This window comes from Pseudomonas sp. MF08875, assembly GCF_059862525.1.
Genome location: NZ_JCBCUW010000034.1, coordinates 1 through 57,671 on the forward strand (window position 1 = coordinate 1; position 57,671 = coordinate 57,671).

Genomic DNA, 57,671 nt, shown 5'->3' on the forward strand with positions numbered 1-57,671 from the left:
TGACCGTCGAAGCCGTCAATCGGACAGTAGCGAGGATCAATCTACGCCCGCGCAAGCGCTTGGGCTGGAAGACGCCGTACGAAGTGCATACAGGGGTGAGCGTTGCACTTATGTGTTGAATTCAGGAAGTATCAGGTGGTGCCATGACCGATAAGCTGCGTTGGGCAATTGCACTGGGTAGCCTGCTGTTGGGCGGCCCCACGGGCTGGGCTCAAGAGCGCGTAGAACATACCTTTGAGGTGTCGGTGAGCATCCCCACGCCCAGTTTTTATGTAATTCCCGCCGATCCCAATTGGATTCACCGTGAACAACAATTGGCCTGGAACCCGGTGACGTCGCAGTTGGCAGGCTTGCGTAAATCTTTTGACGTGCGTCACGACGCCGGTGCCATCGAGGCCAAGTTAGACAGCCCAGCTTATTTGTCGACGGGCGTGGCCGATGCGCAGGTCATTCCCTTGACCGTCATGTTCAATAACGTGCAACTCACTCATTTGGGGCCGGTTGAAGTGGTTTCCCAAGTTGAAGCAGCCGCCGGTAAACGGGTGTTGCTGGACATCACTGCGCAACCGCTGACAGAGGCCGGTTATAGGCCGGGAAGTTACTACGGCAGTGTCAATATCATGTTTAACGCGGTGGTGCCCACGCCATGAAGTTTTGGATTAAGAAAGTTCTGCTTGCCCCTTTAGTGGGTCTATCCGGCGTTTTGTTCATGGCCGCGGCCGGGGCCGCGACCCAGCGAATCGATGCGGTGTTTCAGCCCAGCCCCAGTCATCCGATGCGCAATGAGTTCGTCAACACCACTCCCAATTCGGGTTATTGCGCGATCTATCCGGGGGTGTGCCAGTCGTTTGGCATGTTCAGCATTCGCCTGCCTATTCGCTTCACCAGCAGCCGGGCGATCGAGGCCAACCACGCCAACGAACGCGATGGCGCCATGTTCAAGGTGCCCGCTAACTGGCGGGAGCTGACCGTGACCCATGCGGCCACGGGGGAAGTGCAAACACTCAAGTTGCGCATTCACGGCTTGGGTTCAACTTATCGGTTCAACCAACCGGTCAACGAGTTGGTGGAGAACACCCCTGGCAATGGCCACTACCTGTTGTGGGGGGGCGCCAGTTGGGTGTACCCACCGCCCGCCTGCTTGTACAGCGGGTTGGCTGCATACACGGCGTATACCTACATGTTTTTCTGGCGTACACCCGCCGAGGCGGTGTGCGCCAAGCGCGCCAGCTATCGCATCCCTTTCATGACCTATGACTACCTGGACATGGCCTATCAGCTCCAGACCCCCGACCCGTTGAAGATGCTCTCCGGTATGTACACCGGCAGCCTGACCTACACCTTGGGGCCCAATCAGGACTTCGACATGGGGGATGTGATGATTCCCGATGACGGCGCCCTGACCCTGAACTTCGTGCTGGCGGTGCAGCACACCCTCAAAGTCGATATCCCACCGGGTGGCAACAAAGTCGACCTGGTGCCCCTGGGTGGCTGGCAGGGGTGGCTCAATAGCGGGCGCAAGCCTGCGCGGTTGTTCCGCGACCAGACCTTCGTCATTTCCACCACCTCGCGCTTCAAGATGCAGATGCAGTGCCAGTACCCGGTGGGCGATACCTGTGGCTTGCAAGACCGCTTGGGCAACCAGGTGCCGCTGCATGTGCAAGTGAGCTTGCCCAATGGGTTGGTGGGGAGCAGTGGAGAAGCCGTGACGCGCCGGCCGCTGCTACTGAGCGGGGCAGGCACCGAGCTGTTGCAACCGTCCCGCTATGTGGATTTCAAGCCCGGTACCTTGCATTTCGAGATTCGCCAGGCAGATGTGGAGCAGATGCTCACGCGGGAGGCGGGTACCTACAAGGGTAACGTCACGGTGGTCTGGGATTCGCAGATCTGAGCTGGCCGGGGCGGCCACTTTTGTGGTGGCGCAAATCGGTATGGGAGGTTGCTGTTTGTGGGGGCGGGCAGGCCCGCCCCCACAGCTCTAACTCCATCCCCAGCCACGGGGCAGCGGTGGGTTTAGGCCTGATTCGCGTAGCCCCGGGCTTCGGCGGTTTGCAGGGCCTGGCGGGTGAGGTCGCGGGCCCACTGCTTGCGGGTTTCGCCCAGGTCGGTGAGCAGTTGCGCGTAGCGTGTGCTGTTCATCCGGTTGCCTGGGGCAACCTCGGCGATGGGGATGCCCAGTTCCTGGGCCAACGCTTGCAGGGTGGTTTGCTGTGCGTCGTCCATGGGGGTGCCGGCCTCTTTGGCTTGTGCCACGGTGTCGAGTAGCTCCTGCAACTCATCGAGTTTTTCTAGTTTCAGCGCGACGGCTTGTTCGTTGCTCTGGTACTGGGCGTTGTAGCGGTTGCGCAGGTAGGTTTCCCAGTACGGCTCCAACAGCATCTGGTCCACCAGGCCATCGCCCTCGCTGAGCGTGAGCACCATCTGGTAAGCATTTTCGGTCATGTCTGCGCTGACCTGGGCGCTGTCGCGGTAGTGCATGTGGTCGGTGACCCAGGGCAAGTCCAGCCTCTTGGCCAGGGACGTTTCATAGGCCAGGTGGATTTCCACCTCGTCCACCTCGCCGGGCCTGGGGCCTTCGGCGGTGTCGCGCATCTGCGAGCGATGCCACAGGCCTTGCCCGCCCTCTTCGCGGGGGCGCGTGCGCAGGGCGATGTCCTGGCGCACCACCTTGCCCAGTAACTTGAGCCGCGCGGCGCCCTTGGCCAGGGTCACCAGTTGGTGCTGGCGGTCGCCATGGGCGTAGCGTTCGTTCAGGGTCGCCAGGGTTTCAATGCCCATGTTGTTGAAGATCTGCGCCGCGCCGTCGGCGCACAGGCCGGGGAAGCTCGCCATCCGGAACAAGCGGGCGCGCAGTGCGCTGTCGGCATGGGCCTGGGCGAGCATCATCGCCACCTGCTCAGCCACCCGTTGGCGGTTCTCTTCGTAACGGTCCCAATCCTGCGGGTCCTGGTAGTCGTCATAGGTCTCCAGGGCCTTGATGACTTCGAAAAAGCCCTGGGAGCCATGCTCGCGCTCTACCGCCAGCCATTGTTCGGAAAACTCGCTGTGCCGGTACGGGGCGAGGTCAGTCAGCCAGTAGCGATAGTCGCCCTTGGGCTCATAGGTGCGGTGAGGGTCCAGCCCCACGGCGTTGCGGTACTGCTCGTAGGCCTGCTGCTGGTCGAAGTCCAGGGTGGTACGGTTCAGGCGGATGCGCGCGATGATTTCTGCCGCCTCGGGCACGGGCGGTGCCATCGGCAGTTGGCGCAAGGGCACGCCAACGGCCTGCAGGGTGAAGTCGCTGACCCGCGGCAGCACGAACAGGCCTTTGGGCCACTGCGTCAGTTGGGTGCGGTTGAGGTTCAATTGGCGCAGGTGCGCCATGGCACTGACGTCTGGGGCGACGGTGAGCGGGTTGGAACTGAGGTCGATTTCAGTCAACTCCTTGAGGCTGTTGAGGGGCGATGCGTCGACGATGCGGTTGTTGTGCAGGTCGAGGTATTCCAGGTGCGTGAGGGTGGTGAACACCTCGGGCAACTCGGTCAGCTCGTTGTTGGCCAGCCCCAGGATCTGCAACGAGGGGAACAGTTCCAGGAAGGGTGCATGGCGGGCGCTGAAGCCGCTGTTGTTGAGCAGCACCGAGCGCACGTGCACCAATTCGTCGGTCAGCACCGGCAGGCTGTCGGGCAGCGGCACATGGGCCAGGTTGAGTTCTGAGCCGTAGGTTTGGCGGATGGGTACTTCGATGAAGAACAGCAGGCGATTCTCCCAGCCTTGCAGCAGGCGTTGGGCGAGGGAGTCACGACGCTCGCGTTCGACCACGTCTTCGACGCTGCCTTTGGCCCAGGCAGAGGGGGAACGGCGCCACTGTTCCAGCTCGCGGGGCACGCGGTAGTTTTCCAGGGCGAACTTTTCCAGGTACTGCGCCACCTTGTCCGGTTCCATTTGCGCGATCAGTGCCTTGACCTGTTCGCCGCTGAGGGTAGGGAACAGGTTGTGCAGCGTTTGTTCGGCTTCGGTCTGCGGCGTATACAGGGCGCGCAGGCGGCTGTAAGCGGGGCCGCCGAGCAGGGCCTGGGTTTGTGGGTCGGTGTTGCTGCGCACGGGCGGGCGGGCGATGGCGGTACGGCGTTCAGCCAGGGGTTCGAGCTTTTCCATCAGCCACTGTTTGAGTTGCGCGCCCTGGCCGGGGCCAAAGCCCATGTCGGTGCGCCCTTCGGCCGGCAGGGTGGCGATGATGGACTCGTACAGGTTCTTGAGGCCTTGCAGCTTGTTGCCCTGGGCATCGAACACTTCGTAGCCCTGCGTGGAGTGGCGCACCAGGACGCGGGTCAGCGCGGCGTCCTGCGGCCCTACTTCACAGCGCAACGTGCCGCTGGGGCTGGTTTCGCGCACCTGCACGCGCAGGTTGGCCAGCAGGTCGCTGTGAATGCGCAAGGCGTTGAGCGCGAGGTTTTCGCTGTCGGCGTTGATCCGCGCGGCGTTCTGCAGGCCGTGAAAAGCCAGGGCCGAATCAGCGGCGAAGCTCAGCTCCCGGGCCTGTTCGGCCAGGCGCAGCGGCAGGTAGTTGCCCTGGGCCATGGTCTGGCGTTCGGTGGGGGTGGCGGTACTCAGCAGGCGCTCTGCGCTGCTGTTGTCCAGGGTGGGGAAAGACTGGCGCAGCAGGTTGACCTGGGCATCGTCGCTCACTTGCCCGGCGCGGTAGACATGGCGGGCAATGTCGTCGGTCTGGCCGGTGACGTAGTCGGCCAGGGCATTGCGCAGGGCTTGCACTTGTTGCGGTGCAGGGATCTTGCTGCCCAGTAGCGTTTCGATCTGGCCTTCATCGAGAAAGCCCAGCACGCGCTCGGCCAGTTTGCCGGCCATGACCTCGGCCAGCCCCAGTTGCAGGGTGTCGCCGGGGCCTGCCTGGGTGTTGCCGTATTTGTGGCTGGCGCCGCTCAGGTCGCTGTTGATGAACACCTCAAGGGCCTTGTCGGCGGGCCAACCGGGGAGTTCGGTGACCGATTGTTCAAACCAGTCGGCGGCCGGGTCGGCGGGCAAGGGCTGGCCGGTGCGGGTCAGTTCGCTGGCCGTGCGGGCGTAGTGCTCGGCTTCGAAGCGCTTGAGGGTGTCGTCCAGCAGGGGCGGCAGCGGTTCGTTGCGCAGGTACATGCCCCGCAACACGCCAGCATCGGTGCCGCTGATGACGCGCATCTGCTCCAGTTGCCGGTCGCTGAACGGCTGGGTGCGGGGGCCGAGGCGGCGCAGCAGGGTGGGTGTGTTCCAGGTGCGTGGTTGTTCGCCTTCGAGCACACAGGCGCCGTGGCCGTTGAGGCGCACCCGCGGCTGGTAGGCGTTGGCACGGCGCGGGTGGCGGATGCGGTGCTCGCCCGCGTGGGGGGCGCGCGCGACCTCGTAATGGCGGTTGTCCACGGCCAGCACGTCTTTGCCCTGGTGCCGGTGCAGCCCCGAGGCTTGGGGCCGCGAGCCTGTGGGCGGGGCCAGGTCGGGTTGCGCGTAGGGCGCAAGGTCTGGGTGCCAGAGGCGGGTCCGGCCATCGCTTGTTTGCACGGGGCGCATGCCTTCGACGAACAACGACAGCTTGAGCTGGGCCACTTTGACAATCTCCCCGGCGCCCGCGAACTCGCCCAGTTGCAGCAGGCTTTCAACCACCGCCAATAGGTGTTCGGCGGCCTCGCGGCCCAGGCCCTCGGTCCAGTCCAGCACGCCCTCGAAGACTTCCTCGGTCAGTTGATAGGCGGTATAGGCCAGCATTAATTCCCCCATTACCGGCACGAACGGCGTGACCACCAGCAGCGCAACGTTAAGGGCGGTGCCCAGGATGCCTTCGAGGTTGTCCCACCAGGCCTGGCGCGCCAATTGGTCTACGCGCTGGGTGGAGACGGCGATGTCTTGGGCGTCGTTGATGATCTTGTTCAGCCGGGTGCGGTAGAGGTAGTGCCACAGGTTATCGGGGGTGCCGTTGGGGCGGTTTTGATAGTCGTCGCGGATGTCCTGCACGCTGAAGTACAGCGTCGGGTTTTCCACCGCCGTAGTGGTCCAACTGGGCAGCCGCTCGCCGCGTTCGCGCTGGTGCCAGGTGATTTCGCTGAGCTGGCGGTTCAGCCCGCTGAAAAACGCACCGCGCTGGGCGTGGGCGATGAACTGGGCAAAAAATTGCGGGTACCGCTGCCCCGCCGGCCGCTCGCTGGGCGTGCCCCGCAGTTGGCGGGTCAGCTCTTGGACGAAGGCCGCAGAGGACGGGTATTGCTTGAGGGGGTGCTCGGGGTCGCCGGGCACGTAGGCGATCAGCGGTTTGATCCGTGACGCATCCTGGGCGTTGCTGGAGAACAGCACCACGCCGGTCAAGGTGCAATTCATGATGCTCAGGGTGTAGGCATGCAGCTCGCCGTCCTCGAACGCCACGGGGCCGCGGGCGTCGATCAATTGCAGCAGGGCGAGCATCGCGCCTTGGCTGATATCGCCGCTGATGTGCGCCAGGTGCACGGCGCTGGTGAACGCGGCCTGCTGGCTGGCGATCACCGCCTCGCGCAGTGTTCGCTGGACCTGCGGGTAGCCGCCACCCAGCACCTTATGGAGTTGGGCCTGATACTGCGCGCCGATGTCCAATTGGCGGCAAATGGCTTTGAACTGGTCCAGGTTCAGCGCCTGGCCGGTGGTGCGGTGGCGCAGGGTCAGCACGTCTTGCTGCCCGCGCGCGTCGGCAGCGGATAAAAAGGCAAAGTCGGTGAAGGTTTCGTCGGCGGCAAAGTTGTGCAAGGCGCGGTCGAGTAAAGACGAAGTTGTACTTTGCTGGCCGGCGGTGATGTACGAGGCACTGGTATAGGTGCGCAGGAATACGTGTTTGACGTCGACTTCGCCATAGGCATTGAGTGCCTGTTTTAACAGCGGTTCGGCGAAGGCATAAACATCACGCAGGGCGTCGAGTTTTTTATCCACCGCCGTTTGCGTCCGCCACTGTTGGCCGATGGCGTGCCTGAGGGCCTGGTGTTGCTCGGTGTTGGCGTGGGGGTAATGGCTGGAGGCACGGTAGCCGGTGGCTTGCAAAGCCTTGAGGCGGTGCGGGGCAATGGTGGTTATCCAAGGCGGTAAGTTGCGCTGGATGAGCTCGAAATGCTGCCCCTTTAGTGCACTTTGCGCGGTTAATGGCGGTGTGGGGTTAAAGAACGGGTAAACCATGGTATGGGCCTGAAGTTGACGAATTAAACTTCAAGTCTATGCAGGTGCGGGGCGGATAATAAGTTTGATTTATGGCCTGTTAAGCAGACTTATATAGTGTTTTTGCCCCATTAATAAACGCCTCTTAATAACTAACTACCGCCCTTATTGGCTGCTACTTTGGGGGGTGGCGCGGGCGGCTGGCATGCCGTGGCACTGCCCGGTTGCAGGTACGGCGTGAGGATCGGCGCCATGCCCTTGAGCACCTGCACCGGCAACGCCGAGGTGAACTTGTAGGCCTGGGCGCCGGCACCGGGAACGAACGCGGTGAGGGTGCCGAAGTGGCTGTCGCCCATATAAAAGACGAAAGTCGCGGTGCGGTTGATGGCCTTGGAGCTGAGGATGCGCCCACCGGCGCCCACCGCTTCGATGCGGTTGTCGCCGGTGCCGGTTTTGCCGCCCATGGCCAGCAGCGTGCCATCGGGCAACTTGAAGCTGCCGGACACCCGCCGCGCGGTGCCGGCGTCGACCACTTGGGACAACGCCTCGCGCATCGCCCGGGCAACCTCGACGGGCATCACCCGCTCGCCCCGGTCAGGGTCGCTGACCAAGCGCGTTTCATAGGGCGTATTGGCGGCGAAGCGCAGGCTGTCGATGCGTACGGCGGGCCGGCGCACGCCGTCGTTGAGGATCGTCCCGATCAGCTCGGCGAGGGCGGCGGGGCGGTCGCCTGAACTGCCGATGGCGGTGGCCAGGGAGGGCACGAGGTGGTCGAAGGGGTAGCCGACTTTCTGCCAGCGCTGGTGAATGTCGAGGAAGGCTTCGATCTCCAGCATGGTGCGGATGCGGCTGTCGCGCGCGCCTTTGTGGCGGCTCTTGAACAGCCAACTGTAGACCTCCTGGCGTTCGAACTCGCTGGCCTTGACGATCTGGCTGAACTGGGCCTCGGGGTTGTTCAGCAGGTAGCCCATCAGCCACAGGTCCAAGGGGTGGACCTTGGCGATAAACCCCTGGTCGGGCAGGTCGTATTTGCCTGGGCCGTAGGCGTAATACAGGTTGTCGAGGCGTTCGTCGGTGAGTTTCTCGGGCTTGGCCACGCCCTTGAGGTGGGCGCGCACGAAGCGGTTGAAGCTTTCCTGGCTGGCGTCGGGCAGCAGGTAGCGGTGCACGGCGGCCAGGCGCATGGCGGTGGGGTGCATGCTGTCGAGGAAGGTGTCCAGGCGCGCCTGGGTGTCTTTCTTTTGGTACTTCTTCCAGAACCTTTGCAGGAACGAGGTGCCTTCGCGGTCGGCGAAGCGCGCCAGGTATTCCTGGCGGCGCGGGTTGGCGTCGTCCTTGAGCAGTTCGGCGCGCTCGCTGGGGCCGGCGTAGATGGTGTAGCGCACCAAATCGCGCATCAGGCGAATGAACGGCAGGTTGATGGATTCGCGCAACGCATCGCGCAGGGTGGGCAAGCGGCCGTTGTCCTCCTTGCGAAAGTTATTGAAGGTGTGCAACCCGCCGCCGGTGAAAAACGCCTCGCCGGGGCTGGCCGAGTATTTACGGTCCAGGGCCGCGCCGAGCATTTTCGTCAGAGTGCGGTCGTTGCTCTGGATCAGGTAGTCCACGGCCCAGCGGCTCAGGCGATCCTGTTCGGCAATGGCGGCTTTCTTCAGCTCGGCGACGCTTTGCCCAGCGTAGCGTTCGTGCAGCTCGGCGATGATTTGCAGGTAAGTGGTGAGCACGCGCATTTTCGCCGTAGAGCCCAGCTCCAGCTTGCTGCCTTCGTTGATGTCGAAGGGTTGGTCGGTGCTGTCGGTCTGCACCCGCACCCGCGAGCCGTCGGGCGTCAGCTCGAACAGGGTGAAGCTGTAGCGCACCTGGGTGGTGCTGGTGGGTGTCAGCAGGCGCTCGCCCAGCAGGCCGATTTCGGCGGCGAAGGCCGGGTCGGCGAGGCGTTTGAGGTAGGTGGTGGCCTGGGCTTGCAGGTCGCCTTGCAGGGTGCTGGTGGCGGACAGGTCGAGGCGGTCGAGGTCGTACAACGGGCGGTTGAGCATGCCGCCCAAACGGCTGCGCGCCACGCTGATGCCTTTGTTGGTTTCGATGGGCTGGATCGTCGGCTGCTGCACCCAGTCGCGGTAGGTCACCTTGCTGCCCAGGGCGGCCGCGGTGAGAGGCGCGTCGAGTACGCCGTTCTGGGCCAGCAGGCGAATGTGGCTGTCGGTCAGCCGGGCCAGATCCTCGCGGCCCCGGGCCAGGTAATAGGAAGGGCGGCGCTGGGCGATCATCAACGACAACACCTGGCGCAACGCCAGGCCGCGCTTGGCCAGGCTCTGCTCATCGTTGGCGGTGCTGGCCAACGCCGCGTTGACCTGGTTGAACTCGGCGCCGTACCACACGCGCAACCCTTCGGCCATGCCGTGCACCTCGCCGTGGCCGGGCACTGCCGACAGCGGCACGCTGTTGAGGTAATCACGCACGATGTTCTGCCGCGCCAACTCGGTGTGGGGCCCGGCCTGGTAGGCGCGCACGCTGGCCGAGAGCATCTGGCGCAGCTTCTCGGCGCCCGACACCGTCAGCCCGTCCGGGGAATGGCGGTACTTTTCCAACTGGGTGGCCAGGGTGCTGCCCCCCGCCGTCTGCCCCGGCAGGTGGAGCATTTTCGCCACTTGCGACCACGCGGCCCGGGCAAAACGCGGCCAGTCCACGGCTGGGTTGGCCAGCGGCTGCTTGGGGTCGAGTAGGTCTCGGTTCTCGATGAACAGCAGGCTATGGACCACCAACGGCGGGATGGCGGCGAAGTGCGGGTACAACTGCTGGGGATATTTGTATTGGTACAGCGGTGCGGCGCGGCAATCGGTGATCGACAACCCTGCCTGGATTTTCTCCGCGTAGGGCACGAACAGGCCTTTATCGGTGTAGTCCAGCAGTGCTTGGGAAAAGCGTGTTTGTTCCTGCACAACGTAATTGCGCTTTAGCAGGCGCTGTACGAAATCTCCGATGTGGCTGTAGCCCAAACGTTTGTCGAACGGCCCGTCACCGGGGTAGACGATGGCCTCGCTGGGCCCCGGCTCCAGGCTGTAGGTCAGGGCCGCGGCCAGTTGGCTGAATTCCCTGGCCTGGAGCTTGGAGGTGCGGCTTTCCCGGGCAATTGCCAGCCCCAGGAAGATCAGGCCGATCAGCAGCAACAGCCAGAACATGCGCCAGCCGTAGCGGCGTAGTGGGCGTTTTCTGGCGGGTAAAGGGGTTTGATCCACGCGGTCAGTTGGCACCAGTGCTTCACTCGAATCGGTTGGCAACAAAGCACCCATAGTCGATTGATCCATTCCACTCAGATTGATCGGACTTGTCTGAAGCTTAGACGGTGGCTGTAGGGTGTGAAGAAATTGTAGAGGCGAGATTTCTTTGTAGGGTGTGGGGTAATTATTGAGTTTTGGGTCGGATATTTCAGACACACGCGATCGTGGGCAAGCGGAGTGCCGCCCGGCCCGCTCCCACAGTTGAACGGTGGTGCGGGTGGGATTTTCATTTTTCCTCTGTGGAAACGAGCCTGCTCGCGATGGCGGCATTGAGTGGCTAGGGGTAAGGCAGTTGCTCCCACAGATGAGGGGCGCGGCGCTGTATTTCCCTTGCCACCCCACCGGCCTGTAGGAGCCTGGGTTGAAAGGCTCAGGCCCGCCCTAGAGCCTTGGCGCTGCGTAAATTGGCCCAAGGTAGGGGCATGACGCTGCCCTTTGGCTGTGCAATACTCGCCGCCGTTTTTTCTGGCAGACAAGCCTGGCGTCTCGAAGCAAGTGTTTTTGTGTAAAAGGCTTTTGCCCCGAATTAACGCTGAAAACTGTCATTTATAGAGTGAAAAGCCCTGCTGGGAGCTTTTTATACTGCACGCCCCGCTGATCTTGCAGGTTTTGTCCTACAAGACGGGTCTGCTCACAAAGTGGATCCGGCCTGCGTACACCCGAGCCTACCGGTGCGGATGTGCGGACTCGGTGGTTCATATCCAATAACAAGACGAGGTTGTACTCCCATGCCAGTCGGCAACCCTATGCCCCACGGCGAGACCGCTCAAGGCGGCCCGCTCAAACGCGAACTCGGCGAACGGCATATTCGCCTGATGGCGCTTGGCGCCTGTATCGGCGTCGGTCTGTTCCTCGGTTCGGCCAAGGCCATTGAAATGGCCGGCCCGGCCATCATGCTGTCCTACATCATTGGTGGCCTGGCGATCCTGGTCATCATGCGCGCCCTCGGCGAGATGGCCGTGCACAACCCGGTGGCGGGCTCGTTCAGCCGTTACGCGCAAGACTACCTGGGCCCGTTGGCGGGTTTTTTGACCGGTTGGAACTACTGGTTTCTGTGGCTGGTGACCTGCGTCGCGGAAATCACCGCGGTGGCGGTGTACATGGGGGTCTGGTTCCCCGAGGTGCCGCGCTGGATCTGGGCCCTGGCGGCCCTGGTGAGCATGGGCTCGATCAACCTGATCGCGGTCAAGGCTTTCGGTGAGTTCGAGTTCTGGTTCGCCCTTATCAAGATCGTCACCATCATCGCGATGGTGGTCGGCGGTATCGGCGTGATCGCGTTCGGTTTCGGCAACGACGGTGTGGCGCTGGGGATTTCCAACCTGTGGGCCCACGGCGGCTTCATGCCCAACGGCGTGCAGGGCGTGTTGATGTCCTTGCAAATGGTGATGTTCGCCTACCTGGGCGTGGAGATGATCGGCCTGACCGCCGGTGAAGCGAAGAACCCGCGCAAGACCATTCCCGACGCCATCGGCTCGGTGTTCTGGCGGATTCTGCTGTTCTACGTCGGTGCGTTGTTCGTGATCCTGTCGATCTACCCGTGGAACGAAATCGGCACCCAGGGCAGCCCCTTCGTGATGACCTTCGAGCGCTTGGGCATCAAAACGGCGGCGGGCATCATCAACTTCGTGGTGATTACCGCAGCGCTGTCGTCGTGCAACGGTGGCATTTTCAGCACCGGGCGCATGCTCTATAGCCTGGCGCAGAACGGCCAGGCCCCGGCCGGTTTCGCCAAGACCTCGAGCAACGGTGTGCCGCGTCGCGCCTTGCTGCTGTCGATTGCCGCGCTGTTGCTGGGTGTGTTGCTCAACTACCTGGTGCCGGAAAAAGTCTTTGTCTGGGTGACCTCGATTGCCACCTTCGGCGCGATCTGGACCTGGGCCATGATCCTGCTGGCGCAGCTCAAGTTCCGCAAAAGCCTGACCCCGGCCGAGCGTGATGGCCTGAGCTATCGCATGTGGTTCTACCCGGTCAGCTCCTATGTGGCGCTGGCGTTCCTGGTGTTGGTGGTGGGCCTGATGGCGTACTTCCCGGACACCCGCATCGCGCTGTACGTCGGCCCGGTGTTCCTGGTGTTCCTGACGCTGGTGTTCTACGCGTTCAAGCTGCAACCGACTCCGGTCAAGGAGCCGGTTGCGCCTTCGGCCTGATGGGCTGACGCTGAACCCCCCACGCGCGCCAGCCTGGGTGCGCGTGGGGTGGTAGTCAGTTGGCCTGGCTACCTGACCCTCCCTCCACACGTTGTTGCCTCAGCAGCGCGGCTTCGGTGTAAAGCCGGACCTGGCGTTCCTTCTCCATATTTTCCTCATCGATCAGTGATTGGCGCCGTTCCAGGTAGCCTTCCGAACGTTTGTCCGTGACTTCCTTGTCCAGGATCTGGGTCCTTTGCCGGTAGGTGGCGGCGATGTGGGAGAACGGCTCGTTGGCACTGAGGAACAGGTACTCGCGCCACAGTTCGCTGAGCAGGATCGACTCGTCCGCGGCCGGGGTGTTTTGCAGGGTGCGCAGGCGTGCGCGCGCCTGCGCCAGCTCGACGTCGGTGATGTCGGTGCCGTAGAGCATCATGTCCCTGGGGTGGGGCGGTAGGTTGAACTCCGCTGCCAGCTCTGTGCGCAGGTAAAGAATGATTTCGGCGGCATCTACCGTGTCGGGGTCGACGCCGGTCATCAGGCGTCGGTCGATGTAGGTGCGGGCGATGCTGTCGACCTGGTCGAGATAAAACAGCGAGCGGCACAGCTCCAGCACTTGCTTGTCGGCCTCAGCGCTGGCGGACTGGTTCTTGGCAGCGAATTTACGTGCTTCGATTTCCATATTGATGAAGGTCAGAATCGCCCCATCGCCGCAGGTGCCCCCGGCATACACCGAATTGAACACGTTGTTGCGCAGTTCGGTGGACTCGCCCATGGCGGTGAGCAGGGCCCAGACCCGTGCGGTGATGGCTTGGCGGGTGGCGTCGCCGCCGATGAAGGGGGCGCTGGCGGTCAGGTCGCGCAGGACGCGGAAGGTATCCGCGGCCAGGGGCTGGCCTTCGACCTCCACCTGCAACAGCTGCCATAGCTCGGACCGTTGCGTGTGTTCCCCGGGGGGCACTTTTTCCAGCCACAGCGACAACGCGTCGATGGCTTCAGGCGAGTGGGCGACAGGCGCCAAGTCGTTGTTCAGGGGCGCGTGAGTACGCTCGATGTATTGGCCAAGGCGCACCAGGGTCTGTTCGCTGAAAGGGTTGCCGTGCATCAGGGTGTTGACGCTCAGGGGGGTGGCTTGGTTCAGCACGGCGTCGGGTACTTCGGTGAGCTGGTTGTCTTGCAGGTACTGGGTCAACAGGCTCGCGTGTAGCCAGCTGCCCTCGGGCCAGGTGCGGATGCCGGTCGAACGCAGATCAAGGGTTTGCAAGTGGGTCATGGCGCTCACGTCAGGCGTCATGCCCAGGGGGTTGTAGCCCAACACCAGGGTGCGCAACGCGGTCATGGTGCTCAGGCGTTGCACGGCGTTCTCATCGAGGCGGATCTGGTTGTGGTTCAGGTACAGGTCGGTGAGCCCGGTCATTTGTGTGATGCTAGTGGGCAGTTCGGTGAGGGCGCACTCCAGGGTCAGGGAGTGCAGGCTGGTGAATTTGCTTAAAAAATCGCCCAGATTGGCGAGCGGGCGACCTCCGGTGATGTGCAGGTGCTGGATGTGCTCGAAGCCGCGCGTGCCCTCGATGAAGGTCGACGGCGGTAGGTCGTTGTAGCGGCATTCAAGCCTGAGCATCGGTGTGTCGAACTCGCCGGCGTAGTACAGCTCTTCGCTTTCTCGGCGCCAGGCCCGCTGCAGTTGCTCCAGGACTTGGCGCCTACCGTGCTGGACCCTGTCGTAGCGGTCCGCGCGCTCCAGGTTATTGGCCGCAGGGCTATCGATCCACTGGTTGGTAATCACGTTCATCTGGTGGTACTCGGTACTGCGGCGTTCCAGCTCCAGCAACAGCGCCGGGGGCTCCAGGCCTTGGGCCTCGACAAAGGCGCGGGCCTGCTGCGAGGTGTAGCGGGGGAAGAGGCGCTGCACTTCACGCACCGGGTCGGGCGCGCGCTGGCCCCGGCGCGGCCACAGGCGTTCCCAGAACGGGTAAACAGTGAAGGTGCTCTCGATCGGCATGGCCGGGCGCATCCAGGGTTGCAGGTGGGGTAGGTCCAGCAGGGACTTGATCTCCACGCGTCGGTTCAGGGCCAGGTCGATGATTTTCTGGCGCAGGGCCTCTTCGGCCTGTTGCGCGGGCAGGCCCAGAGCCGTGCGGTCGCTGGCCGACAGGGTGGCCAGGATCGAAGCCAGCAGGTTGTTGCCGGTAGCGGGCGCCGGAGTCAGGGCCGCGCCCAGAGCATCCACGACCTGGTAGCCCTCGGGGCGGCGCACCAGCACCCTGGCCGTGGGCGCGGCCGGGTTGCCGGCGGTATGCAGTACTTCGCCATCCAGGCTGGCACGGCGCACTTGCAGGCGCAGGCTTGTGGGCCAGTTGGGCAATGCGTTGAGCAGATGCAGGGTGATTTTCTCGCTGTCGGCATTGCTCAACGCTTCGCGGAACAGGCCTTCGTAGGCGCGGTTAAGGCGCACGTCATGGCCGCAGCGGTGGATTTGCTCGCTCAAACGCAGGCCCACTTGGTTGCTGTCTTGCAATTGCTTGAGTTCCCTGCCCGTGGCGTGGGCCAGCACGGCTTTGACCAGGGTGTTGGGCAGTTGGGGGTGCCGGACCTTGATTTTCAACTCAAGCTCGGTGGCGTTTTTTTCGCTGCGTTCGTACAGGGTGTCGATGAGTTGGCTTTTTTCCCTGAGGGCGGCGGCCGCTACTTTACCGGCCACTTTGAGCATGCGTTCTTCAATGGACGCGGGCAGCTCACCGAGCAGGGCCTGGGTCATTTCTCTGCTGCTGATGGTCGCCCTGAGCAGCGCTGGGGTGCTGAGTTGGTGTTCGGGCACGGTGAGTTTGTGCGTGCGTGCGGGGTCGGCGTTGGGGTACTGCTGTAGCACCGCGCCATCCTGGTCGACCAGTTGCAGGACGTGGGTAGCGGGCCAGTTTGGCAGGTTGGGCAGCAACAGCAGCACCATCTGCGGGTTGGCGTTGGTGAGGGAGAACGGGTTGTGCATGGCGTCGATGAAGTTCGCCGTTTCCTGCTCCAGGCGAAAGCGCTTGCTGGTGTCGGCCAATAACGGTGGCGCCGGGACTTGGGTGGCGTGTACCTGGCGCAACAGGCGCGCCGGGGTCTGGGTGACGGCCAGGATGTCGCTGGCGGTCTGGTCGGTAAAGCTGTTGTGTTGCGCGCTCAGGCGATGGAACAACTGGGTGTCGCTCCAGGTCATCGGGTCTTCACTGGAGAGCCGCCAGGCGCCCTCGTTGTTGTGTTCCAAAGTCGGCGTCTCGATGCCCGCCTGGGAGGGGTGCTTGAGGCGCCATTTGCGCTGTACCGCATCGAAGGTGATCTCGTAGAGCGAACCCAGCAGTGGCAGGTACTGGTGACCCTGATGCTCGAAAATTCCCCGCGAGGTGGGCCGCAGGTCGCTGGGCAAAATTACCCCTCGCTCGTACTGCGCCAGCGAGCGGCCGAGTAAGTTGATGAAGCCGCGCGCACCGCGTTGCTTGCTCATCAGGTCGCCCAGCACATTGCGCAGGGTCTGGCTGTCGTTCGCACCGCTCATGCCTAGCTCGGCGAGTTCGCGCGGGTGCAGGGCCGAGCCGAGGGCCAGGTAGAAACTGTCGGGGCCGGCGGCCGTGGGCAGCGTGCGCCCCAGGACGCTGTCATAGGCTTCATAGTGGCCTGCGCCAAAGTGGCAAAGCTCAATGACCGTTGTGTCCTTCGCCGTGGGTTGGAAGGCGCTGCGGTCCGGCACCTGGGTCAGCAGCAATGGACGTTTGAACTGGCGCAGGATCAGTGCCGAAGCGAATTCGTAGGCCCATTGGTGCTGGCTGGCGTTGTATTGGCGCGGGTGGTAGAGCGCATCAATGGCGCTGTCGATTTGCAGAACGGTGCGATGGTGGTCGATCAGTTCCTTGAACGAGGAAGGCAGTGTCCCACCCCTGAGGAACTCCTCTTGCTGGCGCGGATTTAACGGCGCCTGGCGCAGCAGCACTTCCAGGTTAGCGACGGTCAACGGTGGGTTGAGGGCGCGCAGCTTGCTCAGCAGCGGTGTCACCTCGACCAGGGGGCGTGGCGCCTGGAGGGGCAGGAAGCGGCGCGCACCCTCGGCCTCGGGTAAATGTTTTTTCTCCTGGCCGGCGAAGAGGGTCAGGGCCTCGAACAACAGGTTCTGCTCCGATTCGGCCAGGGCTGCGATCTGCTGGCGGATGTCGACGATGCGCGCGCTGAGTGGGCGCGCCAGCAGGCCCGCCATGCCCAGAGCCGAGTCGGCCGGTTGCTGGTGCACAATCAGTTCAAAGAGCTGTTCGCGGGTGGCGGTTTTTTCGCTGGGGTCGTGGCGGGCGACGTAGGTCTCATCGTCGCGGCGGCGCAATTCGATGCGCTGGTGGGCGTCGGCTTCGCCATAGGCTTCGATCAACGTGCCCTGGGGGTCATAGATATCGATCCGCGTATTGCCGGGCCAGTCCGGTAGCCGGGTGAGCAGCGCCAGCACGGTACTGTCGCTGTAGGCGGGCATGTGCCCGCGCTGGGGCAGGTCGCTGATGATGCGCTGGATCAACCGATCTGCCTGTACGCGGCGCACCCCTTCGGTCAGGTTCAGCGGCGCTTCCTCGCCCTGCCACACCGCGTCGAGGGTCGCCCGGGGCGTGGCGGTGCTCTTGAGGGTCTGGGCCAGTTCGCCGAGGGGGATGGCCTGGTCGCCATCGGGCAGCAGGCGTTGCAGCAGGGCGACGTCGTCCAGGGCGTGGGTGTCATGGGGGTTGAGCTTCCAGCGCTGGGTGGAGGGGTCGAACGTGACCGTCGGCTGATAAGACGAGCCGTCTCGCGGCACCAGGGTGTAGCGTTTATTTGGCTCGTCATAGCTGATCTGCGCCACGAGCGCGCGCTCACCGTTGTGCAATTTGGCGAACGTCTTGCCGTGCAGCAGGTAGATGCCCTGGGCATTGGTCTGTTGGCCATCGAGCAAACCCTGGGCGGGGATCGCATAGGGTGTCAGGTCTGGTTTCCACAGCATGGCCTCGCCATTGGGCAGGCTGACGGCCTGTGGGTTGCCCAGGCGCATGAGGTGCTGGTTGATGCGCAACTGCTGGGCGCGCCCGGCCACAGACATCAAACGGGCACTGATGGCCATGTCTATCAAGTCGCTCAGGGTGCTGGCCAGGGTGTCGGGCTCGCCCTTGGCCAGCTCGCTGACCCCGACCAGGGTGCTGTAGCTCAGGCTGCCCATGACGATGTATTGCAGGGCGCGCTGCACCCCGGTGAGGCCGCCAGGGACGGGAGTCAGCAGCACTCCCATGACTTCACTGGCGATGGCGGCGACCGCGTCCTTGACGGCCTGCCAGTCCACCTCCGAGCGCACGCTGGCCATGCTGCTCAGGTTGGTGTGGTAGCGCTGGAGGCTGTGGTTGGTCAGGGTGTCGAGCAGGGTACGCGGGCGTTCGGGGGTGGTATCGGTCTTAAAGCGCAGATGCTCCAGGTTGCGCTTTTCCACCAGCAGGTGAAACCCGTCATACAGCAACTCGGCCAGCCAGTTCATGCCTTCCGGGCGCGCTGAGGGGGCCAGCAGTTTGTTGAAACGGGCCAGGTCGCGCAAGGCCAGTTGCCGCGACAGCCAACCCAGGTTGCGCTTGTCGTGCCCGTCGCGCAGTTGGTTCATGAAGTCGGCAGCCGCTTGTGCGGCGTTTTCGTGGTGTTGCCAAGGGCCGCTGGGCCGCGCAGGGAAGTAGGACAGCACGCCGGCATTGTCGTCGAGCGTGAGGATCGCCAGGGGGATGGGCATGCTCTCGGTGCCGGCGAACGGGAACTCGAACAGGTCGGTGCCCAGGCTGATGGTGTCGATACCGTGGTGGGGGGTGGGGTTGTCGACCATCCTTTGCGCCACTTCGTAAAGCGGCTGGCTGATACCGGTGTGGGCTCGGTTGCGGTACGACTCCAGCAAGTCGAATTGCAAGCAGGCCTGGGTGGCGGTACGCAACAGCGCGCGCATGCGACCGCCCTGGCCCATGGCAGCGCCTAGGGTTCTTTTGAGTTGCAGGCCCAGGTCCAGGTCGCGGGCAATATCGATGAAAGCCTCGACCGAGACCGGGTCGGTGTCGGCCTCCGGCCCGCTGATATAGCTGGCCTCCACCAGGCTGTAGCCTGAGTCCTGCAAGATGTTGCGAGTAACGCCGAAGTTCAGGCACGCCGCTTCCCAGAGGGTCATCGAGCGGGTGTGGCGCTTGTAGCTGGTTTCGTCCAGCGCCCGTGAGGGGCGGTCGCTCGGCAACGCGCTGCGCGGCACACGCAACGCCTGTGTCGGGCGGGGTGGGTTCCAGGGCATGCCGTGGTCGATTTTCTCCAGGTAGTCGGTGTGGATAAAAAACGCCTCGGGATCCTTGTCACCCAGGCGCGCCCGCAGTTGCGCCAGGCCTGTGCGCTTGAACTGTTGGATCAGCGCCTGGTTTTCCTGATCCACCATCTGGAGCGCGTCCGTCGCTTCGCGCTGTAGGCGTATGTATCGGGTGCGCTGGTCGGGCGTCAGGCTGGCCATCGACGCATCGACGGCCTTCTGGATGAAGGCAAGGGTTTGCTGCTGGGCCCAGGTACTGTTGTTGTGCAGATTGCCCGAAAGGCCATTAAGGGGTTCAACGGTTGGCATGTGCCATCTCCCTGTTTGATTGAACGGTCGATGACAACAAAAACAGCCCAGGGCCAGGTGTTAACTATGTAAGGGCAGCACGTCCCGCAGCGCTTGGCGCCGTCGGTCGGAAAACACCGCCACCCTGTAAGTTCTGACAGTAGACGGCGCAGAGTTCTTGCCTCTAGGTTGGGCTTGTCGCCCGCAGGCACCCATGACCGGAGCCGCGATGAAAAGCACATGGAAAGGATTCGTCGCCTACGCCTTTATCGGCGTGGCCAATACCCTGATTCACTGGCAGATCTTCTACGTCCTGCATTCAGGCATTGGCCTGAGCCAACGGGTGAGTAACTTCACGGCCTTTTGTTTTGCCGCGTCGTTCTCGTTTTATGTGAACGCGCTTTATACGTTTGAAAGCCAGACTTCGGTGGGACGGTACTTATTGTTTGTCAGTTTTATGGGGCTGTTGAGCCTAATAGTAGGTGCGGCGGGAGATTACTTCGAACTGCATGGGTTGCTGACGCTGCTGATCTTCAGTGGCGTGAGTTTGGTATGTGGTTTTTTGTTTTCCCGTTTGGTGGTGTTTCGCGAGGGTGATCGATGAATAGATACTTTTACCTTGAGCGGGAACTGAGCGGGCGGGAGGTGCTGATATTTTTTACAGTCGCGTGTTATGCCTTTATTTATCCGTTGTTACTCGCGGATTATTTTTATATCGATGACAGTTGGCGAGCTCAGCTGGCTGGGTTGGCCTGGAAAGAACAGGGCCGTATCCTCACCCAATGGCTTTATCAGGGCCTGTCGTTTACAGAGGGGGCGCCGAATATATTTCCCTTGCCTTTATTGGCTTCTACCTTGGTCATGGCGTTTGCCCTTCGGCGTTTGGTCTTTCATTATTTTCCAGCCGTCACGCTTGCCCACTGTTTTATCGTTATACCGCTTTGGTACAGCCCGTTCTTTTTGCAAAACCTGTCTTATCAATATGACGGCCCCGCGATGGCGCTGGGCGTGGCGGCGGTTATCTATGCGATGGTGATTTCGGGGCGAACGTTGCTAGGGCGAATCATTTTTCCCAGTGGGCTGTTGGCAGTGGCACTAAGTTTTTACCAGATGAATATCAATGTGTTTGTAGGGTTATGTTGTGTGGAGTTGATTCGCTGTATCAACGAACACCTGCGCATGAGCCGGGTGTGGTTGTTGATGGGCCGCAGGTTGGCCCAACTGGGGGCAGGGGTACTTATTTACTACCTGACCGCGCATCAACTGACGAACGCGGACAGAACTGCGCTACTGGCGCTGGATTCAAACTGGTTTGTGCGCATGGGCGAAAACCTGTCGCTGACCGCCTACAGGGTCGGCATGCTTTATAACGCCGGGAACGCCTGGTTATGTTGGGCGCTATTGTTATTGGTGGCGGTGGGGGGCGGGTTAATGGGCGTGCGAATTGTGCGCTCGGCCAATTCAGGTGCTCATAAATTATTGTTAATGGCGGCCAGTGGTGTGGCGGTGGTGGTGTTGCTTGTTTCCGTTTCAGGCCTGGCAATGGTGTTTGAAGAGTTTAATGACGGAGCCAGGCTAATGTTGGGGTTGGGTGCGCTGCTTGTGGGTATTTTTTACCTGGCTTGGCAGGCCTTGGTTCGCATCTATGCGCCGCTGGGCTTTTTGTTAGTAGTGCCGGTCGTCGCGATGTTGTCGTTTTCATACGCCTATGGTCGGGTCTTGAATGTGCAGAAAATTTTCACCGACAGTGTCTCTCAGGGGCTGGCTGAAAGACTTTTATCCGATACCAAGTTACAACAGGTTCAGATGTTCTATATGGTCAATATCTCCACCCGGGGCTGGCTGGCCGGTGCACAGGGCTCGACCCAAGTGATACCGGCCTTGAAGTATGTATTGAATGTGAACTTTATCGTTTTGCCGGAAATGATGCCGCGTTTGGGGGCAACTAATGTGTTAACGATCAGTGAAAAGACCTTTCGCGAGAAAGTGCCGGAGCATTCGCTAAAACCAGTGGTGAGTCACAGGTTCTACGACATCTACGTGGTGGGCGCCGAAGGTTACATCTATATGAAGCCCATCTTGCACAGCGAGCACTACAACATGAAGTTGGGGCAGTAAGTCGTGCCCTAAACATCCACAATCACCAACGTCCCATGGCTGCCCGCCAGCACACTATGGGCCTGCCCCGCCGGCACCAGGTACAGGTTGCCCGGGCCGACTTCCACCACCGCGCCGCCAATGTCCAGGCGCAGGCAGCCGCTGATGACCAGCAAGCCTTCGTTGTAGTCATGGGTTTCCTGTGGGTAGGCCTGTGCGTCCATGCGCAGCACCTTGATGCGCGCAGGGCCGACCTGGCCCAGTACGGTGGAGGCCCAGGGGCCCGGTAGGTGCCGGGCCAGTGCGTCGAAATCCAGTAAAGGCATGATGTACTCCTTGTGCAACGTGCCTTCGGTGGTCCGGTTGGGCGGGGTTTTTTTAGGGGAGGGTCAGGCTAGCGCTTCTTCGTGGGGCTCGAAACTGTCCGCCCGGGCCATTTGCCACATACGCGAGTAGAACTCGCCGTTGACCTCGCCGGTGAGCAATTCGCCCGGTTTGAGGAACACGTGCAACTGCGAGAACAGTTTGATTTCGGTGGCCGACATGCGCCGCACCAGGTGCTTGGCCGACAGTTGCGCGGGGTGGTCCAGGCCGGCGGCGGCGAGCATCTCGGCCAGGGCCTTGAGGGTGTTGCGGTGGAAGTTGAACACGCGCTGGGCCTTGTCCGGCACCACCAGGGCGCGCTGGCGCAGGCTGTCTTGGGTGGCCACGCCCGTGGGGCACTTGTTGGTGTGGCAGCTTTGCGACTGGATGCAGCCGATGGCGAACATAAAACCGCGCGCCGAGTTGGCCCAGTCGGCGCCGATGGCCAGCACGCTGGCGATGTCGAAGGCACTGACGATCTTGCCGCTGGCGCCGAGCTTGATCTTGTCGCGCAGGTTCAGGCCCACCAGGGTGTTGTGCACGAACAGCAGGCCTTCGCGCAGCGGCACGCCGATGTGGTCGGTGAACTCCACTGGCGCGGCGCCGGTGCCGCCCTCCTTGCCGTCGATCACGATGAAGTCTGGCAGGATCCCGGTTTCCAGCATGGCCTTGGCGATGCCCATGAACTCCCACGGGTGGCCCAGGCAGAACTTGAAGCCCACCGGCTTGCCGCCCGACAGTTCGCGCAACTGGGCGACGAAGTGCATCAGCTCGATGGGGGTGGAAAACGCGCTGTGGCGCGAGGGCGAGATGCAGTCCTCGCCCATGGGCACGCCGCGGGTTTCGGCAATTTCCCGGGTGACTTTGTGTTTGGGCAGGATGCCGCCGTGGCCGGGTTTGGCGCCCTGGCTCATCTTGATTTCGATCATGCGCACTTGCGGTGTCTGCGCCTGGGCGGCGAAGCGCTCGGGGTCGAAACGGCCATCGCTGGTGCGGCAGCCGAAGTAGCCGCTGCCCAGTTCCCAGGTCAGGTCGCCGCCATGTTCGCGATGATAGGCGCTGATGCTGCCTTCGCCGGTGTCGTGGGCGAAATTGCCGAGCTTGGCGCCCTGGTTGAGGGCGCGGATGGCGTTGGCGCTCAGGGAGCCGAAACTCATGGCCGAGATGTTGAACACCGACGCCGAGTACGGCTGGGTGCACTGCGGGCCGCCGACGATCACGCGAAACCCGGCCGGGTCGCTCAACGGTGCCGGGCGCATGGAGTGGCCGATGAACTCGAAGCCTGACTGGTAGACGTCGATCAGGGTGCCGAACGGCTTGTCGGCGCTTTCATTCTTGGCCCGCGAATACACCAGGGAGCGCTGCGCGCGGGAGAAGGGCAGGGCATCGCTGTCGGATTCGAGCAAGTACTGGCGGATCTCCGGGCGAATGCCTTCGACCAGATAGCGGATGTTGCCCAGAATCGGGTAATTGCGCCGCACCGCGTGGGGGCTTTGCAGCAAGTCGAACAACCCCAACAGGCTCAACAGCCCGGTGACCAGGGCGAAGGGCCACAGCCAGTCGTGATGCAAAAAGGGCAGGCTGGCGAGTGTAAACAGCACGCACGCAGCAAAGAAGGCGTAGCGGCTCAGGAGGGACAGGCTCATACGGTTTCCTTGGGTTCGGACGCTTCGGTCGATCAACGTCGACTTGTGTTGGCCTGCCACGCAGGCCACGGCAACGCCACAGCTTACCTGTGTAGGCGCGGGCTTGCCCGCGATGGCGGCATTGCTGCCCTTAAACAGCTAATGGCATGGCAGGCGCTATCGCGGGCAGGGCCCGCTCCCACAGGGGGCGCGCATCAAGCCTCGGGCATTTGCAGGCCGTGTTTGAGCAGCAGGGCGAAGGTCTGCGGGTCGACCGCTTTGCTGAACAGGTAGCCTTGCACCTCTTCGCACTGCTGGGCTTTGAGGAAGGCCAGTTGGGCCAGGGTTTCCACGCCCTCGGCGATGATGTTCAGGTTCAGGCTGCGGCCCAGGCTGATGATGGCGCCGACCAGCGCGGCGTCGTTGCTGTCGGTGCTCAGGTCGCGCACGAAGGATTGGTCGATTTTCAGCACGTCGATGGGAAACCGGCGCAAGTAGCTCAGGCTCGAATAGCCGGTGCCGAAGTCGTCGATGGCCAGGCGTACACCCAGGTCCTTGATGGCGCGCAGGGTGGCGACGGTGGTGTCGACGTTCTGCATCAGCACGCCTTCGGTGATTTCCAGCTCCAGCAGGGTCGGGTCCAGGCCCGTTTCAGCGAGGATCTGCTCGATGCTGGCAACGAAACCGCGTTGGCGGAAGTCGATGGCCGAAACGTTCACCGACAGGCTGATGGGCGCCAACCCCTGGGCCTGCCAGGCGCAGGCCTGGCGGCAGGCCTCGCAGAGCACCCATTTACTCAGGGGTACGATCAAGCCGCTGTCTTCGGCGACGCTGATGAAGTCCGAGGGGTAGACCCAGCCGTGGTCGGGTTTGAACCAGCGGATCAACGCCTCGGCGCCGACAATCCGCCCCGATTGCAGGTTCAGCTTGGGCTGGTAATGCAGCACGAATTCGCCCCGGGCCAGGGCCAGGCGAATACCGCTTTCGATGCCTTGCTGCTCGCGGGCCTGCTGGTTCATGGCTTCGATGAAAAAGCCGAAATCGTTGGGCGTGGACTCCTTGACGTTGCGCATGGCGGTTTCGGCTTTCTTTATCAGCGCCAGGGCGTCGAAGCCGTCATCGGGATAAATGCTGATGCCCAGGCTCGCGGTCACGCTCAGGTCGTGGGCGGCGATGTGCTGCGGCGCACTGACGGCGGCCAGGAGTTTTTGCGCGATGCGCTTGGTCTGCTGGGGATGGTGGATGTCGGCGAGGATCACCACGAATTCGTCAGAGCCGTAGCGGAACACCGAGTCGGAGGCCCGCACCGTGGCCACCAGTTGCTTGCCCACGCGCTTGAGCATTTCGTCGCCGATGGGGTGGCCCAAGGCGTTGTTGATGCGTTTGAAACGGTCCAGGCCAAGGAACATCACCGCCAGTTGTTTATCGTGGCGCCGCGACAGGGCCAGGGATTGGGTCAGGCGATCGCCCAGCAGCGTACTGTTGGGCAACTCGGTGAGCACGTCGTATTGCAGTAGGTGGGAGACCTTGAGCAGCTCATGCACCCGCTCCTCGATGGTGCGCTCCAGGCTGAGCATTTTGCTCGCCGCGTCCTGGGCCATTTGCCATTTCCACGTCAGGGCGTTGGCCATCTGGCGGATTTCCAGGCTATCGAAAGGCTTTTTCAGCACCAGCAACTGGTCGCCGAACTCCAGGCGCTGGGCCATGGCTTCCCAGGTGTAGTCCGAATAGGCCGTGCACAGGGCGATTTGCAGGTGCGGGTCAACCTGCCACAGCCGTTCGATGGTCTCCAGGCCATCCCAACCCGGCGGCATCTGCATGTCGGTGAACACCATGGCATAAGGCCGGCCCTCGGCCACGGCGCGGGTCACCAGTTCCAGGGCTTCTTCGCCCTGGTAGGCCGAATCGAGCTCGAAATAGGGGCGCGGCCCCAGCGTGCCTGGGGCGGGGGCGGGCGGGGCGAGGATGTCGCGATAGTCCTGATGTATCGAAGGCGTGTCATCGATTATCAGGATGCGCCGGTTGGTCAGCGCGGGGGCTGTTTTCATCGGGAGGGCCTAAGTACTGCAAACCTGATGCGCCTCGGACTCATAGGGCCTCCCCTCCTGATAACTGCAATGGGCCGGGCATGGCGTTTATGCGCGGGGCAGCAAGAGCATAGCCGGGGTCGTGGGCCTTCGCTGGCAGGTGCGTTCAATTTGCCACTGGGTAGCTGCAAATCCTGCGAGGCCGTGGGATATTTGCGGCTTTGCCGCCCAAGCCCAAGAGTCGCCATGCCTGCCATCATCCGTATCGCCGCCGCCCTGTTGCTAGGGCCCAATGGTCACACCCTGCTGGTGCGCAAGCGCGGCACCCAGGCCTTTATGCAGCCGGGGGGCAAGATCGACCCTGGCGAGCAGCCGTTGCAGGCCCTGGCCCGCGAGCTGTTGGAGGAACTGGGCCTGCGGATCGACCCGGCCCAGGCCCGGTATTTGGGCGTATTCTCGGCCCCGGCGGCCAATGAGCCGGGCTTTGAGGTGCAGGCCGAACTGTTCCAACTGCACATCGACGCCCCGGTGCAGCCGGCGGCGGAGATTGAAGAAGTGCAGTGGATCGACCCACTCACCGAGGGCAACCTGACGCTCGCCCCCCTGACCCGCGACCTGATCCTGCCGTTTTACCGCGACACCTTGCTCACCACTGCCTGACCTTTTTCGTACAAGGACTGCTCCATGATTCCTATTCCCGACCTGCTTGTATTCGCCGCCGCCGCGCTGTTGATGGTGCTGACGCCGGGGCCCAACATGATTTATCTGATTTCCCGTTCGATCTGCCAGGGCCGCAAGGCCGGCATCACCTCGCTGGTGGGCGTGGTGGCCGGGTTTTTCGTGCACCTGTTCGCGGCGGCGGCGGGTTTGACCGCAGTGTTCATGGCGGTGCCGATGGCCTATGAAGTGCTCAAGTGGGCGGGCGCGTTGTACTTGCTGTGGCTGGCCTGGCAGGCCCTGAAACCGGGGGCGCGCTCGCCCTTCGAGGCCCAGCAATTGCCGGCCGATTCATCGAGGAAGTTGATCCTGATGGGCTTTCTCACCAGCGCCCTGAACCCCAAGATCGCCATGTTCTACCTGTCGATCTTCCCGCAGTTCATCAACCCCGAGCACGGTTCGGTGTTCACCCAGAGCCTGATCCTGGGCATGACCCAAATCAGCGTGAGCTTCTTCGTCAACTTGCTGATCGCGGTGTTCGCCGCCGGGATCAGCGCGTGGTTCGTGCACAACCCGCTGTGGCTGGCGGTGCAGCGCTACGTCATGGGTTTTGTGCTGGCAGCCTTGGCGGTGCGTTTGATGCTGGAACAGCGGCGGGCTTGACCCCCGTCTATTACCCCGCTTTCTGTGGAAGCGGGCTTTGCCCGCGATGGCGGCATGCCAGCCCCTAGAGGTACAGAGGCTGAGCGGGCCTCATCGCGGGCAGAGCCCGCTCCCACAAAAAGCCTGCTCCCACATGAGCTCGCGGGGCCGGTGGCTCAACGTACCGCGCTCACCCCATCGAGGGTGGAGAACGAGGTGTCTTTGGCGGTGAGCAAAAAATCGCGCATGTACGGCGCGTCGAGCATGTCGGCGCGGATGCCGGCGTAGAGCGTGGCGAACAGGCCTTTTTCCCCCAGGCGCTTGGCCTTCACGTAGCCGCGCGAGCTGTATTCATGCAGCGCCCAGTGGGGCATGCCGCACACGCCCCGCCCGCTGGCCACCAGTTGCATCATCATCACCGTCAGTTCAGAGGTGCGCACCTGCGCCGGTTCGATGTCGGCCGGCTCCAGGAAACGGGTGAAGATGTCCAGGCGATCGCGTTCCACCGGGTAGGTAATCAGGGTTTCGCGCAGAAGGTCTTCGGGCACGATGTAGGCCTTGTTCGCCAGCGCATGCTGGTTGGCCACCGCGAGCATGGCTTCGTAGGTGAACAGCGGCACATAGGTGATGCCCGCCAGCTCTACCGGGTCGGAGGTCACCACCAGGTCGAGGTCGCCACGGGCCAGGGCCGGCAGCGGGGCGAAGGAGAAACCCGAGGCCAGGTCCAGTTCCACTTCCGGCCAGGCGTCGCGGAACTGGTCGATGGTGGGCATCAGCCACTGGAAGCAACTGTGGCACTCGATGGCCATGTGCAGGCGCCCGGCGGTGCCCCCGGCCAGGCGTGCGATGTCGCGCTCGGCGCCGCGCAGCAGCGGCAGGGTGGCATCGGCCAGTTGCAACAGGCGCAACCCGGCGCTGGTGAAACGCACCGGTTTGGTCTTGCGCACGAACAGCGCCATGCCCAGGCGCTCTTCCAGTTCCTTGAACTGGTGGGACAACGCCGATTGGGTCAAATGCAGGCGTTCGGCGGCTTCCACCAGGCTGTCGGCTTCGCGCAGGGCATGCAGGGTTTTCAAGTGACGGATTTCGAGCACCGCAGTCTCCATGAGTAAAACTTGTGTTCAACACGAATACATTGAGTTTGTCTCATGTTGGGTTGGGTGTCGACAATGGCGCCATCTTTTATAGGGAGCGACATCGTCATGGCACTAGCCCACAACCTCGGTTTTCCACGTATCGGCGCCGACCGCGAATTGAAAAAGGCTCTGGAGGCCTACTGGAAGGGCGACCTGACCCAGGCCGCATTGCAAGCCGTGGGCCGTGACCTGCGGGCCAAGCACTGGCAACTGCAAAAAGACGCCGGCATCGACCTGCTGCCGGTGGGCGACTTTGCCTGGTACGACCAGGTGCTGGGCCATTCCCTGGCTTTGGGGGTGATCCCCGAGCGTTTCGCCAGTGCCCTGAATGAACGCGGCCTACCGACCCTGGACACCCTGTTCGCCATGGCCCGTGGTGCCACCGCCACCTGCTGCGGCGGTGAGCACGGCCAGGCCCAGTACGCCCAGGAGCTGACCAAGTGGTTCGACACCAACTACCACTACCTGGTCCCGGAGTTCAGCGCCGAGCAGACCTTCCAACTGAGCTGGGAACAGCTGTTTGACGAAGTGGCCGAAGCCCACGCCCTGGGCCACAAGGTCAAACCGGTGATTATCGGCCCGCTGACCTACCTGTGGCTGGGCAAGGCCAAGGGCAACGAGTTCGACAAGTTGGAACTGCTGGAGCGTCTGCTGCCGGTCTATAACGAAATCCTCGGCCGCCTCGCCGCCCAAGGCGTGGAATGGGTGCAGATCGACGAACCCATCCTCACCCTGGACCTGCCCCAGGCCTGGAAAAGCGCCTTCGAGCGCGCCTACCACATCCTTCAGTACTCGCCCCTGAAAAAACTCGTGGCCACCTACTTCAGCGGCCTGCAAGACAACCTCGGGCTGGCCGTAGGCCTGCCGGTGGACGGCTTGCACATCGACACCGTGCGCGCCCCGGAACAACTGACCGCCGTACTCGACCGCTTGCCCACCTACAAGGTGCTGTCGGTGGGCCTGGTCAACGGGCGCAACGTGTGGCGCTGCGAGTTGGAAGCGGCACTGGCACAACTTCAATTCGCCCAGGAGCGCTTTGGCGACAACCTCTGGGTCGCTGGGTCCTGCTCGCTGCTGCACAGCCCGGTGGACGTGGAGCGCGAAGACAAGCTCGACCCGGAACTCAAGAGCTGGCTGGCCTTCGCCGTGCAAAAGTGCGGGGAAATCTCGGTGCTGCGCGACGCCCTCAACGACCCGCAGGCGCCTAAGGTGCAAGCCGCCCTGGCTGACAGCCGCGCCGTGGCCGCCAGCCGTGCGCAGTCGCCGCGCATCCATAAGGCCCAGGTGCAGGCGCGGATCGCTGCGATCAAGCCTGCCGATAGCCAGCGCCACGCGCCGTTCGCCCAGCGCATCGCCTTGCAGCGCGCCCGTTTGCAATTGCCGGTGTTCCCGACCACCACCATTGGCTCTTTCCCACAGACCGCAGGGATTCGCCTGGCGCGCCAGGCCTATAAGCAAGGCAAGTTGTCGGCCAACGACTACACCGACGCCATGCACAGCGAAATCCGCCACGCCGTGCAAGTGCAGGAACGCCTGGGCCTGGACGTGCTGGTGCACGGCGAGGCCGAGCGCAACGACATGGTCGAATACTTCGCCGAGCAACTGGACGGCTACCTGTTCACTCGCTTCGGCTGGGTGCAGAGCTACGGTTCGCGCTGCGTCAAACCGGCGGTGATCTACGGCGACCTGAGCCGGCCCAAAGCCATGACCGTGGACTGGATCACCTACGCCCAGAGCCTCACCGACAAGGTGATGAAGGGCATGCTCACTGGCCCCGTGACCATGCTGATGTGGTCGTTCCCCCGCGAAGACGTGTCGCGCCAGGTGCAGGCGCAGCAACTGGCCCTGGCCCTGCGCGACGAAGTGACGGACCTGGAGAAGGCCGGGATCAAGATCGTGCAGATCGACGAAGCCGCGTTCCGCGAAGGCTTGCCGCTGCGCCGGGCGCAATGGCAGGAGTACCTGGACTGGGCGGTGCAAGCGTTCCGCCTCAGCGCCTCGGGGGTGGCCGATGAAACCCAGATCCACACCCACATGTGCTACAGCGAGTTCAACGACGTGATCGAAGCCATCGCCGCCATGGACGCCGACGTGATTACCATCGAAACCTCCCGTTCGGACATGGAGCTGCTGGAGGCCTTCGAGCAGTTCGAGTACCCCAACGACATCGGCCCGGGCGTCTACGATATCCACTCGCCACGGGTGCCAGACACCGCCGAGATGGTCAAATTGATGGCCAAGGCAGTCAAACGCATCCCCGCCGAGCGCCTGTGGGTGAACCCCGACTGCGGCCTGAAAACCCGCGCCTGGCCCGAAACCGAAGCGGCTCTGGTGAACATGGTGGCGGCGGCGCGGCAGTTGCGTAACCAGTTGGCTTAAGGGGTTCATTGTTGCGACGGGCGTCATCGCCAGCGGGCTCGCTCCCACCGAAGGCTTGTGGGAGCGAGCCTGCTCGCGGTGGCGTACGACCACTGAAGCAATCTTCATCAAACTGTCACGCAACTGTGGCAGCGCGCTGGCAAAAACATCATCAGACTCGCGTTCTACTGGGGTTCTGCGTTTCGGTGTTTTTCATGCGTGTATTGTTTTTGCTGGCCGCACTGTTGTTCGGCCTGCCTTCTTTTGCGGCCTCGCGTTGCGATGTCGCGGTGGCGACCCAACGGGTCGATCTGCCCCAGGTCAGCCTGGCCTACCAAAGTATCGGACGTGACTCGGACCCGGCCCTGCTGCTGGTGATGGGCCTGGGCGGGCAGTTGATCCACTGGCCCGACGAGGTGGTAGTTGCACTGTGCCGCCAGGGCTTTCGGGTGATCCGCTATGACAACCGTGATGTCGGCCTGAGCACTTGGCGCCAGGCGCCGGCCAGCGCCAACCTGACCTTCGAGGCCTTGCGCTACAAACTCGGCCTGCCGGTGGCGGCGCCTTATTCGCTGAGCGAGATGGCAGCCGATGGCCTGGGGCTGATGGACGCGTTGCAGGTGCGCCAGTTTCACGTGCTGGGGGTGAGCATGGGCGGCATGGTGGCCCAACACATGGCCGCACTGGCGCCGCAACGGGTCGAGAGCCTGACGCTCATCATGTCCAGCTCCGGCGCCGAAGGCCTGCCGGCGCCCACGGCGGCGCTGGTGCAATTGCTGTCGCGGCGCAGTGCGCCGAACCGCGCGGTGGCGTTGGAGCAACAGGCCGACTTGCTCGCCGCCCTGGGCAGCCCGCAAGTGGCGGACGAGCGCGCCGAGTTGCTGCAACAAGCGGCGCAATCCTACGACCGGGCGTTCAACCCCCAGGGCGTGGAGCGCCAGATCATGGCCATCCTCGCCGAACCGAGCCGGGTGGCGCTGCTCAACCAACTGCGGGTGCCGACCCTGGTGGTCCACGGCACCGCCGACCCGTTGCTGCCGGTGATGCACGGCGTACACCTGGCCGCGCACATACGCGGCAGCCAGTTGGCGCTGATCCCGGGGTTGGCCCACCGTTTCCAGGAGGCCTTCAAGGCGCCGCTACTGGCGGCGGTGCTGCCCTACCTGAAACGCCATCGCCAGGACACCGGCCACTGGGCCGGCCTCGAAACCCCACCGTCGCTGTTGTTGTAGCAACCGGGCTGGCCCGGGTTTAGGGCTGCGGCGCACCCCAGCGCGGGCGAGCCCGCTGGCTACGGGGGGTCAGGCGTGCAGGCGCACCCAGACGCTGACCAGCACGGTGGCGGCCATCAGCCAGGCAACGGCGGCGACGGCCAGGGAGGCTTCCAGGCGCAGGCGATCGACCATCAGGTACAAGGTCGCCAGGTAGATGAAGTACGGGATGATCGACCACATGCCGAACACGATGGTGGTCTTTAGGTCGTCCAGGGAGCGGCCCTTGCCGACGATATAGTGGGCGATCAGGGCGAAGGTGGGAAACAGCGGCACCAGGCCGGCGATGTAGTAGTTCTTGGTCTTGGCCAGGGCGGCGAGGATCACCACCACCGCCGCGCCCAGGGCTGCCTTGAGCAATAAATCCACAGGGTTCTCGCTTAGTGGTTGAGGCCGTACTTCTTGACCTTGTCAAAGAGCGTGGTCTTGGCCATGCCCAGTTCCAGGCTGGCCTGGGTGAGGTTGCCGCCGCTGCGTTGCAGGGCGTCGTTGAGCAAGGTGCGCTCGAACGCTTCCACCGCTTCGGAAAACCCCATGCCCTGGCTGTCGCTGGGGGTGCCGGATTTTTTGAAAGCCGGCAGGCCCAGGGCGAAGCGTTCGGCGACGTTGCGCAATTCGCGCACGTTGCCCGGCCAATCGTGGCTCATCAGGCTCGACAGGGTCTGGTTGTCCAGCTCCGGCGCGGTGCGGTCAAAGCGCAGGGACGACTGCTGCAAGAAGTGCTCGAACAGTTGCAGGATGTCTTCGCGCCGCTCGCGCAGGGGCGGCAGTTCCAGGGTCACCACGTTGAGGCGGTAGTACAGGTCGCTGCGAAACTGCCCGGCGCGGCCCAGTTCATCGAGGTCCGACTTGGTGGCGGCGATCACCCGGCAATCGACCGCTACGCTCAGGTTCGAGCCCAGGCGTTCCAGGGTGCGTTCCTGCAACACCCGCAGCAGCTTGATTTGCAGGGGCAGGGGCATGCTTTCCACTTCATCGAGGAACAGCGTGCCGCCGTGGGCGTGTTCGATTTTGCCGATGCGCCGCTTGCCCGCGCCGGTGAAGGCGTTGGCCTCGTGGCCGAAGATTTCGCTCTCGAACAGGTTTTCCGGCAGGCCCCCGCAGTTGAGGGCGACGAACTGCTGGGATTGGCGGCGGCTGAAGTCGTGCAGGCAGCGCGCCACCAGCTCTTTGCCGGTGCCGGTTTCGCCTTCGATCAGCACGTTGGCCGAGGTATCGGCGACGTTGGCGATCAGTTCGCGCAAGTGCTGCATGGCCGGCGAGCGGCCGATGATCCGCCCTTCCAGGGAGTCGCGTTCGGCCAGTTGCCGGCGCAGCGCCCAGACCTCGCGGGCCAGGCTGCGCTGCTCGAGGGCGCGGCGGGCAACGTCCACCAGACGTTCGGGGGAGAAGGGTTTCTCCATGAAGTCGTAGGCGCCTTTTTGCATCGCGCCCACGGCCATGGAGATATCCCCGTGGCCGGTAATCAGCACCACCGGCAGGCTCTTGTCGCGGGCCTTGAGGCGGGTCAGCAGTTCCAGGCCATCGATGCCCGGCAGGCGGATGTCGCTGATGACGATGCCGGCGAAGTTGTCGCCGATGCGCGCCAGGGCTTCTTCGGCGCTGCCCACGCCTTCGCAGGGGATGTCTTCCAGGCTCAGGGCTTGCTGGCAGCCGAGCAGGACATGGGGGTCGTCTTCGACGATCAGCACGATGAGGTCGTTGTTCACAGCGTTCACTTGGTTCATGACGGCTCGTTCTGAGTGGGGCCGATCGCAGGCAGGCTGAGCACGAATGCCGTACCGCCGCTGGCCGGGTGTTCGACCCCCAGCTGCCCGCCGGTGGCTGCGGCCAGGCTGGCCGAGAGCGTCAGGCCCAGGCCCAGGCCTTGTTCGCCGGGTTTGGTGGTGAAAAAGGGTTCGAACAAATGCTTGCGGGCCTCGGCGTCGATGCCGTGGCCGTTGTCGCGTACCCGCAAGCGGTACTTGCCGGGGCTGGCCTCGCCTTCGAGCCACAGCTGTGGCAGCGGCTGGGCCTGCATGGCGTCGAGGGCGTTGCCGATCAGGTTGACCAGGATCTGCTCCAGGCGCGTCTGGTCGATGCGCACTTGCACGTCGTCGAAGTGGCGGTGCACCTGCAGCGGCAGGGTTTCGATACGGGTGCCGAGCAGTTGCAGGGCGGCGTCCACGGCTTTGCCCAGGCTCGCCTGGCCCTGGTCGTCGCCGCGCCGGGCGAAGGCGCGCAGGCTGGCGGTGATGCGGCCCATGCGGTCGATCAATTCGTTGATGGTCTTGAGGTTGGCGCTGGCGGTGTCCAGGGCGCCGCGTTCAAGGAAGCGCACGGTGTTGCCCGACAGGGTGCGCAATGCCGCCAGGGGTTGGTTGAGCTCGTGGGCGATGCTGGTGGACATCTGGCCGATGGCCGCCAGTTTGCCAGCCTGGACCAGTTCGTCCTGGGCGCGGCGCAGGGTTTCTTCGGCCAGGCGCCGTTCGCGGATCTGCGCCTTGAGCCGTTCGTTGCTGGCGCGCAGGTTGTCGGTGCGCTCGGCGATGCGCCGTTCCAACTGGTTGTTGGCTTCCTGCAAGGCCTCGCGGGCGGCCAGGCGCGTGGCGATGACCTTGCGTCGCTCGTTCCAGGCAATCAGGAAAAACGCCACCAGGGCGAAGGCCACGGCCACCAGGATGCCCTGGTTGACGGCTTGGCGTTGCAGGTCCTGCAGGGGCGTGAGCAGGGTGAAGTTCCACGGGGTGTCGCTCAGGGGCCGGGTCTGGGACAGGTAGCTGACTTGCGTGTCCTCGGCCTCCAGCTCCGTGTTGGCGGGGAAGGTGAGCTTCTCCACGCCTTCGGCCAGGCGTTCGCGGGCCAAGGGTTGCAGCTCGTTGAGCGGAAACCAGTAGTACTGCAGGCTGCGGGCCAGGCGTTCTTTGGTGTCTTCGCTCAGTGGGCGCACGGCCTTGAGCCGCCGCGCCGGGTCGCTGGAGAGGATGATGATGCCATTCTCGTCACTGACGAAGGCCTCCAGGCGCGCCCGCTGCCAGCGTTCTTCCATGGTTTCCAGGCGCACCTTGACCACGGCCACGCCGATGATCTTGCCTTGTTCTTCCAGGCCATGGGCCAGGTAGTAGCCGGGCTCGCCGCTGGTGCTGCCGATGCCGTAGAAACGCCCGGGCTGGCCGCGCACGGCGTTCTGGAAGTAGGCGCGAAAAGACAGGTCTTCACCCAGGTAACTGTCGAAGTCGCGCCAGTTGCTGGTGGCCATCACCCTGCCCGTGGTGTCCATGATGTAGATCGCGCGGCTGCGGCTGCGCCGGTTCAGGCCTTCGAGGTAGGTGTTGACGGTCTCGCGGTGTTCGGGGCTGGGGTCGGCCAGCAGGGTGGAGACGCTGGATTCGAGCTCCAGCAGGCTGGGCAGGTAGGTGTATTTGCTGATTTCACTCTCCACCGCGCGGGCGTTGAGCTCCAGTTGCCGCTCACCGCTCTCGGCGAGGGCGCGTACGGCAAAGTGCTCGCTGACCCGATAGCCCGCAAAACCCAGGCCGATCATCAGCAGGATGACCAGGGGCGGCAGGAACAGGTGGCGAATCAGGCGGGGTTTCACGGCAAGTGATGGCGGTGCGGCGCGATAAAGGGTGGGGTCGCATTTCATCACAGATGCCTTGTGGCAACCACCTGCTTGCTGGAGCACCCGGTGGGAGCGAGCCGGCTCGCGATGACGGACGCACAGCCAACCTGTTCCTTGCCATGGTCATCGCGAGCGGGCTCGCTCCCACAGAAGGAGCGAGCAAGCATGGGCTGCTTAGTGCTGCAGGATTTTCTCAAGGAAGTGCTGGGCACGTTCGGAGCGGGCGCTGATATCGCCGAAGAACTCCTCTTTCGGGCAGTCTTCGATGATCTGGCCCTGGTCCATGAAGATCACGCGGTTGGCGACTTTGCGCGCGAAGCCCATTTCGTGGGTCACGCACATCATGGTCATGCCTTCCTGAGCCAGTTGCACCATCACGTCCAGCACTTCGTTGACCATTTCCGGGTCCAGGGCCGAGGTCGGTTCGTCGAACAGCATGACGATCGGGTCCATGGCCAGGGCGCGGGCAATCGCCACCCGTTGCTGCTGGCCGCCGGAGAGCTGGCCGGGGTGCTTGTGGGCGTGGGCCGAGAGGCCGACACGCTCAAGCAGTTGCAGGCCCTTCTTGGTGGCTTCTTCCTTGCTGCGGCCCAGTACCTTGATCTGCGCAATAGTCAGGTTTTCGGTGATGGTCAGGTGCGGGAACAGCTCGAAGTGCTGGAACACCATGCCCACCCGCGAACGCAGTTTGGGCAGGTTGGTCTTGGGGTCGGCGATGGAAGTGCCGTCCACGGTGATGTCGCCTTTCTGGAAGGGTTCCAGGGCGTTCACGCACTTGATGAGGGTGGACTTGCCCGAGCCCGACGGGCCGCAGACCACCACCACTTCACCCTTCTTGACCTCGGTGCTGCAATCGGTCAGCACCTGGAAGTCCCCATACCACTTGTTGATGTTCTTGATTGAGATCATACGGCGAACCTTTTTTGCAGACGCTTGACCAGCAGCGAGGCGGCAAAGCTGATGATGAAATACACGACACCGGCAAAGATCAGGAACTCATTGGAGCGCCCGATGATATCGCCGTTGGCCCGCGAAGCATTGAGGAAGTCCACCAGGCCCACGGTGTAGACCAGCGAGGTGTCCTGGAACAGGATGATGCTCTGTTGCAGCAGCAGCGGGGTCATCTTGCGAAACGCCTGGGGCAGGATAATCAGGCGCATGGTTTGGCCGTAGCTCATGCCCAGTGCCTGGGCGGCGCCCATCTGGCCCTTGGGGATGGACTGCACGCCGGCCCGCACGATTTCGCAGAAGTACGCGGCCTCAAACATCATGAACGCCACGATGCAGGAGGTGAACGCGCCGATCGGCGTGTCTTCGCCGGTGATCCAGCGCAGCACGAACGGCACCGCCAGGTAGAACCAGGTGATGACCAGCAGCAGCGGGATCGAGCGGAAGTAGTTCACATAGGCGCCGGCCAGGCGCGACAGCAGCTTGCTGGACGACAGGCGCATCAGCGCCAGGATCGTGCCGAGGATGATCCCGCCGACGACGCCCAGGGCCATCAGTTGCAGGGTCATTACCATGCCGTTCCACAGGCCGGGCAGGGCGGGGATGATGCCGCTGAAATCGAAGTCCATTATTTACCCCCCACGGAGATCAGGCCGGGCACCGCGACTTTCTTCTCGACCAGGCGCATCAACAGCATGAGGCTCATGTTCAGGGTGAAGTAGATCAGGGTCGCCAGGGTGAAGGCTTCAAACAGGTTGGCGGAGAACTCGGCGGTCTGTTTGGTTTGCGCCAGCAACTCCATCAGGCCGATCAGCGAGGCCACGGAGGAGTTCTTGAAGACGTTGAGGAATTCCGAGGTGAGCGGCGGAATGATGATCCGGTAGGCCTGGGGCAGCAGCACGTTCCAGTAGATCTGCGGCAGCTTGAAGCCCATGGCGCGGGCGGCCGCTTCCTGGCCTCGGGGCAACGCCTGGATACCGGTGCGCACTTGCTCGCACACCCGGGCGGCGGTGAACAGGCCCAGGCACACGACCACGCTCAGGTAGGCCGAAGTGGTCGGGTTGAGGTCTTGCTTGTACCAGTCCTGCAAGTCTTGCGGCAGCAGGTCGGGCACCAGGAAGTACCAGATAAACAGCTGCACCAGCAGCGGCACGTTACGAAACAGTTCCACGTAGCAGGTGGCGATACCCGACACCAGCCGGTTCGGCACGGTGCGCATGACGCCCAGGATAGAGCCCAATGTCAGGGCAACGATCCAGGCCACGATGGCGATGGCGATGGTCCAGCCCAGCCCGGAGATGAACCAGTCGAGATACGTCTCGCTGCCCACGCCGGTGGACTTGAAGAACACGCCCCAATCCCAGTTGTAATTCATCAGGGTCTCCCCTCAGTTCGATCGATGTACAAGCACCCGCTTGGGGAAAATCCTTTCCCGCCTGACGCAAAGCGCCAGACACACACGATCGGCTCGAAAACCACCGGGTCGAGTGTTCCAAAAAATACCAGCAGGTAGTAGCGGACACCCGGGGGAGCGTTAGCCCCCTCGGGATGTAAGGTTAGTCAGGAATCAGGATTTTTTTGCGTCAGATTTATCGTCAGCCGCTTTATCGGTTGGCGTGGCGATCAGCGCCTTGAGCTCGTCGCTCATTGGGAAGTTCAGGTTCAGGCCCTTAGGTGGGATCGGCGCTTGGAACCACTTGTCGTAGATCTTGTTGATTTCGCCAGACTTGTAGGTCGCGACGATGGCGTCGTCCACGGCTTTCTTGAACGGGGCATCGCCCTTGCGCACCATGCAGCCGTAGATTTCGTAGGACTGCGCGGTGCCGGTCACGGCCCAGTCGCCAGGCTTCTTGGCCTTGGCCATTTCGCCGGCGAGCAGGGCGTCGTCCATCATGAAGGCCACTGCGCGGCCGCTTTCGAGCATCTGGAAGGATTCGCCGTGGTCTTTGGCGGAAATGACGTTCATGCCCATCTGCTTGTCGGCGTTCATCGCCTTGAGGATGCGCTCGGACGTGGTGCCGGCGGTGGTCACGACGTTCTTGCCCTTGAGGTCAGGGAAGTCCTTATAGGTCGAGTCCTTTTTGGACAGCAGGCGCGTACCGATCTCGAAAATGCCTACCGAGAAATCAACCTGCTGCTGGCGCTCGACGTTGTTGGTGGTGGAGCCGCATTCCACGTCCACGGTGCCGTTCTGCACCAGCGGGATACGGGTTTGCGAAGTGACCAGGTTGTACTTGACCTTCAGGTCCGGGATGTCCAGGTCTTTCTTGATGGCTTCGACGATGGCCAGTTGGATGTCGTGGGAGTAGCCAACCGGTTTGCCGGAAGCATCCGCGATGTAGGAAAACGGGATGGAAGCGTCACGGTGCCCGAGGGTGATGGTGCCGGACTCTTTGATCTTCTTCAGTGTGCCGGTGAGTTCGGCAGCGAAAACTGGAGTGCTAATCAGTGCGGCAGCGATGGCTGCGCCCAGAAGATGGGGAACGATACGCATCAAATTTTCCTCGACATTGTTTTTTTTATGGAGCCGGTACACCGGCCCTTTATATGTACTGCGAACACCGCGGTGGCCGTTAAGAGTGATGGCACTACGGACATTCGTGCAGGAGTGTAGAGCATGAGTCGTGCCAGACCCGCTGATTTAGGTCAAAACCGCGATTCTCAAGGCAGTGGAGTGCGTGCAGGGCCGATGGTTCAGATGAACTATCCGGTTAACCGAATCAGGCATAGTGATGCGTTCGGAAAGCCGAACGGGTTTCGCCTGTGGCAGCCTGCCGGCGATAGGGCTGGTACGACCGACACACCTCTGCCCGCAGAAATACCGTCATGGCCAGCAGGTTCGCTGCCACCCGAGGCGAGCCGTTGTTCACAAAAAAGCCCCCGGACCACAAGGTCAGGGGGCTTTTGCCGACGCGGGCCGGGCCTCAGGCCGCTTCGATCTTGCTGCGGTGCTGTTCGACCTTGCTCAGGTAGTCCGCCAGTTTCTGTTGTTCCTCGGCACTGGTGAACAGGCCCAGCTTGCTGCGCCGCCACAGGATGTCGTGGGCGCTGGTGGCCCATTCTTCGCTGCACAGGTAATCGACTTCACGGGTGTAGAGCCCGCCGCCCAGGTGTTCGCCCAGGTCGCTCAGTTGCTGCACGCCTTCGAGCAGGCGCCAGGTGCGGCTGCCGTAGGTGCTGGCCCAGCGTCGGGCGAGGTCAGTGGGCAGCCAGTCGAACTGGTCGCGGATCAGCGCGGCCAGGGCCTGCGGGGTGCTCATGTCTTCGCCGCCGGGCAGGGTGGCGGTGGCGGTCCAGCTCGGGCGGATGTCCTTGAAGAACGGCGCCAACTGGGCCAAAGCCGACTCGGCCAATTTACGGTAGGTGGTCAGCTTGCCGCCGAATACCGACAGCAGGGGGGCTTCGTCCGCAGCGCCGGACAGTGCCAGGGTGTAGTCGCGGGTCACGGCGGACGGGTTGTCCGATTCGTCGTTGCACAGTGGGCGCACGCCGGAATAGCTGTGGCGGATATCGTCGCGGCTCAATTGCTTCTTGAAGTGGGCATTGACCACGTTCAGCAGGTAGTCGGTTTCGCCTTCGGTGATCGCCACTTTTGCTGGATCGCCCGTGTATTCACGGTCGGTGGTGCCAATCAGGGTGAACTGGTTGAGGTAGGGGATGGTGAAGACGATGCGCTGGTCTTCGTTTTGCAGAATGTGCGCGTGCTCGCCTTCGTACAGCTTGGGCACGATCAGGTGGCTGCCCTGGATCAGGCGGATGCCGTAGGGCGATTCCAGCTTCAAATCATCCTTGATGAATTTGGCCACCCAAGGGCCGGCTGCATTCACCAGGGCCTTGGCGCGGATCGATAGCAGGCTGCCATCGGCGCGCTCCAGGTGCAGGTGCCACAGGCCCTTGCTGCGCCGGGCGCTGACGCAACGGGTCTGGGTGTGCACATGGGCGCCTTTCTCGCGGGCGGCCATGGCGTTGAGCACCACCAGGCGTGCGTCGTCGACCCAGCAGTCGGAATACTCGAAGCCTTTGGTGATGGTGCTTTTAAGTGGGCTGTCGGCGCCGAACTTGAGGCTTTTGGAACCGGCCAGTTGTTCGCGCTTGCCCAGGTTGTCGTAGAGGAACAGGCCGGCGCGGATCATCCACGCCGGGCGCAGGTGCGGGCGATGGGGCAGCACGAAGCGCATCTGCTTGACGATGTGTGGCGCTTTGGCCAGCAGCACTTCGCGCTCGGCCAGGGCTTCGCGCACCAGGCGGAATTCGTAGTGTTCGAGGTAGCGCAGGCCGCCGTGGATCAGTTTGCTGCTGGCCGAGGAGGTGTGGCTGGCCAGGTCGTCCTTTTCGCAAAGGAACACCGACAGGCCGCGACCCGCTGCATCCGCCGCGATGCCGACACCGTTGATCCCGCCGCCAATTACGGCAACGTCATAGACTTCGGCAAGGGGTGAAGCAGGCAAGGTAGAAGCGGTCATGGGCTGGCCTCGCGATCTTTTATGATCGGTTTGTATTTGAAATCGAACATTAATGTTCATTTACGAAAATTGTAGCCCATAAACGCGGCCACAGCCAGCCGCTTTCGATTGAAAAAACTCATCGAAGGAGGAGAAAGGAAAAATTATGAACATGGGGTGGGGTGTCGGGGGGATCTCTGTCGCGGGCGAGCGCAGCGCCGCCCGGCCCGGCGCGCGCTCACAGAGGCTTAACGCGGGCCGTGACAGCGGTTAAAGCGTCACACCACTTCCAGCCGCACCTTGTGCTGGTTAAGCAGTTGGGTCAGGGCGGGGACGGGTTGCTGGTCGGTGACCAGGCAATCGACCAGGCTGATGGGGCCCAGGCGAATCATGGCATTGCGCCCGAATTTGCTGGAGTCGGCGGCCAGGATCACTTGCCGGGCATTGGCGATGATCGCCTGGGACACCCGCACTTCCTGGTAGTCGAAGTCCAGCAGGCTGCCGTCTTCGTCGATGCCGCTGATGCCCACCAGGGCGAAATCGACCTTGAACTGGTTGATGAAATCCACGCTGGCCTGGCCCACCACGCCGCCGTCGCGGCGCACGTTGCCGCCGGTCAGCAGCACGTCGAAGTCGTCCTTGGCGCTGAGCATCATTGCCACGTTGAGGTTGTTGGTGATGATTTTCAGGTGGTTGTGGTTGAGCAGTGCCCGGGCGATGGATTCGGTGGTGGTGCCGATGTTGATGAACAGCGAGGCGTGGTCGGGGATCTGCGCGGCAATGGCTTCGCCGATACGTTGTTTCTCGTCGCGCATCTGGTCGGCGCGCATGGCGTAGGCGGTGTTTTCGACACTGGAGTCATAGGCCGCGCCGCCGTGGTAGCGGCGCAGCAGGTGGGCTTCGGCGAGTTGGTTGATGTCGCGGCGAATGGTCTGCGGGGTGACGACGAATAACTGGGCCATTTCCTCGATACTCACGTAGCCGCGTTCGCGGACCAGTTCGAGGATTTGCTGCTGGCGGGGAGGCAGATTCATGGGGCGTCCTTGGGGCTGCCGGGCAAAATTTGCCCATGATGCCGCAGGAATTGGCTCCCGGCCAGTTGCGTGCCTTTAGGCGTCCTGTTCGGCGCCTTCGTGGGGTTCCCAGTCGCGGGTGCGGCTCACGGCTTTTTTCCAGCCAGCGTAGAGCTTCTCCTTGGCCGCTTCGTCCAGTTGCGGCTCGAACTCACGCTCGATCACCGCTTTGCCGCGCAACTCGTCCAGGCTGCCCCAGAACCCGCAGGCCAGGCCTGCCAGGTAGGCGGCGCCCAGGGCCGTGGTTTCGCGCATTTGCGGGCGCTCGACCAGGGTGCCGAGGATGTCGGACTGGAACTGCATGAGGAAGTTGTTGGCCACCGCGCCGCCGTCCACGCGCAGGGCCTTGAGGCGCTCGCCGGAATCCTGCTGCATGGCGTCGAGCACGTCGCGGGTCTGGAAGGCGATGGACTCCAGTGCAGCGCGGATGATGTGGTCCACGCGCACGCCGCGGGTCAGGCCGAACAGTGCGCCACGGGCGTAGGGGTCCCAGTAGGGCGCGCCGAGGCCGGTGAAGGCCGGCACCAGGTACACGCCGTTGCTGTCCTTGACCTTGTTGGCGAAGTATTCGGTGTCGTGGGCGTCGTTGATGATCTTCAGTTCATCGCGCAGCCATTGCACGGTGGAGCCGCCGTTGAACACCGCGCCTTCGAGGGCGTAGGCCACTTCGCCGCGCGGGCCGCAGGCGATGGTGGTGAGCATGCCGTGGCTGGACTTGACCGCTTTGTCGCCGGTGTTCATCAGCAGGAAGCAACCGGTGCCGTAGGTGTTTTTCGCCTGGCCCGGCTCCACGCACATCTGGCCGAACAGGGCGGCCTGCTGGTCGCCGGCGATGCCGCCGATGGCGATGCCGCTTTTGGTGCGGCCGTAGATCTCGGAGGAGGATTTGACCTCGGGCAGCATCTGGCGCGGGATGTCGAGGATTTCGAGCATCTTGGCGTCCCACTCCAGGGTATGGATGTTGAACAGTAGGGTGCGCGAGGCGTTGGTGTAGTCGGTGACGTGGGTCTTGCCGCCGGTGAATTTCCAGATCAGCCAGCTATCGACGGTGCCGAACAGCAGCTCGCCGTTGCGTGCCCGTTCGCGGCTGCCTTCGACGTTGTCCAGGATCCACTTGAGTTTGGTGCCGGAGAAGTACGGGTCGGTGACCAGGCCCGTGGTGTCGCTGATGTATTGTTCGTGGCCGTCGCGCTTGAGCTGCTGGCAGATCTCGGTGCTGCGCCGGCACTGCCAGACGATGGCGTTGTAGATCGGCCGGCCGGTGTTTTTGTCCCAGACCACGGTGGTTTCGCGCTGGTTGGTGATGCCGATGGCGGCGACCTGGTCATGGTGCAGGCCGGCCTGGGCCAGGGCCTCGACCATCACCGCGCTCTGGGTGGCGAAGATTTCCATCGGGTCGTGCTCGACCCAGCCAGCCTGCGGGTAGTGCTGGACGAATTCGCGTTGGGCGGTGCACACCACGTTGGCGTCACGATCGAAGATGATCGCCCGCGAACTGGTCGTGCCCTGGTCAAGGGCAATGATGTAGTTCTTATTCTCAATGTCGGTCATGTCGATTGCCTTGGAATAAATAGGAGTTCAATTCGGATGGTGCGGGCCGCTACGTTGGCAGCGCGGCCCGGCCATCGGTGTCAGGAGGCGCGAACCTTGCCGTCAGCGGCGGGTTCGGCCTCCATCACAACAGGTGCGGCACTGGGCAGATGGCGGGCAATCATCCCGCGATAAACGCCAGCACCGAGGCAGGCACCGATGATCGGCGCAAAAATTGGAATCAGGAAGTACGGAATATCGCGCCCGCCGGTGAAGGCAATGTCGCCCCAACCGGTGAAAAACGTCATCAGTTTAGGCCCGAAATCTCGCGCCGGATTCATCGCGAAGCCGGTCAGCGGGCCCATGGCGCTGCCGATCACGGCGATCAGCAGGCCAATCAGCAAAGGCGCCATGGCCCCGCGTGGCAAGCCGTTGTTGTCGTCGGTGAGGGCCATGATGACGCCCATCAGGATGGCCGTGATGATGACTTCCACCAGGAACGCCTGGGCCGTAGACAGCGCCGGGTGCGGGTAGGTGGAGAACACCGAGGCCAACTCCAGGCTGGCCTGGCTGCCGCGTACCATCTGGTGGCTTTGTTCGAAATCGAAGAACAGGTTGCTGTACAGCGTGTACACCAACAGGGCGGCGCAGAAGGCGCCCGCGACCTGGGCGAAGATGTAGAAGGGCAGTTTGCGCTTTTCAAAGTCGGCGAACAGGCACAGCGCAATGCTGACCGCAGGGTTCAGATGCGCACCGGAAACCCCGGCCGTGAGGTAAATCGCCATGCTCACGCCGATCCCCCAGATGATGCTGATTTCCCACAGGCCGAAGCTGGCACCCGCGACCTTGAGCGCGGCAACGCAACCGGTGCCGAAGAAAATCAACAGGGCCGTTCCCAGGAACTCGGCCATGCATTGGCCCGAGAGCGAAGGTTGTTGTAGAGCAGTCGTCATCGAAAACCTCGTTTTTTTTGTTGTCTGGCGCTTTGCCTAATGACCAAAGCGCGATGTGCACCTGCGTAAGGATCCCCATCCGAACCCAGGCTTACTGCCGGGTACTGCTTTTTAGCTTGGGTAATATATTCAGAATCGAAAAAATATAGACAAGAAACACTGCTGTCAAAGGTCGAAAGTGAACTATTGGTCATTATTTAACTATTAGTTGTATGAATGATTCCAGCCAGGGCGTGCGTGTCGACTTTTGTGGTCACGCCCTAGGGGGCCTCGCGGCGGGGCTTAAGGGGTGTGGTAGAGCCTTTTACACGTCGATCACCTAGAATCGGGCGTCTGTTTTTTCTGCCCTTCGCCCGGTTTGGAGCTGCCATGACCCCCGCATTGGATTTGTTGAAAAAAGTTCGCGCCGAACATCGCATCCACAGTTACGAACATGACCCCAAGGCGACCTCCTACGGCTTGGAGGCAGTGGAAAAACTGGCGTTGGCCCCGGCCCAGGTGTTCAAAACCCTGCTGGCGGCCAGTGAAAAAGGCGAGTTGTTGGTGGCGGTGGTGCCGGTGGCGGGCACCCTGGACCTCAAAGGGCTGGCCCACGCGGCGGGAGTGAAGAAGGTCGAGATGGCCGACCCGGCGGCGGCGCAGCGTTCCACCGGCTACCTATTGGGCGGCATCAGCCCCTTGGGGCAGAAGAAGCGCCTGCGTACGTTTATCGATAACTCGGCCCAGCCCCAGGCGAGCATTTTTGTCAGTGCCGGGCGCCGTGGCCTGGAGGTGGAGTTGGCACCGGCGGTGCTGGCCGAGCACACCCAGGCCACGTTCGCCGATATCGGCCGCCCCTGACCCAGGCTGTATGGCGTAAATCGGGCCGATCTGTCTCTGGTCGGCCGTTGCGCCGGGCGCCATGCTCGCTCACTTCACAATGAGGAGAAGAGCGATGGCCCTTGAGTTCTATCAGGTCGATGCATTCAGCGATCGGCCGTTCGCGGGCAACCCGGCGATGGTCTACCGCCTCGAGCAGTGGTTGAGTGATGAGTTGATGCAGAACATCGCCGCCGAGCACAACCTGGCCGAAACCGCATTCGTGGTGCGCCAGGGCGCAGGCTGGCATATCCGCTGGTTTACCCCCACTACCGAAGTGCCGCTGTGCGGCCATGCCACCCTGGCCAGCGCCCATGTGCTGTTCGAGATCTATAAAGAGCCGGCCGAGCGCCTGGAATTTGCCAGCCAGTCCGGGCCTTTGAGCGTTACCCGCGAAGGCGACCGTTTGTGGCTGGATTTCCCGCTGATCGAGCCGCGCCCGATTGAAGCCAGCGCCACGATCGAGACCGCCTTGGGGGTTAAGCCCCTGCAGGTGTGGGAATCCAACGAGTTGTTGGTGGTGCTGGAGTCGGAGCAAGCGGTGCGCGCTTGCCAGCCGGACATGGCGGCCCTGGCGCAATTGCCGTGGTTGGGCGCGATCGTCACCGCCCGGGGCAGCGGCCACGATTTCGTTTCGCGTTACTTCGCCCCGGCCATCGGTATCGACGAAGACCCGGTCACCGGCTCCACCCATTGCCTGTTGATCCCTTACTGGGCCGAACGCCTGGGCAAGGCCGAGCTGAACGCCTATCAGTGCTCGGCGCGTGGAGGGGCGTTGTTCTGTCGCCTGGAAGGCGAGCGGGTGAAGATCGGCGGGCAGGCGCGGTTGGTGGCACGCGGCACGCTGTTGATCGACGTGGCGTAGCAAGCTTGCTTGCTACGCCTCTGGGGTCCTAGCTGGCGGTGCTATAGCGCCGCACACCCGATTCCTCGGCGCGAATCTGCGCCGCCATGCTGCCGCTGGCCTGGAACAGCACCAGGTGCTCGGCCGCCACGCGAATTCCCACATCCGCGCCAACCTGGTGGTCGGCGTGGCTGGGGAAGATCGATTCCAACTGGCTGCCGGTGGGCAGTTGCAAACGGTACAGAGTCGAGGCGCCGAGGAAGGTCTTGCCGACGATCCGCGCCTGGAGGGCGCTGTCCGGGGCGTAGACGATGTCGTCCGGGCGCAGCAGCACGTCCACCGCGCCGCCGGTCGGCCAGGTGTAGGCGCGGTTGCCGCGCAGCAGGCCGAGTTCGGTTTGCACCGACTCCGGGGTGTCGAGTTGGCCGCGAATGAAGTACCCCTGGCCGATAAAACTCGCGACAAAAGGCGTCAGCGGTTCGTGGTAGAGGTTGTAGGGCGTATCCCATTGCTCCAGGCGCCCCTCCTTGAACACGCCCACGTGGTCGCTGACGGCGAAGGCTTCTTCCTGGTCATGGGTGACCAGGATCGCGCTGGTGCCACGGCTTTTGAGGATGTCCCGCACTTCGTGGCTGAGCTTGCGCCGCAGCTCACCGTCGAGGTTGGAGAACGGCTCGTCGAGCAGCAGTAATTGCGGTTCCGGCGCCAGGGCGCGGGCCAGGGCGACGCGCTGTTGCTGGCCGCCGGACAACTCGTGGGGGAAGCGCTTGCCGAGGTTTTTCAGGTTGACCAGTTCCAGCAACTCCTCCACCACCCGCTGTTTTTGCGGGTGCTTGCGGATACCGAAGGCAATGTTTTCGGCCACGCTCAGGTGCGGAAACAGCGCGTAGTCCTGGAACACCATACCGATGCGACGTTTCTCCGGCGCCAGGGTGAAACCGGCACTGGAGATGACTTCGCCGGCCAGGCTGATATCGCCTTCGTGCACCGGCTCGAAACCGGCAATGGCCCGCAGGGTGGTGGTCTTGCCGCAACCGGAAGAGCCGAGCAGGCAGCCGATGTCGCCGGCGTTGAGGTGCAGGTTGAGGTTCTGCACCACCCGTTGATCCTGATAGCCGCAAGCGAGGTTGCGCAGGTTAAGCAGTAGTGGCTGGCTCATGCGTGGTGGTACGACGGTGGCACCAGGAACTCGAGCAGAGCCTTTTGTGCGTGGAGGCGGTTTTCTGCCTGGTCCCAGGCCACCGAGCGTGGGTCGTCAAGCAGGTCGACGCTGATTTCTTCGCCCCGGTGGGCGGGCAGGCAATGCATGAACAGGACGTCCTCGGCAGCGGTGTCGAGCAGGGCGCGATTGACCTGGAACGGGGCGAACAGCTTGAGGCGCTTGGCGGTTTCTTCTTCCTGGCCCATGGAGGTCCAGACATCGGTGCTCACCAGGTGCGCGCCGCGGACCGCTTCGCGCGGGTCACGCACGATGGTCACCCGCGCACCGGCCTTGGCCACGAACTCGGGGTTGGGTTCGTAGCCTTCGGGGCAGGCGATGCGCAATTGGAAGTCGAATTGGATCGCCGCTTCTATATAGCTGTTGCACATATTGTTGCCGTCGCCGATCCAGGCCACGGTTTTGCCCTGGATCGAGCCGCGATGTTCGAGGAACGTCTGCATATCGGCGAGCAACTGGCACGGGTGCAGGTCGTCGGACAGGCCATTGATGACCGGCACGCGGGAGTTGGCGGCGAATTCGGTGAGGGTGCTGTGGGCGAAGGTGCGGATCATCACCGCGTCCAGCATGCGCGACATGACGATGGCGCAATCGCCGATCGGCTCGCCACGGCCCAGTTGGGTGTCGCGCGGCGAAAGGAAGATCGCCTGGCCGCCGAGCTGGATCATGCCGGCCTCGAAAGAGAGGCGGGTGCGGGTCGAGGACTTCTCGAAGATCATTCCCAGAACGCGGTTTTTCAGGGGCTCGAAGAGAACGCCGCGGTTACGCAGGTCCTTCAACTCGATGCCGCGACGGATCACGCTGACCAGCTCTTCGGGCGTGCAATCCATCAGGGAGAGAAAGTGCCTTGCGCTCATCATTAACTACCTTTTTGCAACGGACCGCAGATGCTCAAAGCCTTGTTTAATTTAGAAAACGGGCGAGACCTGCGGCGAAAGCCGCACGGGGCGACGAAATGGGGAAAGGCGCGATACTGACATTAAATGTCGCGTTTTTCCAATAGGGCTAAGGTTTTGGGCGTTTTGCAGGGGCGACCGAGTGGTCGCGAGGGGCATTTGTACACTGCGCCCCTGCGCCTTGGCAAACAAGGCGGGGCTTGGCCGGTATCGGCTGGCCTGATGCCGCTCGATTCACAAGGCGAACGTCTCTGGTGCGCGGGGCGTTCTGGCACCATAGTTTTGGCTTTGCAGCCCGTTGCGGGTTGCCCGAACACAACAAGAGACTGGCCATGACCAAGACTCTCCATCACCGTGCCTGCCACCTGTGCGAAGCCATTTGCGGCTTGACCATCGAGACCACCACCGAGGACGGCGCCGCGCCGCGTATCACCTCGATCAAGGGCGATGCCCTGGACACCTTCAGCCGTGGCCATATCTGCCCCAAAGCCGTGGCGCTGCAAGACATCCAGAATGACCCGGACCGCTTGCGCCAACCCATGCGCCGCGTCGGCAACCAGTGGCAGGCCATCGGCTGGCCCGAGGCCTTCGCCCTGGTGGCCGAGCGTTTGGCGGCGATCCAGGCGCGCCATGGGGCCAACGCGGTGGCGGTGTACCAGGGCAACCCCAGCGTGCACAACTATGGGCTGATGACCCATAGCAACTACTTCCTTGGCTTGCTCAAGACGCGCAATCGCTTCTCCGCGACTTCGGTGGACCAGTTGCCCCATCACTTGAGCAGCTACCTGATGTACGGCCACGGTTTTCTGCTACCGATCCCGGACATCGACCACACCGATTTCATGCTGATCCTGGGGGCTAATCCGCTGGCGTCCAACGGTAGCATCATGACCGTGCCGGACGTGGAAAAACGCCTCAAAGCCATCCAGGCTCGCGGCGGCAAAGTCGTGGTCGTCGATCCGCGGCGCAGCGAAACCGCAGCCATGGCCGACCAGCACCTGTTCGTGCGCCCCGGCGGCGATGCGGCGTTGTTGTTTGGCGTGCTCAACACCTTGTTTGAAGAAGGCCTGACCCGCGACAGCCACTTGCCGGTGGACGGCTTGCCCGAGGTGCGCGCGGCCATCAGCCGGTTCGGTCCCGAGGCGATGAGCCCACTGTGCGCGGTGCCGGCGGCGCAGATCCGCCAGTTGGCCCGGGACTTCGCCGCAGCCCCCTCGGCGGTCTGCTATGGGCGCATGGGCGTCTCGACCCAGGCCTTCGGCACCTTGTGCCATTGGCTGGTGCAGCTCATCAACTTGGTGACCGGCAACCTCGACCGGGTCGGCGGCGCACTGTGCACCGAGCCGGCGGTGGACCTGGTGGCATCCACCTCGGGCGGGCATTTCAACCAGTGGCAGAGCCGGGTCTCGGGGCTGGCCGAATACGGCGGTGAACTGCCGGTTTCGGCCCTGGCCGAAGAGATGCTCACCGAAGGCGAGGGCCAGGTGCGGGCGCTGATTACCGTGGCCGGCAACCCGGTGCTGTCCACCCCCAACGGCCGGCAACTGGAGCAGGCGCTCGATGGCCTGGAGTTCATGGTGAGTGTCGATCTGTATATCAACGAAACCACCCGTTATGCCGACCTGATCCTGCCGTCCACGTCCTCGCTGGAGAACGATCACTACGACACCACGTTCAATATGTTCGCGGTGCGTAACGTCAGCCGTTTCAACCGGGCGATCCTGCCCAAGCCCGATGGCGCGCTGCATGACTGGGAGATCTTTGTCGGCCTGGCCCAGGCGTTCGCCGCCCATACGGGCAAAGAGCTCAAGCCGACCATGGCCCCGGCGCAGATGATCGACCGGGGCTTGCGGGCGGGCCGTTATGGCGATGGCGCGGCGCAACAGTTGTCTCTCGCCACGCTGCTCGACCACCCCCATGGCGTAGACCTGGGGGCGCTCAAAGCCAACCTCGCCCCGCGGCTGAAAACCGCCAACCAGCGCATTCAGGCCGCGCCCGCGCAGATGCTCGCCGACCTGCAGCGCTTTGCCGCGTTACAGGCACCGGCGGCCGATGAGCTGCTGATGATCGGGCGGCGCCATGTGCGCAGCAATAATTCGTGGATGCACAACTACCATCGCCTGGTTAAAGGCAAGCCGCGCCACCAGTTGCTGATGAATCCCGACGACTTGGCGCACCGTGGCCTGAGCGACGGCCAGCGGGTGCGCATCAGCTCGCGCATTGGCGCCATCGAGGTGGAGGTGCTGGCCAGTGCCGACATGATGCCGGGTGTGGTCAGCCTGCCCCACGGTTGGGGCCATGCGCGCCCCGGCGTACAAATGGAAATCGCCAGCGGCCAACCGGGGGCCAGTGCCAACGACTTGACCGATGAACGGCAACTGGATCACCTGTCCGGCAACGCGGCGCTCAACGGCGTGCCGGTAACCGTGGTGGCGGCTTGATGGCGGTTGGTCGGTGACGGCACTGGGAGACCGAGCATAGGGCTCGGCTTTCCGTTACAATGCGCCACCGTGCCGACCCTGAGTCGGAAAGTTCAGCCGAGGTGCTTCATGGATATCATCGAAACTATTAAAGAGCAGATCGCCAACAACACCGTTCTGCTTTACATGAAAGGCTCGCCGAATGCCCCGCAGTGCGGCTTCTCGGCCAAAGCGGCCCAGGCCGTCATGGGCTGTGGCGAAAAGTTCGCATACGTGGACATCCTGCAGAACCCGGAAATCCGCGCCAACCTGCCTAAGTACGCCAACTGGCCAACCTTTCCACAACTGTGGGTGGGCGGTGAACTGGTCGGCGGTAGCGACATCATGACCGAGATGGCCGCAGACGGTTCGTTGCAGACCACCATCAAGGCCGCCGTTGAAAAAGCGGCCGCTGGCAAGACCGAAGCCTGATTGCTTCTGCGGGAACGGGCCCTTCCGGTCCCGCAGACGTTTCACGGCGAGCCTGGATTGAAGGCAATAAAAAGCCCCGCTTCTTCATATAAGAGAGCGGGGCTTTTTTATTGAGGCTAACTTGGGTTATTCACCCATCTGCGATTGCAGATAGTTCTCAATACCTACTTTGTCGATCAGGCCAAGTTGAGTTTCCAGCCAGTCGATATGTTCTTCTTCCGATTCCAGGATATCTTCGAGCAACTCGCGGCTGCCGAAATCGCCAGAGACTTCGCAGTGGGCGATGGCGGCCTTGAGGTCGGCGTGGCCGGTCTTCTCGATCCGCAGGTCGCACTCCAGCATTTCCTTGGTGTGCTCGCCGATGTGCAGCTTGCCCAGGTCTTGCACGTTAGGCAGGCCTTCGAGGAACAGGATGCGCTTGATGAGCTTGTCCGCATGCTTCATCTCATCGATGGATTCTTTGTACTCATGCTTGCCGAGTTTGTTCAGGCCCCAATCTTCGTACATGCGGGCATGCAGGAAGTATTGATTGATCGCGACCAGCTCATTGGCAAGGATCTTGTTGAGATGTTGAATGACTGTCACGTCGCCTTTCATGGTGGGGCCCTGTCCTTTATTCGCGGTATATAAAATGGAGTTTGAGCTGCGTACTCATAAGTGTCAAACCTAAGTTGTTGAATAATAAATGAAAATTAATCGGAATAAGAATGTTTGTGTTCCGCGTCTGAACGCTAAGCGGTTGAATTATGGGCATAAAAAAACCGGACACTAAGTCCGGTTCTTTGAAATGCGTTAGTTATGCGACGGAAAATTCCACAGGGTAGGGAATCGCCGCACGGCTGCTTTGCAGCTCGGTGAGGGTTTCACGTACCACTTGCTTGGCGAGGCAGGCGCATTTTCCGCATTGGCTGGCGACGCCGGTGGCTTGGCGTACTTCGCGGTAGCTGCAGCAACCTTCGTAGATGGCGTCGCGGATTTTTCCGTCGGTGACGCCGGTGCACAGGCAGACATACATATAGGAGAACCGTCGCAAGGTTGTGGCTCAATTGGGACGGATCTTAATGTTAACGAGAATGATTGTCAAAGTTGTTTCTGTGGGGCAATACCCGGCTTGAGGTTTTGCCCGACGAACGGGCGCAACAGGTCGAGTGCCCGCTTTTGAGGCGCTTTTCAAAAACCGCTAAGGACAGGGCAAAGTCGCGGTGTATGATGGTCGGTCCTTGCGAAGGGAGATCGAGTCACAGGCCTGTCGCTTATCCGTGGCAGGCTGGGCGCGATCTCGTCCTTTAACTCCATCACACCAGGAGATATCCAATGAGCGTACTCGTCGGCAAACCAGCCCCAGACTTCACCGTTCCCGCCGTACTCGGCAATGGCGAAATCGTTGACAGCTTTACCCTGTCCTCGGCCATCAAAGGCAAATACGGCCTGGTGTTCTTCTACCCGCTGGACTTCACCTTCGTCTGCCCATCCGAGCTGATTGCTCTGGATCACCGCATGGACGATTTCAAGGCACGTAACGTTGAAGTCGTTGCCGTTTCCATCGACTCCCACTTCACCCACAACGCCTGGCGCAACACTGCCATCAATGATGGCGGCATCGGCAAAGTCAAATACACCATGGCTGCCGACATGAAGCACGACATCGCCAAAGCCTACGACGTTGAATCCGAAGGCGGCGTAGCGTTCCGTGGCGCGTTTCTGATCGACGACAAGGGCGTTGTCCGCTCCCAGATCATCAACGACCTGCCGCTGGGCCGTAACATGGAAGAGTTGATCCGTCTGGTTGACGCGCTGCAATTCCACGAAGAGCACGGCGAAGTCTGCCCGGCCAACTGGAAAAAAGGCGACAAGGGCATGAACGCTTCGCCAGAAGGCGTTGCAGCGTACCTGACCGAAAACGCCGGCAAGCTGTAAACCTAGATAGCCAAGTCGCTCCCGCAGGCCTCAGGGCTGCGGGGGCGGCTCTTTGGTATCTATGACGCCTCGGGCCTTATCGGCCCGGGGCGTTTTTGGTTGTAGGCACCACTGCCTCAGTTCCCCCCAAGTCTTCAGGCTTAACCTTCGGCGCGTGTAAGCCTAGGCTTACTCTTTCGTAGGTGTTTGGTTTTTTATTAGCCGGTAGATGCCTATTTTTTCCTGATGTGTTTTTTATCTTATTGATTTATAGGTTTATTTTTTTGTTTGCGGTGGATTAAGCCAAGCAGTCCGCTCTCCGTGGCCGATTGTTCTCGGCGCAGAACCCATTAGTATCAGAACTGTGTCAACGGACAGACACAGCCTTCAAGGAAGAGGGTTTAAGGACATCGCAGGACGCGATTCATCAGGACGATGAAAAGGAACACAGGGATTAGGGAAAAAATGTGGGCGGGTCAAACCGCCCCTTTTTTTGCCTGCGAAAAAGTACACGCAAGCCAAATCCGGGGCAGCAAAAAGGCCCGCAAGGGGCCTTTTCGGTGGACGCGCGGTAATCAGCGTTCCAGATCCTTGATCTTGCCTTTGACGCCATCCCACTTTTCGGCATCGGGCAAAGATTCTTTCTTTTCCGTAATGTTGGGCCAGATTTCCGCCAGCTCAACGTTCAACTGGATGAACTCCTGCATGTCTTCGGGAACTTCATCTTCGCTGAAGATGGCCACGGCCGGGCATTCTGGCTCGCAGAGTGCGCAGTCGATGCACTCATCCGGGTGAATCACCAGGAAGTTCGGGCCTTCGTAAAAGCAGTCCACCGGACAGACTTCTACGCAGTCGGTGTACTTGCACTTGATGCAGTTGTCGGTGACGACGAAGGTCATTCTAATTTTCTCCTCAGGCGGCGGCTGCGAGCCCTTCCAAGACGGGCTCGCGAGGGTTGGGAGCGATAGTCTGCGAGTCAGGCTAATGGCCACGCAGCATCCCAAACCGCGCGAGAGTCTATCAGCTTGCACGCCCGTGCGTTAGACCCGAGTCTTCAGTGCATAGAGCAATTCGAGCGCTTTTCGCGGAGTCAAGTCGTCCAGGTCAAGTTTGGCCAATTCATCCAGCACCGGATGGGGCAGGCTGGCGAACATGTCGCTTTGTTGCGGAGGCGCGGGCTTGCCTTTGGTCGGCTTGGGCGCTTCATGGGGCAGGCTGGTGGTCTCCAGACGGCTCAGGTGTTCGCGTGCCCGCGTAATGACCTCACTGGGCACGCCCGCCAGTTGCGCCACCGCCAGGCCATAACTCTGGCTGGCCGGCCCTGGCAGTACGTGGTGGAGGAACACGATGCGCTCGTTATGTTCGGTGGCGTTGAGGTGGACGTTGGCCACCAGCGGCTCGTTTTCCGGTAGGACGGTCAGCTCGAAATAGTGGGTGGCGAACAGCGTATAGGCGCGCAAATGGGCCAGGCGTTCGGCCGCAGCCCACGCGAGGGACAAACCGTCAAAGGTGCTGGTACCGCGGCCAACCTCGTCCATCAGCACCAGGCTGCGTTCGGTGGCGTTGTGCAGGATGTTCGCGGTTTCGCTCATTTCCACCATGAAGGTCGAGCGCCCGCCGGCCAGGTCGTCGCTGGAGCCGATGCGGGTGAAGATGCGGTCCACCAGTGACAGCTCGCAACTGGCCGCCGGGACGAAGCTGCCGATGTGGGCCAGCAGCACGATCAGCGCTGTTTGCCGCATATAGGTGGATTTACCGCCCATGTTCGGCCCGGTTATCACCAGCATGCGGGTGCTGTCGTCCAGGCTCAGGTCGTTGGCCACGAAAGGCGTGGTCAGTACTTGCTCCACCACCGGGTGGCGGCCCTGGGTGATGCGCATGCACGGCTCGCTGACAAAGCGCGGGCAGTTCAAGTCCAGGTTCAGTGCCCGCTCGGCCAGATTGCTCAGCACATCCAGCTCGGCCAGGGCGGCGGCGGTGTCTTGCAGCGGCGGTAATTGGCCGATCAGGTCTTCGAGCAGGGCTTCATAGAGCATTTTTTCCCGGGCCAGGGCGCGGCTCTTGGCCGATAGCGCCTTGTCCTCGAAGGCCTTGAGTTCCGGGGTGATAAAGCGTTCGGCGCCTTTGAGAGTCTGGCGGCGGATGTAGTCGGCGGGTGCCGATTCGGCTTGCTTGCTGGGCAGCTCGATAAAGTAGCCGTGAATACGGTTGTAGCCGACTTTGAGGTTGGCCAGGCCGGTGCGGGCCTTTTCCCGGGCTTCGAGGTCGATCAGAAACTGCCCGGCGTTCTCACTCAGGGATTGCAGTTCGTCGAGTTCGCTGTCGTAGCCGGTTTTCAGCACGCCGCCGTCGCGGATTACGGCGGGCGGGTTGTCGATGATGGCTTTTTCCAGCAGCGCCGCCAGTTCCGGGTAGGTGCTGGTGGTGTGCGCCAATTGGCTCAGGTGCGGGGCTTCCAGCTCGGTCATGGCCACTTGCAACTGCGGCAGCGCGCCCAGGGCATCGCGCAGGCGCGCCAAGTCCCGTGGGCGCGCGTTACGCAGGCCGATCCGCGCCAGGATCCGCTCGATATCGCCGATTTCCTTGAGCTGCGGTTGCAGCTTCTCAAAGCGATAACCGTCCAGCAGGCAGGTGATCGAGCTCTGGCGCGCCTGCAAGACCTGCAGGTCGCGCAGTGGGCGATTCAGCCAGCGGGTCAGCAGGCGGCTGCCCATGGCGGTCTGGCAACGGTCGACCACCGATTGCAGGGTGTTGTCGCGCCCGCCGGCCAGGTTGGTGTCCAGCTCCAGGTTGCGACGGCTGGCACCGTCGAGCACCACGGTGTCGTCCAGGCGTTCGTGGCGCAGGCTGCGCAAGTGGGGCAGGGCGGTGCGCTGGGTTTCCTTGGCATAACTGAGCAGGCACCCGGCGGCGCCGATGGCCAGGGTCAGGTTCTCGCAACCAAAGCCCTTGAGGTCCTGGGTGGAAAACTGCTGGCACAGGCTCTTGAACGCCGAGTCGCGCTCGAAATCCCACGGCGCGCGACGGCGCACGCCACGGCGCTTCTCGGCCGGCAGGTCCTTGGGCCAATCGTCGGGGATCAGCAGTTCCACCGGGTTGACCCGCTCCAACTCCGCCAACAGGTTTTCCCAGCCCTTGATCTCCAGCACGGTGAAGTTGCCGCTGGTGATGTCCAGCACCGCCAGGCCGAACAAACGCTCATCGCCCAACAACGCGGCAATCAGGTTGTCGCGGCGCTCATCCAGCAACGCCTCGTCACTGACCGTGCCCGGGGTAATGATGCGCACCACTTGGCGGTCCACCGGGCCTTTGCTGGTTGCCGGGTCGCCGACCTGCTCGCAGATCACCACCGACTCGCCCAGCTTGACCAGTTTGGCCAGGTAGCCTTCGGCGGCGTGATAAGGGATCCCGCACATTGGAATCGCCTGCCCCGCCGACTGCCCGCGGGCGGTCAGGGTGATATCCAGCAATTTCGCGGCTTTCTTCGCATCTTCGTAGAAGATCTCGTAGAAATCGCCCATGCGGTAGAACATCAACTGGTCGGGGTGCTGATTTTTCAGGCGCCAGTATTGCTGCATCATCGGGGTGTGCGCGGACAGATCGGAGGTCGTTTTGCTCATCGGATATTCAGGCGGATTCGTCGAAAGTGGTGGGGCAAAGGGGCTGTCTGGCCCGGCTTTTCGCAATGGGCGCAAGGTTACCATGGGCGGTCGGCCACACGCAGGCGCCAAGGGGTAAGTCCTTTGTGAATATTCATGCACGCTTTATGCATAAAAAATGCAAATTGGCATTTGTCATCGGCGCGTAGAACCCTCACTATGCGCGTTATGCAAAAACGCAACGTATCTATCGTCTTAAGAGAGCTGCTCGATAGCCACGGGATCTCCCCTACGGAGCTTCACCGTCGCACGGGTGTGCCTCAATCCACTCTGTCGCGGATTCTCGGCGGCAAGATTGTCGACCCTTCGGACAAGCACATCTCCAAGCTCGCCGAGTATTTTCGCGTGAGCACCGAACAGTTGCGCGGGCGTGTGCCGATTGCGCCTGCACGGGACGCGGCCCTCGATGGGCAGCATGCGGAACTCAAGGACATAAGTTTGTGGGACGACGACACCCCGCTCGATGACGACGAAGTGTCCGTGCCCTTTCTTCGCGAGGTTGAATTGGCAGCAGGATCAGGAAGATTCGTCATTGAGGAGAGCGAGCGCTCTAGCCTGCGCTTCGGCAAACGCAGCCTGCGCCACAACGGTGTGCAGTTCGACCAGGCCAAGTGCGTGACCGTGCGCGGTAATAGCATGCTGCCGGTACTGCGCGACGGCGCGACGGTGGGGGTCAATGCCGGGAAGTCGTCCATTGGCGACATCATCGACGGCGACCTGTACGCCATCAACCACAATGGCCAGTTGCGCGTAAAGCAGCTGTATCGCCTGCCCACCGGGATCCGCCTGCGCAGCTTCAACCGCGATGAGCATCCGGATGAGGACTACAGCTTCCAGGAGATCCAGGATGAGCAGATAGTCATCCTTGGCCACGTCTTCTGGTGGGGCATGTACGCCCGTTAACCACTCCCACGTCAGATAAAACCCGCCGCCGTGCGGGTTTTTTTTCGCCGATTGAAAACTATCCAGGCCTTTGTTTGCGGGCTTTTTATGCGCTCGTGCATTCTCTGCGCATAAATAAATGCATTTATGCATTGACTGTATATGCATACATGCATAGTCTTTGTCTCAAGCCGCCCGACAACGGCTTGCAACGACGCTCTTTAGTTCCATGGCAAAGGCAGCGATGAACTGGCCTCAACAGTTCAGAGGGTTGGCAACTGACCCGGGTGTGCAGCGTAAAGCACCGTAAGCAGTTATCCGGCGGACAGGGTCGCGGTCGGAGGAACAATTTGAATGGATCCGTACCGCGCCAGTCGCGCCGAAAGATCAAGGACCGCATTTTCAAAAGCCTGGGCGACCGGGCTTTTGGCAATGCCTACCGCATCCCTCTACCCGAGCGCCCATCAATTGAAGGAGGCGTGACATGACAAACGAGCAACAAGCGTTGCTGGACATGCCGCTCTGGCTGGTCATCGCCCTGGCCTTGCTGGGCGGCGTCAGCGGCGAAATGTGGCGCGCCGACAAGGAGGGCGCCCGCGGCTGGTCGCTGCTGCGCCGCCTCGCCCTGCGCTCCGGCGCCTGCGTGGTGTGCGGCGTTTCGGCCTTC

Annotated in this window: 40 protein-coding genes and 1 pseudogene (1 of these 41 running past the window's edge); 17 read left to right on the forward strand and 24 right to left on the reverse strand. The window is 62.4% G+C overall.

Features of this window, described 5'->3' with window-relative positions; all coding sequences use genetic code 11:
* From AC19YT_RS19015 to AC19YT_RS19025, 3 genes and pseudogenes are all read left to right on the forward strand, one after another.
* Window positions 1–119, forward strand: a pseudogene (locus AC19YT_RS19015) (IS30 family transposase); the annotation flags it as partial.
* A gap of 24 nt (window positions 120–143) precedes the next feature.
* Window positions 144–650, forward strand: coding sequence for a CS1 type fimbrial major subunit (locus AC19YT_RS19020; RefSeq protein ID WP_095107982.1), 507 nt, complete (start codon window positions 144–146; stop codon window positions 648–650).
* Entirely contained in the window at window positions 647–1,891 is a 1,245-nt protein-coding gene (locus tag AC19YT_RS19025; RefSeq protein WP_500610822.1) for a hypothetical protein, read from the forward strand. Before AC19YT_RS19020 ends, AC19YT_RS19025 begins: the two co-directional genes overlap by 4 nt.
* A 122-nt stretch (window positions 1,892–2,013) precedes the next feature.
* Here AC19YT_RS19025 and AC19YT_RS19030 read toward each other — a convergent pair whose 3' ends face one another.
* Together AC19YT_RS19030 and AC19YT_RS19035 are read right to left on the reverse strand one after the other, a co-directional pair.
* Window positions 2,014–7,161, reverse strand: coding sequence for a dermonecrotic toxin domain-containing protein (locus tag AC19YT_RS19030; protein WP_500610823.1), 5,148 nt, complete (start codon window positions 7,159–7,161; stop codon window positions 2,014–2,016).
* Between the two features lie 131 nt (window positions 7,162–7,292).
* Window positions 7,293–10,430, reverse strand: a complete 3,138-nt coding sequence (locus AC19YT_RS19035) for a transglycosylase domain-containing protein (protein ID WP_500610824.1) — start codon at window positions 10,428–10,430, stop codon at window positions 7,293–7,295.
* 716 nt (window positions 10,431–11,146) lie between these two features.
* On the opposite strand from AC19YT_RS19035, the gene AC19YT_RS19040 reads away from it, so the two are divergent.
* Entirely contained in the window at window positions 11,147–12,565 is a 1,419-nt protein-coding gene (locus tag AC19YT_RS19040) for an amino acid permease (RefSeq protein ID WP_095107986.1), read from the forward strand.
* A gap of 55 nt (window positions 12,566–12,620) precedes the next feature.
* On the opposite strand, the gene AC19YT_RS19045 is transcribed toward AC19YT_RS19040, so the two are convergent.
* Window positions 12,621–19,157, reverse strand: a complete 6,537-nt coding sequence (locus AC19YT_RS19045; protein ID WP_500610825.1) for an NEL-type E3 ubiquitin ligase domain-containing protein — start codon at window positions 19,155–19,157, stop codon at window positions 12,621–12,623.
* A 208-nt stretch (window positions 19,158–19,365) separates the two neighbouring features.
* On the opposite strand from AC19YT_RS19045, the gene AC19YT_RS19050 reads away from it, so the two are divergent.
* Both AC19YT_RS19050 and AC19YT_RS19055 read left to right on the forward strand, forming a co-directional pair.
* The gene (locus AC19YT_RS19050) at window positions 19,366–19,740 is read left to right on the forward strand and encodes a GtrA family protein (protein ID WP_500610826.1); all 375 of its coding nucleotides are present in this window, start codon (window positions 19,366–19,368) and stop codon (window positions 19,738–19,740) included.
* Window positions 19,737–21,254: a glucosyltransferase domain-containing protein gene (locus AC19YT_RS19055; protein WP_500610827.1), complete on the forward strand. Its 1,518-nt coding sequence runs from the start codon at window positions 19,737–19,739 to the stop codon at window positions 21,252–21,254. Before AC19YT_RS19050 ends, AC19YT_RS19055 begins: the two co-directional genes overlap by 4 nt.
* Window positions 21,255–21,262: 8 nt before the next feature.
* Here the strand turns inward: AC19YT_RS19055 and AC19YT_RS19060 are convergent, their stop codons facing one another.
* The 3 genes from AC19YT_RS19060 to AC19YT_RS19070 form a co-directional block, all read right to left on the reverse strand.
* Window positions 21,263–21,559, reverse strand: a complete 297-nt coding sequence (locus AC19YT_RS19060; protein ID WP_500610828.1) for a cupin domain-containing protein — start codon at window positions 21,557–21,559, stop codon at window positions 21,263–21,265.
* A gap of 63 nt (window positions 21,560–21,622) precedes the next feature.
* Window positions 21,623–23,242, reverse strand: coding sequence for an FMN-binding glutamate synthase family protein (locus AC19YT_RS19065; RefSeq protein WP_095107991.1), 1,620 nt, complete (start codon window positions 23,240–23,242; stop codon window positions 21,623–21,625).
* 194 nt (window positions 23,243–23,436) lie between these two features.
* Window positions 23,437–25,269, reverse strand: a complete 1,833-nt coding sequence (locus AC19YT_RS19070) for a putative bifunctional diguanylate cyclase/phosphodiesterase (RefSeq protein WP_095107992.1) — start codon at window positions 25,267–25,269, stop codon at window positions 23,437–23,439.
* A 225-nt stretch (window positions 25,270–25,494) separates the two neighbouring features.
* Between AC19YT_RS19070 and AC19YT_RS19075 the strand changes: the two genes are divergently transcribed.
* Both AC19YT_RS19075 and AC19YT_RS19080 read left to right on the forward strand, forming a co-directional pair.
* Window positions 25,495–25,908 carry an NUDIX hydrolase gene (locus AC19YT_RS19075; protein ID WP_095107993.1) on the forward strand — a complete coding sequence of 138 codons (414 nt, stop codon included), beginning with the start codon at window positions 25,495–25,497 and terminating at the stop codon, window positions 25,906–25,908.
* Window positions 25,909–25,932: 24 nt separating this feature from the next.
* On the forward strand, window positions 25,933–26,568 hold the full coding sequence (locus AC19YT_RS19080) for a LysE family translocator (RefSeq protein WP_500610829.1): 636 nt from the start codon (window positions 25,933–25,935) through the stop codon (window positions 26,566–26,568).
* 155 nt (window positions 26,569–26,723) lie between these two features.
* On the opposite strand, the gene metR is transcribed toward AC19YT_RS19080, so the two are convergent.
* On the reverse strand, window positions 26,724–27,641 hold the full coding sequence (metR, locus tag AC19YT_RS19085) for a transcriptional regulator MetR (protein ID WP_095107995.1): 918 nt from the start codon (window positions 27,639–27,641) through the stop codon (window positions 26,724–26,726).
* A gap of 108 nt (window positions 27,642–27,749) precedes the next feature.
* On the opposite strand from metR, the gene metE reads away from it, so the two are divergent.
* Complete coding sequence (gene metE, locus AC19YT_RS19090; protein WP_500610830.1) at window positions 27,750–30,062, forward strand: 5-methyltetrahydropteroyltriglutamate--homocysteine S-methyltransferase; 2,313 nt, start codon at window positions 27,750–27,752, stop codon at window positions 30,060–30,062.
* A 194-nt stretch (window positions 30,063–30,256) separates the two neighbouring features.
* Complete coding sequence (locus AC19YT_RS19095) at window positions 30,257–31,273, forward strand: alpha/beta fold hydrolase (RefSeq protein ID WP_500610831.1); 1,017 nt, start codon at window positions 30,257–30,259, stop codon at window positions 31,271–31,273.
* Between the two features lie 69 nt (window positions 31,274–31,342).
* On the opposite strand, the gene AC19YT_RS19100 is transcribed toward AC19YT_RS19095, so the two are convergent.
* The 11 genes from AC19YT_RS19100 to AC19YT_RS19150 all read right to left on the reverse strand — a co-directional run bounded on the left by AC19YT_RS19100 (window position 31,343) and on the right by AC19YT_RS19150 (window position 43,859).
* On the reverse strand, window positions 31,343–31,672 hold the full coding sequence (locus AC19YT_RS19100) for a GlpM family protein (RefSeq protein ID WP_176465074.1): 330 nt from the start codon (window positions 31,670–31,672) through the stop codon (window positions 31,343–31,345).
* 20 nt (window positions 31,673–31,692) lie between these two features.
* Window positions 31,693–33,039 (reverse strand): two-component response regulator AauR, encoded by a 1,347-nt coding sequence (aauR, locus tag AC19YT_RS19105; RefSeq protein ID WP_500596792.1) that lies wholly within the window; start codon window positions 33,037–33,039, stop codon window positions 31,693–31,695.
* Entirely contained in the window at window positions 33,036–34,937 is a 1,902-nt protein-coding gene (gene aauS, locus AC19YT_RS19110; RefSeq protein WP_095107999.1) for a two-component sensor histidine kinase AauS, read from the reverse strand. The genes aauR and aauS overlap by 4 nt, the downstream gene beginning before the upstream one ends.
* Window positions 34,938–35,087: 150 nt before the next feature.
* On the reverse strand, window positions 35,088–35,822 hold the full coding sequence (locus AC19YT_RS19115) for an amino acid ABC transporter ATP-binding protein (RefSeq protein ID WP_095108000.1): 735 nt from the start codon (window positions 35,820–35,822) through the stop codon (window positions 35,088–35,090).
* The gene (locus AC19YT_RS19120; protein WP_095108001.1) at window positions 35,819–36,490 is read right to left on the reverse strand and encodes an amino acid ABC transporter permease; all 672 of its coding nucleotides are present in this window, start codon (window positions 36,488–36,490) and stop codon (window positions 35,819–35,821) included. Before AC19YT_RS19120 ends, AC19YT_RS19115 begins: the two co-directional genes overlap by 4 nt.
* Window positions 36,490–37,236, reverse strand: a complete 747-nt coding sequence (locus tag AC19YT_RS19125; protein WP_095108002.1) for an amino acid ABC transporter permease — start codon at window positions 37,234–37,236, stop codon at window positions 36,490–36,492. The genes AC19YT_RS19120 and AC19YT_RS19125 overlap by 1 nt, the downstream gene beginning before the upstream one ends.
* Before the next feature lie 192 nt (window positions 37,237–37,428).
* Window positions 37,429–38,355 (reverse strand): glutamate/aspartate ABC transporter substrate-binding protein, encoded by a 927-nt coding sequence (locus tag AC19YT_RS19130; RefSeq protein ID WP_095108003.1) that lies wholly within the window; start codon window positions 38,353–38,355, stop codon window positions 37,429–37,431.
* A gap of 430 nt (window positions 38,356–38,785) precedes the next feature.
* Window positions 38,786–40,324, reverse strand: a complete 1,539-nt coding sequence (gene glpD, locus AC19YT_RS19135; protein WP_095108004.1) for a glycerol-3-phosphate dehydrogenase — start codon at window positions 40,322–40,324, stop codon at window positions 38,786–38,788.
* Between the two features lie 257 nt (window positions 40,325–40,581).
* The gene (locus AC19YT_RS19140) at window positions 40,582–41,337 is read right to left on the reverse strand and encodes a DeoR/GlpR family transcriptional regulator (RefSeq protein WP_095108005.1); all 756 of its coding nucleotides are present in this window, start codon (window positions 41,335–41,337) and stop codon (window positions 40,582–40,584) included.
* A gap of 75 nt (window positions 41,338–41,412) precedes the next feature.
* Window positions 41,413–42,927: a glycerol kinase GlpK gene (gene glpK / locus AC19YT_RS19145; protein ID WP_095108006.1), complete on the reverse strand. Its 1,515-nt coding sequence runs from the start codon at window positions 42,925–42,927 to the stop codon at window positions 41,413–41,415.
* Window positions 42,928–43,007: 80 nt separating this feature from the next.
* Complete coding sequence (locus AC19YT_RS19150) at window positions 43,008–43,859, reverse strand: MIP/aquaporin family protein (protein ID WP_095108007.1); 852 nt, start codon at window positions 43,857–43,859, stop codon at window positions 43,008–43,010.
* 369 nt (window positions 43,860–44,228) lie between these two features.
* Here AC19YT_RS19150 and ybaK point away from each other — a divergent pair, with 369 nt between their 5' ends.
* Together ybaK and AC19YT_RS19160 are read left to right on the forward strand one after the other, a co-directional pair.
* Complete coding sequence (gene ybaK, locus AC19YT_RS19155; RefSeq protein WP_095108008.1) at window positions 44,229–44,699, forward strand: Cys-tRNA(Pro) deacylase; 471 nt, start codon at window positions 44,229–44,231, stop codon at window positions 44,697–44,699.
* Between the two features lie 94 nt (window positions 44,700–44,793).
* Window positions 44,794–45,582: a PhzF family phenazine biosynthesis protein gene (locus AC19YT_RS19160; protein WP_500610832.1), complete on the forward strand. Its 789-nt coding sequence runs from the start codon at window positions 44,794–44,796 to the stop codon at window positions 45,580–45,582.
* A 28-nt stretch (window positions 45,583–45,610) separates the two neighbouring features.
* Here the strand turns inward: AC19YT_RS19160 and AC19YT_RS19165 are convergent, their stop codons facing one another.
* Together AC19YT_RS19165 and argF are read right to left on the reverse strand one after the other, a co-directional pair.
* Window positions 45,611–46,720: an ABC transporter ATP-binding protein gene (locus AC19YT_RS19165; protein WP_095108010.1), complete on the reverse strand. Its 1,110-nt coding sequence runs from the start codon at window positions 46,718–46,720 to the stop codon at window positions 45,611–45,613.
* A complete protein-coding gene (gene argF / locus AC19YT_RS19170; RefSeq protein WP_095108011.1) occupies window positions 46,717–47,637 on the reverse strand; it encodes an ornithine carbamoyltransferase in 921 nt (306 codons plus the stop codon). The genes AC19YT_RS19165 and argF overlap by 4 nt, the downstream gene beginning before the upstream one ends.
* Window positions 47,638–48,008: 371 nt before the next feature.
* Here argF and AC19YT_RS19175 point away from each other — a divergent pair, with 371 nt between their 5' ends.
* Window positions 48,009–50,117, forward strand: a complete 2,109-nt coding sequence (locus AC19YT_RS19175) for a molybdopterin oxidoreductase family protein (RefSeq protein ID WP_500610833.1) — start codon at window positions 48,009–48,011, stop codon at window positions 50,115–50,117.
* Between the two features lie 108 nt (window positions 50,118–50,225).
* Complete coding sequence (grxD, locus tag AC19YT_RS19180) at window positions 50,226–50,567, forward strand: Grx4 family monothiol glutaredoxin (protein ID WP_095108013.1); 342 nt, start codon at window positions 50,226–50,228, stop codon at window positions 50,565–50,567.
* 126 nt (window positions 50,568–50,693) lie between these two features.
* Here grxD and bfr read toward each other — a convergent pair whose 3' ends face one another.
* Both bfr and AC19YT_RS19190 read right to left on the reverse strand, forming a co-directional pair.
* A complete protein-coding gene (gene bfr, locus AC19YT_RS19185) occupies window positions 50,694–51,164 on the reverse strand; it encodes a bacterioferritin (RefSeq protein ID WP_095108014.1) in 471 nt (156 codons plus the stop codon).
* A 199-nt stretch (window positions 51,165–51,363) separates the two neighbouring features.
* Window positions 51,364–51,582 (reverse strand): bacterioferritin-associated ferredoxin, encoded by a 219-nt coding sequence (locus AC19YT_RS19190; RefSeq protein WP_095108015.1) that lies wholly within the window; start codon window positions 51,580–51,582, stop codon window positions 51,364–51,366.
* Window positions 51,583–51,881: 299 nt separating this feature from the next.
* On the opposite strand from AC19YT_RS19190, the gene AC19YT_RS19195 reads away from it, so the two are divergent.
* Window positions 51,882–52,484: a peroxiredoxin gene (locus tag AC19YT_RS19195; protein ID WP_095108016.1), complete on the forward strand. Its 603-nt coding sequence runs from the start codon at window positions 51,882–51,884 to the stop codon at window positions 52,482–52,484.
* Window positions 52,485–53,038: 554 nt separating this feature from the next.
* On the opposite strand, the gene fdxA is transcribed toward AC19YT_RS19195, so the two are convergent.
* Both fdxA and mutS read right to left on the reverse strand, forming a co-directional pair.
* Window positions 53,039–53,362: a ferredoxin FdxA gene (gene fdxA, locus AC19YT_RS19200; protein WP_095108017.1), complete on the reverse strand. Its 324-nt coding sequence runs from the start codon at window positions 53,360–53,362 to the stop codon at window positions 53,039–53,041.
* 141 nt (window positions 53,363–53,503) lie between these two features.
* Window positions 53,504–56,083 (reverse strand): DNA mismatch repair protein MutS, encoded by a 2,580-nt coding sequence (gene mutS, locus AC19YT_RS19205; protein WP_095108018.1) that lies wholly within the window; start codon window positions 56,081–56,083, stop codon window positions 53,504–53,506.
* A gap of 198 nt (window positions 56,084–56,281) precedes the next feature.
* Between mutS and AC19YT_RS19210 the strand changes: the two genes are divergently transcribed.
* Window positions 56,282–57,025, forward strand: coding sequence for a LexA family transcriptional regulator (locus AC19YT_RS19210; RefSeq protein WP_095108019.1), 744 nt, complete (start codon window positions 56,282–56,284; stop codon window positions 57,023–57,025).
* A gap of 463 nt (window positions 57,026–57,488) precedes the next feature.
* On the forward strand, window positions 57,489–57,671 hold the 5' portion of the coding sequence (locus AC19YT_RS19215) for a phage holin family protein (protein ID WP_095108020.1). 165 nt of this gene lie beyond the right edge of the window; the window shows 183 of its 348 coding nt (coding positions 1–183); the start codon lies at window positions 57,489–57,491; its stop codon lies off the right edge, out of view.

What these genes read in the sequence shown, in the direction of transcription:
- AC19YT_RS19020 (WP_095107982.1), top strand. Translation starts at nt 144, where the DNA reads ATGACCGATAAGCTGCGTTGGGCAATTGCACTGGGTAGCCTGCTGTTG.
- AC19YT_RS19025 (WP_500610822.1), top strand. Translation starts at nt 647, where the DNA reads ATGAAGTTTTGGATTAAGAAAGTTCTGCTTGCCCCTTTAGTGGGTCTA.
- AC19YT_RS19030 (WP_500610823.1), bottom strand. Translation starts at nt 7,161, where the DNA reads ATGGTTTACCCGTTCTTTAACCCCACACCGCCATTAACCGCGCAAAGT.
- AC19YT_RS19035 (WP_500610824.1), bottom strand. Translation starts at nt 10,430, where the DNA reads ATGGGTGCTTTGTTGCCAACCGATTCGAGTGAAGCACTGGTGCCAACT.
- AC19YT_RS19040 (WP_095107986.1), top strand. Translation starts at nt 11,147, where the DNA reads ATGCCAGTCGGCAACCCTATGCCCCACGGCGAGACCGCTCAAGGCGGC.
- AC19YT_RS19045 (WP_500610825.1), bottom strand. Translation starts at nt 19,157, where the DNA reads ATGCCAACCGTTGAACCCCTTAATGGCCTTTCGGGCAATCTGCACAAC.
- AC19YT_RS19050 (WP_500610826.1), top strand. Translation starts at nt 19,366, where the DNA reads ATGAAAAGCACATGGAAAGGATTCGTCGCCTACGCCTTTATCGGCGTG.
- AC19YT_RS19055 (WP_500610827.1), top strand. Translation starts at nt 19,737, where the DNA reads ATGAATAGATACTTTTACCTTGAGCGGGAACTGAGCGGGCGGGAGGTG.
- AC19YT_RS19060 (WP_500610828.1), bottom strand. Translation starts at nt 21,559, where the DNA reads ATGCCTTTACTGGATTTCGACGCACTGGCCCGGCACCTACCGGGCCCC.
- AC19YT_RS19065 (WP_095107991.1), bottom strand. Translation starts at nt 23,242, where the DNA reads ATGAGCCTGTCCCTCCTGAGCCGCTACGCCTTCTTTGCTGCGTGCGTG.
- AC19YT_RS19070 (WP_095107992.1), bottom strand. Translation starts at nt 25,269, where the DNA reads ATGAAAACAGCCCCCGCGCTGACCAACCGGCGCATCCTGATAATCGAT.
- AC19YT_RS19075 (WP_095107993.1), top strand. Translation starts at nt 25,495, where the DNA reads ATGCCTGCCATCATCCGTATCGCCGCCGCCCTGTTGCTAGGGCCCAAT.
- AC19YT_RS19080 (WP_500610829.1), top strand. Translation starts at nt 25,933, where the DNA reads ATGATTCCTATTCCCGACCTGCTTGTATTCGCCGCCGCCGCGCTGTTG.
- metE (WP_500610830.1), top strand. Translation starts at nt 27,750, where the DNA reads ATGGCACTAGCCCACAACCTCGGTTTTCCACGTATCGGCGCCGACCGC.
- AC19YT_RS19095 (WP_500610831.1), top strand. Translation starts at nt 30,257, where the DNA reads ATGCGTGTATTGTTTTTGCTGGCCGCACTGTTGTTCGGCCTGCCTTCT.
- aauR (WP_500596792.1), bottom strand. Translation starts at nt 33,039, where the DNA reads ATGAACCAAGTGAACGCTGTGAACAACGACCTCATCGTGCTGATCGTC.
- aauS (WP_095107999.1), bottom strand. Translation starts at nt 34,937, where the DNA reads ATGAAATGCGACCCCACCCTTTATCGCGCCGCACCGCCATCACTTGCC.
- AC19YT_RS19115 (WP_095108000.1), bottom strand. Translation starts at nt 35,822, where the DNA reads ATGATCTCAATCAAGAACATCAACAAGTGGTATGGGGACTTCCAGGTG.
- AC19YT_RS19120 (WP_095108001.1), bottom strand. Translation starts at nt 36,490, where the DNA reads ATGGACTTCGATTTCAGCGGCATCATCCCCGCCCTGCCCGGCCTGTGG.
- AC19YT_RS19125 (WP_095108002.1), bottom strand. Translation starts at nt 37,236, where the DNA reads ATGAATTACAACTGGGATTGGGGCGTGTTCTTCAAGTCCACCGGCGTG.
- AC19YT_RS19130 (WP_095108003.1), bottom strand. Translation starts at nt 38,355, where the DNA reads ATGCGTATCGTTCCCCATCTTCTGGGCGCAGCCATCGCTGCCGCACTG.
- glpD (WP_095108004.1), bottom strand. Translation starts at nt 40,324, where the DNA reads ATGACCGCTTCTACCTTGCCTGCTTCACCCCTTGCCGAAGTCTATGAC.
- AC19YT_RS19140 (WP_095108005.1), bottom strand. Translation starts at nt 41,337, where the DNA reads ATGAATCTGCCTCCCCGCCAGCAGCAAATCCTCGAACTGGTCCGCGAA.
- glpK (WP_095108006.1), bottom strand. Translation starts at nt 42,927, where the DNA reads ATGACCGACATTGAGAATAAGAACTACATCATTGCCCTTGACCAGGGC.
- AC19YT_RS19150 (WP_095108007.1), bottom strand. Translation starts at nt 43,859, where the DNA reads ATGACGACTGCTCTACAACAACCTTCGCTCTCGGGCCAATGCATGGCC.
- ybaK (WP_095108008.1), top strand. Translation starts at nt 44,229, where the DNA reads ATGACCCCCGCATTGGATTTGTTGAAAAAAGTTCGCGCCGAACATCGC.
- AC19YT_RS19160 (WP_500610832.1), top strand. Translation starts at nt 44,794, where the DNA reads ATGGCCCTTGAGTTCTATCAGGTCGATGCATTCAGCGATCGGCCGTTC.
- AC19YT_RS19165 (WP_095108010.1), bottom strand. Translation starts at nt 46,720, where the DNA reads ATGAGCCAGCCACTACTGCTTAACCTGCGCAACCTCGCTTGCGGCTAT.
- argF (WP_095108011.1), bottom strand. Translation starts at nt 47,637, where the DNA reads ATGAGCGCAAGGCACTTTCTCTCCCTGATGGATTGCACGCCCGAAGAG.
- AC19YT_RS19175 (WP_500610833.1), top strand. Translation starts at nt 48,009, where the DNA reads ATGACCAAGACTCTCCATCACCGTGCCTGCCACCTGTGCGAAGCCATT.
- grxD (WP_095108013.1), top strand. Translation starts at nt 50,226, where the DNA reads ATGGATATCATCGAAACTATTAAAGAGCAGATCGCCAACAACACCGTT.
- bfr (WP_095108014.1), bottom strand. Translation starts at nt 51,164, where the DNA reads ATGAAAGGCGACGTGACAGTCATTCAACATCTCAACAAGATCCTTGCC.
- AC19YT_RS19190 (WP_095108015.1), bottom strand. Translation starts at nt 51,582, where the DNA reads ATGTATGTCTGCCTGTGCACCGGCGTCACCGACGGAAAAATCCGCGAC.
- AC19YT_RS19195 (WP_095108016.1), top strand. Translation starts at nt 51,882, where the DNA reads ATGAGCGTACTCGTCGGCAAACCAGCCCCAGACTTCACCGTTCCCGCC.
- fdxA (WP_095108017.1), bottom strand. Translation starts at nt 53,362, where the DNA reads ATGACCTTCGTCGTCACCGACAACTGCATCAAGTGCAAGTACACCGAC.
- mutS (WP_095108018.1), bottom strand. Translation starts at nt 56,083, where the DNA reads ATGAGCAAAACGACCTCCGATCTGTCCGCGCACACCCCGATGATGCAG.
- AC19YT_RS19210 (WP_095108019.1), top strand. Translation starts at nt 56,282, where the DNA reads ATGCGCGTTATGCAAAAACGCAACGTATCTATCGTCTTAAGAGAGCTG.